Origin of the sequence: Kordia jejudonensis, assembly GCF_001005315.1 — a bacterium.
Classification (GTDB): Bacteria; Bacteroidota; Bacteroidia; order Flavobacteriales; family Flavobacteriaceae; genus Kordia; species Kordia jejudonensis.
The window spans coordinates 1-57671 of sequence record NZ_LBMG01000028.1; the positions used below are offsets into that span (position 1 = coordinate 1).

The 57671-nt window shown below is 33.5% G+C and carries 59 protein-coding genes and 1 other RNA gene; 33 read left to right on the forward strand and 27 right to left on the reverse strand.

The features are described 5' to 3' along the window. Positions 1 to 167: 167 nt before the first annotated feature. From AA089_RS14035 to AA089_RS14045, 3 genes are all read left to right on the forward strand, one after another. Positions 168 to 2663: a zinc-dependent metalloprotease gene (locus tag AA089_RS14035; RefSeq protein ID WP_046757603.1), complete on the forward strand. Its 2496-nt coding sequence runs from the start codon at positions 168 to 170 to the stop codon at positions 2661 to 2663. Positions 2664 to 2799: 136 nt separating this feature from the next. Further along, complete coding sequence (locus AA089_RS14040) at positions 2800 to 4065, forward strand: Y-family DNA polymerase (RefSeq protein WP_046757604.1); 1266 nt, start codon at positions 2800 to 2802, stop codon at positions 4063 to 4065. 9 nt (positions 4066 to 4074) lie between these two features. Then, positions 4075 to 4518 (forward strand): LexA family protein, encoded by a 444-nt coding sequence (locus tag AA089_RS14045; RefSeq protein ID WP_046757605.1) that lies wholly within the window; start codon positions 4075 to 4077, stop codon positions 4516 to 4518. Positions 4519 to 4760: 242 nt separating this feature from the next. Here the strand turns inward: AA089_RS14045 and AA089_RS14050 are convergent, their stop codons facing one another. Both AA089_RS14050 and AA089_RS14055 read right to left on the reverse strand, forming a co-directional pair. After that, positions 4761 to 5189: a DUF4268 domain-containing protein gene (locus tag AA089_RS14050; RefSeq protein ID WP_046757606.1), complete on the reverse strand. Its 429-nt coding sequence runs from the start codon at positions 5187 to 5189 to the stop codon at positions 4761 to 4763. A gap of 284 nt (positions 5190 to 5473) precedes the next feature. Continuing rightward, a complete protein-coding gene (locus tag AA089_RS14055) occupies positions 5474 to 5851 on the reverse strand; it encodes a Fur family transcriptional regulator (RefSeq protein WP_046757607.1) in 378 nt (125 codons plus the stop codon). 73 nt (positions 5852 to 5924) lie between these two features. Here AA089_RS14055 and AA089_RS14060 point away from each other — a divergent pair, with 73 nt between their 5' ends. Together AA089_RS14060 and AA089_RS23750 are read left to right on the forward strand one after the other, a co-directional pair. Next, entirely contained in the window at positions 5925 to 6329 is a 405-nt protein-coding gene (locus tag AA089_RS14060; protein WP_046757608.1) for a MerC domain-containing protein, read from the forward strand. A 191-nt stretch (positions 6330 to 6520) separates the two neighbouring features. Beyond that, entirely contained in the window at positions 6521 to 7483 is a 963-nt protein-coding gene (locus AA089_RS23750; protein WP_053002440.1) for a metal-dependent hydrolase, read from the forward strand. Between the two features lie 5 nt (positions 7484 to 7488). Here AA089_RS23750 and AA089_RS14070 read toward each other — a convergent pair whose 3' ends face one another. The 3 genes from AA089_RS14070 to AA089_RS14080 all read right to left on the reverse strand — a co-directional run bounded on the left by AA089_RS14070 (position 7489) and on the right by AA089_RS14080 (position 9410). Then, a complete protein-coding gene (locus AA089_RS14070) occupies positions 7489 to 8160 on the reverse strand; it encodes a ZIP family metal transporter (RefSeq protein ID WP_046757609.1) in 672 nt (223 codons plus the stop codon). Next, the gene (locus tag AA089_RS14075) at positions 8157 to 8888 is read right to left on the reverse strand and encodes a class I SAM-dependent methyltransferase (RefSeq protein ID WP_046757610.1); all 732 of its coding nucleotides are present in this window, start codon (positions 8886 to 8888) and stop codon (positions 8157 to 8159) included. The genes AA089_RS14070 and AA089_RS14075 overlap by 4 nt, the downstream gene beginning before the upstream one ends. A 267-nt stretch (positions 8889 to 9155) precedes the next feature. Next, the gene (locus AA089_RS14080; RefSeq protein WP_046757611.1) at positions 9156 to 9410 is read right to left on the reverse strand and encodes a hypothetical protein; all 255 of its coding nucleotides are present in this window, start codon (positions 9408 to 9410) and stop codon (positions 9156 to 9158) included. A 331-nt stretch (positions 9411 to 9741) separates the two neighbouring features. Between AA089_RS14080 and AA089_RS14085 the strand changes: the two genes are divergently transcribed. After that, entirely contained in the window at positions 9742 to 10614 is an 873-nt protein-coding gene (locus AA089_RS14085) for a hypothetical protein (protein ID WP_046757612.1), read from the forward strand. A gap of 165 nt (positions 10615 to 10779) precedes the next feature. Continuing rightward, the gene (locus AA089_RS14090) at positions 10780 to 11361 is read left to right on the forward strand and encodes a hypothetical protein (RefSeq protein ID WP_046757613.1); all 582 of its coding nucleotides are present in this window, start codon (positions 10780 to 10782) and stop codon (positions 11359 to 11361) included. A gap of 59 nt (positions 11362 to 11420) precedes the next feature. Here the strand turns inward: AA089_RS14090 and AA089_RS14095 are convergent, their stop codons facing one another. Continuing rightward, positions 11421 to 11735, reverse strand: coding sequence for a type II toxin-antitoxin system RelE/ParE family toxin (locus tag AA089_RS14095; protein WP_046757614.1), 315 nt, complete (start codon positions 11733 to 11735; stop codon positions 11421 to 11423). A gap of 4 nt (positions 11736 to 11739) precedes the next feature. Beyond that, entirely contained in the window at positions 11740 to 12000 is a 261-nt protein-coding gene (locus tag AA089_RS14100) for a hypothetical protein (RefSeq protein WP_046757615.1), read from the reverse strand. A 523-nt stretch (positions 12001 to 12523) separates the two neighbouring features. On the opposite strand from AA089_RS14100, the gene AA089_RS14105 reads away from it, so the two are divergent. Beyond that, entirely contained in the window at positions 12524 to 14035 is a 1512-nt protein-coding gene (locus AA089_RS14105; RefSeq protein ID WP_053002442.1) for a phytoene desaturase family protein, read from the forward strand. Between the two features lie 2 nt (positions 14036 to 14037). Here AA089_RS14105 and AA089_RS14110 read toward each other — a convergent pair whose 3' ends face one another. Beyond that, positions 14038 to 14916 (reverse strand): prenyltransferase, encoded by an 879-nt coding sequence (locus tag AA089_RS14110; protein ID WP_162200447.1) that lies wholly within the window; start codon positions 14914 to 14916, stop codon positions 14038 to 14040. 356 nt (positions 14917 to 15272) lie between these two features. On the opposite strand from AA089_RS14110, the gene AA089_RS14115 reads away from it, so the two are divergent. Further along, positions 15273 to 16448, forward strand: a complete 1176-nt coding sequence (locus AA089_RS14115; protein ID WP_046757618.1) for a THUMP domain-containing class I SAM-dependent RNA methyltransferase — start codon at positions 15273 to 15275, stop codon at positions 16446 to 16448. Positions 16449 to 16460: 12 nt separating this feature from the next. After that, positions 16461 to 16688, forward strand: a complete 228-nt coding sequence (locus AA089_RS14120; protein ID WP_046757619.1) for a hypothetical protein — start codon at positions 16461 to 16463, stop codon at positions 16686 to 16688. A 72-nt stretch (positions 16689 to 16760) separates the two neighbouring features. Here the strand turns inward: AA089_RS14120 and AA089_RS14125 are convergent, their stop codons facing one another. From AA089_RS14125 to rlmD, 9 genes are all read right to left on the reverse strand, one after another. Then, the gene (locus AA089_RS14125) at positions 16761 to 17735 is read right to left on the reverse strand and encodes an acyl-CoA thioester hydrolase/BAAT C-terminal domain-containing protein (RefSeq protein WP_046757620.1); all 975 of its coding nucleotides are present in this window, start codon (positions 17733 to 17735) and stop codon (positions 16761 to 16763) included. A 117-nt stretch (positions 17736 to 17852) separates the two neighbouring features. Beyond that, positions 17853 to 18209: a hypothetical protein gene (locus AA089_RS14130; RefSeq protein WP_046757621.1), complete on the reverse strand. Its 357-nt coding sequence runs from the start codon at positions 18207 to 18209 to the stop codon at positions 17853 to 17855. After that, positions 18190 to 19230, reverse strand: a complete 1041-nt coding sequence (locus AA089_RS14135) for an SseB family protein (protein ID WP_046757622.1) — start codon at positions 19228 to 19230, stop codon at positions 18190 to 18192. Before AA089_RS14135 ends, AA089_RS14130 begins: the two co-directional genes overlap by 20 nt. A 9-nt stretch (positions 19231 to 19239) precedes the next feature. After that, positions 19240 to 20409: a DUF1624 domain-containing protein gene (locus AA089_RS14140; RefSeq protein ID WP_046757623.1), complete on the reverse strand. Its 1170-nt coding sequence runs from the start codon at positions 20407 to 20409 to the stop codon at positions 19240 to 19242. Positions 20410 to 20449: 40 nt separating this feature from the next. Further along, the gene (locus tag AA089_RS14145; protein WP_046757624.1) at positions 20450 to 20752 is read right to left on the reverse strand and encodes a hypothetical protein; all 303 of its coding nucleotides are present in this window, start codon (positions 20750 to 20752) and stop codon (positions 20450 to 20452) included. Positions 20753 to 20797: 45 nt separating this feature from the next. After that, on the reverse strand, positions 20798 to 24064 hold the full coding sequence (locus AA089_RS14150) for a S41 family peptidase (protein WP_053002443.1): 3267 nt from the start codon (positions 24062 to 24064) through the stop codon (positions 20798 to 20800). A 374-nt stretch (positions 24065 to 24438) separates the two neighbouring features. Beyond that, positions 24439 to 25221, reverse strand: coding sequence for a DUF6048 family protein (locus AA089_RS14155; RefSeq protein ID WP_046757625.1), 783 nt, complete (start codon positions 25219 to 25221; stop codon positions 24439 to 24441). Continuing rightward, entirely contained in the window at positions 25202 to 25759 is a 558-nt protein-coding gene (locus tag AA089_RS14160) for a DUF6452 family protein (RefSeq protein WP_156169026.1), read from the reverse strand. The genes AA089_RS14155 and AA089_RS14160 overlap by 20 nt, the downstream gene beginning before the upstream one ends. A 7-nt stretch (positions 25760 to 25766) precedes the next feature. After that, positions 25767 to 27179, reverse strand: coding sequence for a 23S rRNA (uracil(1939)-C(5))-methyltransferase RlmD (gene rlmD / locus AA089_RS14165; protein ID WP_046757626.1), 1413 nt, complete (start codon positions 27177 to 27179; stop codon positions 25767 to 25769). Positions 27180 to 27329: 150 nt separating this feature from the next. Between rlmD and AA089_RS14170 the strand changes: the two genes are divergently transcribed. From AA089_RS14170 to AA089_RS14190, 5 genes are all read left to right on the forward strand, one after another. Beyond that, a complete protein-coding gene (locus tag AA089_RS14170) occupies positions 27330 to 27668 on the forward strand; it encodes a PadR family transcriptional regulator (protein ID WP_046757683.1) in 339 nt (112 codons plus the stop codon). Further along, positions 27665 to 28096, forward strand: coding sequence for a hypothetical protein (locus AA089_RS14175; RefSeq protein ID WP_046757627.1), 432 nt, complete (start codon positions 27665 to 27667; stop codon positions 28094 to 28096). Before AA089_RS14170 ends, AA089_RS14175 begins: the two co-directional genes overlap by 4 nt. A 24-nt stretch (positions 28097 to 28120) precedes the next feature. Beyond that, positions 28121 to 28303 carry a hypothetical protein gene (locus AA089_RS14180; RefSeq protein ID WP_046757628.1) on the forward strand — a complete coding sequence of 61 codons (183 nt, stop codon included), beginning with the start codon at positions 28121 to 28123 and terminating at the stop codon, positions 28301 to 28303. A gap of 126 nt (positions 28304 to 28429) precedes the next feature. Next, on the forward strand, positions 28430 to 28849 hold the full coding sequence (locus AA089_RS14185) for a hypothetical protein (protein ID WP_046757629.1): 420 nt from the start codon (positions 28430 to 28432) through the stop codon (positions 28847 to 28849). Between the two features lie 18 nt (positions 28850 to 28867). Beyond that, complete coding sequence (locus tag AA089_RS14190) at positions 28868 to 29491, forward strand: hypothetical protein (protein WP_046757630.1); 624 nt, start codon at positions 28868 to 28870, stop codon at positions 29489 to 29491. Between the two features lie 34 nt (positions 29492 to 29525). Here the strand turns inward: AA089_RS14190 and AA089_RS14195 are convergent, their stop codons facing one another. Further along, positions 29526 to 31001: a helix-turn-helix domain-containing protein gene (locus AA089_RS14195; RefSeq protein WP_046757631.1), complete on the reverse strand. Its 1476-nt coding sequence runs from the start codon at positions 30999 to 31001 to the stop codon at positions 29526 to 29528. Between the two features lie 118 nt (positions 31002 to 31119). Here AA089_RS14195 and aceB point away from each other — a divergent pair, with 118 nt between their 5' ends. The 6 genes from aceB to AA089_RS14225 all read left to right on the forward strand — a co-directional run bounded on the left by aceB (position 31120) and on the right by AA089_RS14225 (position 37981). Continuing rightward, positions 31120 to 32718 (forward strand): malate synthase A, encoded by a 1599-nt coding sequence (gene aceB / locus AA089_RS14200; protein ID WP_046757632.1) that lies wholly within the window; start codon positions 31120 to 31122, stop codon positions 32716 to 32718. A 73-nt stretch (positions 32719 to 32791) separates the two neighbouring features. Further along, positions 32792 to 34069: an isocitrate lyase gene (aceA, locus tag AA089_RS14205; RefSeq protein WP_046757633.1), complete on the forward strand. Its 1278-nt coding sequence runs from the start codon at positions 32792 to 32794 to the stop codon at positions 34067 to 34069. Between the two features lie 878 nt (positions 34070 to 34947). Beyond that, positions 34948 to 35487: an RNA polymerase sigma factor gene (locus AA089_RS14210; RefSeq protein WP_046757634.1), complete on the forward strand. Its 540-nt coding sequence runs from the start codon at positions 34948 to 34950 to the stop codon at positions 35485 to 35487. Positions 35488 to 35492: 5 nt separating this feature from the next. Then, positions 35493 to 35879: a DUF6768 family protein gene (locus AA089_RS14215; protein ID WP_046757635.1), complete on the forward strand. Its 387-nt coding sequence runs from the start codon at positions 35493 to 35495 to the stop codon at positions 35877 to 35879. Between the two features lie 354 nt (positions 35880 to 36233). Next, complete coding sequence (gene rocD, locus AA089_RS14220; protein ID WP_046757636.1) at positions 36234 to 37511, forward strand: ornithine--oxo-acid transaminase; 1278 nt, start codon at positions 36234 to 36236, stop codon at positions 37509 to 37511. Further along, positions 37511 to 37981, forward strand: a complete 471-nt coding sequence (locus tag AA089_RS14225; RefSeq protein ID WP_046757637.1) for a DUF5362 family protein — start codon at positions 37511 to 37513, stop codon at positions 37979 to 37981. The genes rocD and AA089_RS14225 overlap by 1 nt, the downstream gene beginning before the upstream one ends. A 79-nt stretch (positions 37982 to 38060) precedes the next feature. Here AA089_RS14225 and AA089_RS14230 read toward each other — a convergent pair whose 3' ends face one another. Beyond that, positions 38061 to 38381 (reverse strand): CCC motif membrane protein, encoded by a 321-nt coding sequence (locus tag AA089_RS14230; RefSeq protein WP_046757638.1) that lies wholly within the window; start codon positions 38379 to 38381, stop codon positions 38061 to 38063. A gap of 20 nt (positions 38382 to 38401) precedes the next feature. After that, complete coding sequence (locus tag AA089_RS14235; RefSeq protein ID WP_046757639.1) at positions 38402 to 38713, reverse strand: DUF2752 domain-containing protein; 312 nt, start codon at positions 38711 to 38713, stop codon at positions 38402 to 38404. Between the two features lie 367 nt (positions 38714 to 39080). Here AA089_RS14235 and AA089_RS14240 point away from each other — a divergent pair, with 367 nt between their 5' ends. Then, positions 39081 to 39320 carry a hypothetical protein gene (locus AA089_RS14240; RefSeq protein ID WP_046757640.1) on the forward strand — a complete coding sequence of 80 codons (240 nt, stop codon included), beginning with the start codon at positions 39081 to 39083 and terminating at the stop codon, positions 39318 to 39320. Beyond that, complete coding sequence (locus AA089_RS14245; RefSeq protein WP_046757641.1) at positions 39317 to 39874, forward strand: Smr/MutS family protein; 558 nt, start codon at positions 39317 to 39319, stop codon at positions 39872 to 39874. The genes AA089_RS14240 and AA089_RS14245 overlap by 4 nt, the downstream gene beginning before the upstream one ends. A 99-nt stretch (positions 39875 to 39973) precedes the next feature. On the opposite strand, the gene AA089_RS23755 is transcribed toward AA089_RS14245, so the two are convergent. Then, positions 39974 to 40507 carry a hypothetical protein gene (locus AA089_RS23755; RefSeq protein WP_156169027.1) on the reverse strand — a complete coding sequence of 178 codons (534 nt, stop codon included), beginning with the start codon at positions 40505 to 40507 and terminating at the stop codon, positions 39974 to 39976. Between the two features lie 142 nt (positions 40508 to 40649). Between AA089_RS23755 and AA089_RS14255 the strand changes: the two genes are divergently transcribed. The 3 genes from AA089_RS14255 (at position 40650) to AA089_RS14265 (ending at position 44488) form a co-directional block, all read left to right on the forward strand. Further along, positions 40650 to 41798, forward strand: a complete 1149-nt coding sequence (locus AA089_RS14255; protein ID WP_046757642.1) for a cysteine desulfurase family protein — start codon at positions 40650 to 40652, stop codon at positions 41796 to 41798. Between the two features lie 145 nt (positions 41799 to 41943). Then, complete coding sequence (locus AA089_RS14260; protein WP_046757643.1) at positions 41944 to 43776, forward strand: phospholipid carrier-dependent glycosyltransferase; 1833 nt, start codon at positions 41944 to 41946, stop codon at positions 43774 to 43776. After that, entirely contained in the window at positions 43763 to 44488 is a 726-nt protein-coding gene (locus AA089_RS14265; RefSeq protein WP_046757644.1) for a glycosyltransferase family 2 protein, read from the forward strand. Before AA089_RS14260 ends, AA089_RS14265 begins: the two co-directional genes overlap by 14 nt. A 60-nt stretch (positions 44489 to 44548) precedes the next feature. On the opposite strand, the gene AA089_RS24795 is transcribed toward AA089_RS14265, so the two are convergent. The 4 genes from AA089_RS24795 to AA089_RS14280 form a co-directional block, all read right to left on the reverse strand. Then, positions 44549 to 44713 carry a hypothetical protein gene (locus AA089_RS24795; protein WP_156169028.1) on the reverse strand — a complete coding sequence of 55 codons (165 nt, stop codon included), beginning with the start codon at positions 44711 to 44713 and terminating at the stop codon, positions 44549 to 44551. 198 nt (positions 44714 to 44911) lie between these two features. Further along, positions 44912 to 45559, reverse strand: coding sequence for a hypothetical protein (locus AA089_RS14270; protein WP_046757645.1), 648 nt, complete (start codon positions 45557 to 45559; stop codon positions 44912 to 44914). 104 nt (positions 45560 to 45663) lie between these two features. Further along, positions 45664 to 48135: a TonB-dependent receptor gene (locus AA089_RS14275; RefSeq protein WP_046757646.1), complete on the reverse strand. Its 2472-nt coding sequence runs from the start codon at positions 48133 to 48135 to the stop codon at positions 45664 to 45666. 11 nt (positions 48136 to 48146) lie between these two features. After that, on the reverse strand, positions 48147 to 49841 hold the full coding sequence (locus AA089_RS14280; protein WP_046757647.1) for a M23 family metallopeptidase: 1695 nt from the start codon (positions 49839 to 49841) through the stop codon (positions 48147 to 48149). Between the two features lie 184 nt (positions 49842 to 50025). Here AA089_RS14280 and AA089_RS14285 point away from each other — a divergent pair, with 184 nt between their 5' ends. The 4 genes from AA089_RS14285 to rny all read left to right on the forward strand — a co-directional run bounded on the left by AA089_RS14285 (position 50026) and on the right by rny (position 52707). Beyond that, positions 50026 to 50316: a hypothetical protein gene (locus tag AA089_RS14285; protein ID WP_046757648.1), complete on the forward strand. Its 291-nt coding sequence runs from the start codon at positions 50026 to 50028 to the stop codon at positions 50314 to 50316. 18 nt (positions 50317 to 50334) lie between these two features. Next, positions 50335 to 50628, forward strand: a complete 294-nt coding sequence (locus AA089_RS14290; protein WP_046757649.1) for a cell division protein ZapA — start codon at positions 50335 to 50337, stop codon at positions 50626 to 50628. Between the two features lie 53 nt (positions 50629 to 50681). Further along, a non-coding RNA gene (ssrS, locus tag AA089_RS24105) (6S RNA) lies at positions 50682 to 50810 on the forward strand. Between the two features lie 325 nt (positions 50811 to 51135). Then, a complete protein-coding gene (gene rny / locus AA089_RS14295) occupies positions 51136 to 52707 on the forward strand; it encodes a ribonuclease Y (RefSeq protein ID WP_046757650.1) in 1572 nt (523 codons plus the stop codon). Between the two features lie 373 nt (positions 52708 to 53080). Here rny and xerD read toward each other — a convergent pair whose 3' ends face one another. Continuing rightward, positions 53081 to 53977, reverse strand: coding sequence for a site-specific tyrosine recombinase XerD (gene xerD / locus AA089_RS14300; RefSeq protein WP_046757651.1), 897 nt, complete (start codon positions 53975 to 53977; stop codon positions 53081 to 53083). A gap of 507 nt (positions 53978 to 54484) precedes the next feature. Here xerD and AA089_RS14305 point away from each other — a divergent pair. The 3 genes from AA089_RS14305 to AA089_RS14315 all read left to right on the forward strand — a co-directional run bounded on the left by AA089_RS14305 (position 54485) and on the right by AA089_RS14315 (position 56312). Next, positions 54485 to 55015 (forward strand): hypothetical protein, encoded by a 531-nt coding sequence (locus AA089_RS14305; RefSeq protein ID WP_046757652.1) that lies wholly within the window; start codon positions 54485 to 54487, stop codon positions 55013 to 55015. A 152-nt stretch (positions 55016 to 55167) separates the two neighbouring features. Next, the gene (gene aroQ / locus AA089_RS14310) at positions 55168 to 55584 is read left to right on the forward strand and encodes a type II 3-dehydroquinate dehydratase (RefSeq protein WP_046757685.1); all 417 of its coding nucleotides are present in this window, start codon (positions 55168 to 55170) and stop codon (positions 55582 to 55584) included. Positions 55585 to 55589: 5 nt separating this feature from the next. Beyond that, a complete protein-coding gene (locus AA089_RS14315) occupies positions 55590 to 56312 on the forward strand; it encodes a Dph6-related ATP pyrophosphatase (RefSeq protein WP_046757653.1) in 723 nt (240 codons plus the stop codon). A gap of 359 nt (positions 56313 to 56671) precedes the next feature. Here AA089_RS14315 and AA089_RS14320 read toward each other — a convergent pair whose 3' ends face one another. After that, the gene (locus AA089_RS14320) at positions 56672 to 57400 is read right to left on the reverse strand and encodes a hypothetical protein (RefSeq protein ID WP_046757654.1); all 729 of its coding nucleotides are present in this window, start codon (positions 57398 to 57400) and stop codon (positions 56672 to 56674) included. Between the last annotated feature and the right edge of the window lie 271 nt (positions 57401 to 57671).

Genomic DNA, 57671 nt, shown 5'->3' on the forward strand with positions numbered 1-57671 from the left:
CTTACCAAATATCTGGTAAGGGTTTTTTTATGTATACACTAGATATTTCCCAAATTAGAAAAATCATTAAATCCAAGTGAGTTAAAGAAATCTTAAAGTATTCTTAAACTTTATTATTAATGTAATGTTATTAGTAATTTCACGGCTCAAACCAATTATTCATAACTATGTTAAGAAAAATACCATTATTTCTACTTGGAATTTTGCTTATTTCTGTTACTTCATGTTCTACTGCTAAGAAAGCATCAGCTAGTAAGAAAGGAGCAGTAGCGTCAGCTAAACCAAAGAAAAAACCTAAAAAAGGAGGAATTCAGCCTTATGATAAGGTAATTACCAAACAAGCTAAAAGTGATCCAGGATTGTTTACCGTTCATGAATTAGATGATAAGTTCTATTATGAAATACCAGATTCTCTTTTTAATAGAGAAATGTTAATGGTAACCAGAATTGCTAAAACCGCTTCAGGACTTGGTTTCGGAGGAGGAAAGCAAAATACACAAGTACTACGCTGGGAAAAAAATAGAAAACAAGTGTTACTACGAGTAGTTTCACACAATGTAGTAGCTGCAGATTCTTTACCAGTATACGAAGCCGTTGTAAATTCTAATTTTGAGCCAATATTATATTCGTTCCCAATTAAGGCCTTTAGTAAAGATTCATTAAACACCGTAATTGAAGTGACTCCTTTGTTTTCAAAAGATGTGAAAGCTTTAGGAATTCCAGCTTTTAGAAGAAGACAATATAAAATTTCAAGATTAGACGCTGCAAGGTCATATATAGATAAATTAAAGAGTTATCCTTTAAATATTGAATCAAGACACGTTAAAACTTATAACGCGGCGGCACCACCATCAAATGGAAGTGTTGCTTCTATCTCTGTAGAGATGAGTAATTCTATGATTTTGTTACCAAAGGAGCCAATGAAAAGACGTTATTTTGATGAGCGTGTAGGTTGGTTTACTAGTAGCCAAGTTGATTATGGATTGAAAGCACAAAAAAGTAAACAAGTAACATTCTTAGATCGTTGGAGACTTGAGGTTAAAGATGAAGACATTGAAAAGTTTAAAAGAGGAGAACTTGTTGAGCCTAAGAAACAAATTGTTTATTATGTTGATAGAGCTACACCAGAAGAATGGAAGCCATATATTAAACAAGGAATTGAAGACTGGCAAGTAGCTTTTGAAGCGGCTGGTTTCAAAAATGCAATTATAGCAAAAGATCCCCCATCAGTTGAGGAAGATCCAGATTGGAGTCCAGAAGATGTACGTTATTCAGTAGTACGTTACTTAGCTTCGCCAATTCCAAACGCAAATGGACCTCACGTAAGTGACCCAAGAAGTGGAGAAATTTTAGAAAGTGATATCAACTGGTATCATAATGTAATGAGCCTATTAAGAAACTGGTTCTTCATTCAAACAGCAGCCATTAATCCAGATGCACAAACTTTAGAGTTTAAAGATGAAGTTATGGGACGTTTAATTCGTTTTGTATCTGCTCACGAAGTTGGTCATACTTTAGGATTACCTCACAATATGGGAAGTAGTGTTGCTTATCCAGTTGAAAAGTTACGTGATCCAGCATTTACGAAGAAGTATGGAACTGCACCATCTATTATGGATTACGCACGTTTTAACTATGTTGCACAGCCAGGAGATGAAGGAGTCGCTTTAATGCCAAACATCGGACCATATGATAAGTATGCTATTAGTTGGGGATATCGTCCAATTTTAGAAGCTAAAAAAGGAGAAGATGAAAAGAAAACCTTAGATAAGTGGATTCTTGACAAAGCAGGAGATCCAATGTATAGATTTGGACACCAGCAAGCAGGAGATGTAGTTGATCCAAGTTCGCAAACAGAGGATTTAGGAGATGATGCAATGAAAGCAAGTGCTTATGGAATTAAAAACCTAAAAAGAATTGTTCCTAACTTAATCAAATGGACAGCCAAAGATGGTAAAACATACGATGATTTAGATACAATGTACGGACAAGTTTTAGGTCAGTACAACCGTTATATGGGACACGTTTCTTCAAATATTGGTGGAGTGTATGAGCACTATAAAACATACGACCAGGAAGGAGCTGTATACACACATGTTGACAAGGATACACAAAAAAGAGCATTACAATTTATCAATGATAACTTATTCAAAACACAGGATTGGTTATTAGATCAAAATATCTTTAACAAAACTCAATATTCTGGAACTACGGAAAGAATCAGAGGAACACAAGTTCGTACACTAAACAGAATTTTAAGTTTAGGACGATTAGCTCGTGTAATGGAAAACGAAACATTAAATGGAAATAACGCTTATTCTATCTTAGAAATGATGCGTGATTTGCGTAATGGAGTTTGGACAGAATTGCGTTCAGGAAGAAAAATTGATGCATACCGTCGTAACTTGCAAAGAGCATATGTTGACAGATTAGCATATTTAATGACAGCTAAAAGTCCAGCAAGACCAAGACGTAGCAGTGATTACGTGAAGTTTACACCAATAAGCACAAGTCAATCAGACTTACGTGCGGTAGTAAGAGCAGAATTAAATACCTTAAAAAGAAATGCTAGAAGCGCCGCTTCTCGAACAGGAGATCAAATGAGTAAAATACATTTGAGAGATATTGTTGAGCGTATCGATATGGTATTAGACCCAAAATAATACATTTCTCACATACTTTATAAAAAGCAGCTTTCGAGCTGCTTTTTTTATACTGCAAAGACAGGAATAACTTTTTATACTACCATAAAAAACATCAAAAGCTGTTAATTTTACACATATATTTTCCCCTTAACATATGTATGCAATAATTGACTGTAATAGCTTTTACGCTTCGTGCGAAAGAGCTTTCGATCCTAAACTGATAAACAAACCGTTGGCAATTTTGTCCAACAACGATGGTTGTGTAATTTCTCGAAATAAAGAAGCCAAAGCGTTAGGAATTCCCATGGGCGCACCGCTTTTTAAATACAAAGAAATCATTACACAAAAAAACATTCAAATACGATCGTCCAACTATTCTCTATATGGCGATATGAGCGAACGTGTTATGAAATTACTCGAAAACTTCTCTCCAGAAGTGGAAGTATACAGCATTGATGAAGCGTTTATAAAATTGCCAGAATCTGAAGATTATCAACAAGTAGGATTGGACATTAAAAACTATATTTTTCAATGTACTGGAATTCCTGTAAGTGTCGGAATTGCTCCTACCAAAGCACTATCAAAGGCAGCAAACAATATCGTAAAGAAATTTCCAGATAAAACAAATGGTAGTTATGCAATTGATACTGAAGCAAAACGCATCAAATTACTCAAATGGCTTCCCATCAATGATATTTGGGGAATTGGCAAAGGAAATAAAGTACGTTTGCAAAACAAAGGAGCACAGACGGCTTATGAATTTACACAACTAACAGATGATTGGGTAAAGCGAAACATGTCTATTGTAGGCTTGCGTTTAAAAAAAGATTTAGAAGGCGAACCGACCATTTTATTTGAAGATGAAGTACAAAACAAAAAAGTAATTGCAACGACTAGAAGTTTTGAATTTACATTCTCCGACAAGCAAAACATCAAAGAACGGATTGCGACTTTTGCTGCCCGTTGTGCAGAAAAACTACGAATGCAAACTTCTTCTTGTAATGTAGTCATGGTCTATTTAAAAAGTGATCGTAACAAAAAAAACGAATTACAGCACCGAGCCAACAGAATACTAACGTTGCCTTATGCAACCAACTCTACACTGACCATCAATGAGTTTGCACAAAAAGCATTAGACGATATTTATAAACCTGGAATAAAATACAAAAGAGCCGGCGTTATCTTAACAGGTTTGGTACAAACTGACGCTTTACAACTCGATTTGTTTAAAAATGAAAATCCAAAACACAAGCAATTGATGGCAACAATGGATACGTTGAATCAAAAATATGGTGGCAGAAAAATAAAAATGGCAAGTCAAGATTTGCAACGAACTTGGAAAATGCGACAAGCGTATTTATCGCCAGAATACACTACAAAATTTAGTGATATTATTGTTTTAAATTGTCGTACAATCTAACTTTGCAACATGATGAAAAAGCAAAAAAATGACAATTTACTGACGTTTTACAAATCAATTCATGGAAACGTAGCACTTGAATATGTTTCAGAAGGTATTTCTGCGGGATTTCCTTCGCCAGCGGACGATTTTAAAAATGAACGGATCAATTTATCTGAAGAGCTCATCAACGATCCAAACACAACGTATTATGCACGTGTAAATGGAGAATCCATGATTGGAGCAGGATTAGATGACAATGATTTATTGGTCATTGACAAAAGTATTCCTCCAAAAGATGGAAAAATTGCCGTATGTTGTGTTGATGGAGAATTTACGGTGAAACGACTCAAAATTACAGATGAATGTGTGTATCTCATGCCTGCAAATGACAATTACAAACCCATAAAAGTTACGAAGGATAAACAATTGGTAATTTGGGGAATTGTAACATATGTCATCAAAAAAGTGTAAGTTTTTAATGGAGTAATCTATCAATGTATCAATTTGAAAATGTACCAATGGAAAGAGATGCCCTTTTTTAATTATGTGTACGTTTCAAAAAAAATGTATTATAAATTAAGTAGTAGATTGCCGCGTATATCCCAAAATACTAGCAAAGACGTATCATACCTTTGGGTTTTCAAAATGATACCGAAGTCAGAAAAAGCCTTGAATCATTACATTTTTAAATCCTTGAATTGAGTGAAGCAAGATCACGCTTTAATAAAATCTTCATATTCATAATAAAACGCTTCAAACTGTTGCATGGTTTCATTCAAGAACACCATTGTTTCTTGCCACGTATTTTTATTATGAATAGAAACCTTGTGTTTTTCGATGTAAATTCTAGAGATTTCTTTGCCATTATCCAGCACATAATCTTCATCAAAAATGGCTTCTGGGAGAAATTCGTCGATCAAAATACTTTTCAATGAAATCATTTTATCCCAATACCTAATACGATTCTCAATATTTTGATCTTCAATATCAAGCGAAACCATGGCTTTCTTTTTATCAAAATAAAACTTAAATGAAAAATCACGAATCTTCGTATTGTACAAAATCCACTTTCGTGGAAATGACTTTCCAAACGAAATCCAAAAATCTTCTCGTAATTTTCTCGACTCAGCCTTACTAAACATAAAAAAATGAAATTTTTTTATTCCGTGCTCGACACGGAAACTCTGGTTAAAACAGCACTTATTTTTTTATTCCGTGCTTGACACGGAAACTTTTTCAAAAATAGTGCTTGTTTTTTTTACTCCGTATTCACACGGAAACTCTAATTAAAACAGTACTTATTTTTTTATTCCGTATCCTAAACGAAATCTATTCGCATACAAAAGTAATTTTCTTTTTGTAAATATTAGCAAGAAGCATGTTGGATTAAAAATGAAACACAAACTCGTTTATATCCGTTTATAAATTACGAACAGCTTTCACATTCTCCTATAAGCAATATTTGAGAAAAATTTATTTTCCGATTTGGAATCGATGGAATCTTCATATCAACCGATAAGCAATCTACCTTTCCGCAATGTTGACATTGAAAATGCGGATGGATATCAATATGTTGTGCGGAAGAACAACCATGACATGTAGCATACCATTTTAGTCCATCTTTCCCCATAAACGAATGCACCAATCCATCACTTTCCAAACGCTCTAAAACTCTATAAATAGTAGTCTTATTCATCTGGTCTTTTAAAAGATCAACCAACTGTACCGCAGAAACGGCATCTTTATTCTGTTCAAAAATAGCTAGTAATGTTTCTACTGATTTCGTTTTTCTAATAACTCCCATATTGCAAATTTACTGCAACTTAGTTGCATTCACAAAAAATAATGTTACTTTTGCAACTAAGTTGCAGTAAGAAATGATTTTAAATAAAAGTAATTCAGATTTCATAGGAGCGTTTACAAGTAGTCTTTGTTTGCTACATTGTATATGTACACCGTTTCTATTTATGGTACAAACACACGCAATTAGCCATAGTGTTTCCGCACCTTTTTGGTGGAAAATTCTAGACTTTGTTTTTCTAATTATATCATTCATTGCCATTTATTGGTCTAGTAAAACAACTAGCAAACAATGGATGAAATTTTTAATGTGGATCACATGGTTGTGTTTGTGCTTGTTTATTCTAAATGAAAAACTAGCATGGTTTTCCATTCCTGAATATGCAATTTACCTGCCAGGCATTGGTTTGATAGTTCTTCATGTATACAACAAGAAATATTGTCAATGTAAAGACGATCAGTGTTGTGCCTTACATGTATAATTGTCAATTAAGTCCGTATATTTCAGTGTTATTTCATTTAAGATTTGATGAATATTCAATTTAAAAAAACAACAACTATTGCCGAAATAATACCAATGATTTTGTAAAATTGAACGTATAATCTTCTAAAATTTCAAATACAAAAACCTAGGTATGCTTAAATACTATTCAACTTAAAAAGAAAAAAAGGAATGGACAGTATCACACAAGCCGTATTGGGTGCCGCTATAGGTGAAGTTGCACTTGGAAAAAAGATAGGGAATAAAGGTGCGATTGCAGGAGCAATTGTGGCGACCATTCCTGACCTTGATGTTATACTACATTTATTCTATACAAAATTCGAAATGTTAAGCATTCACAGAGGCTACAGTCATTCCATTGTATGTAGTATCATAGGCGCCTTATTGCTTACATTCATACTCAGTAAAATAAAATGGTTTGATCAAATTTCCTTCAAAAGATGCCTTCTTTTTGTATGGTTATGCCTCATTACACATATGTTACTTGATGCTTTTACGGCATATGGAACACAATTATTATTGCCGTTTAGCGACCGAAGAATAGGTTTTGATAGTATCAATGTCGTTGATCCTTTATATACCATTCCCATGATAATTGGACTCATAGCAAGTTGTTGGTTATATCGTTCGCATAAAAATAGGTCAAAATTCACTACGTATGGTTTATGGATAAGCTCCATATATTTACTGTGCACATTGTTACACAAAGAAATAGTAGCAACTACTATAGCTGCACGTTTTGCAAAAAACAACATACACTATACGGAATTGTTAACAATGCCTGTGGGAATTGCTAATATCAATTGGTATGGTGTGGCAAAAACGAACGACAGTCTATATATGTGCAAATACAATGGCTTTTCAAATACAGATGAAGCCATTACGGTTTTTCCCATAAACGATCAATACTTACAAGAAATCGATCAACACGTTGCGACAAAAATGCGTTGGTTTGCAAAAGGTTTTTATACGGTCACGAAGCAGCATGATACAATCAGAGTGTACAATCTGCAAGTAGATATGCGAGGCATTGTAATAGAAGGCAATCAAAAAGTACCAACTGTTGGTTACTTCAAAATAGTACGTCAAAATGGTACTTTTGTATTCTCATCGGGAAGCGTTCAGCAGCAGTAACTATATTATATCAAATATGCCATCGTCGTAGCGACAACGATCACTAACAATTTTGTCAAATTGAATTTATGACCTTCTGAACTCTCAAATAATATCGTGGTCGAAATATGTAAAAAGATACCAATAACCAATGCTGAAATTTCATTCTGATACATTTCGAGCATCGGAATACTTTCAGACAAAAAACTTCCAAGTGGTGTCATAAGCGCAAACAAAACTAAAAACAACATAATAGAAGCTTTTGGCATGTTAGTCTCATAAAAAAATGTTGTCAAAATAATAGCAATCGGAATCTTATGTACTACAATTCCATATACCAAATGTTTATGATGATGCATTGGAAAACCTTCCAACACGGCGTGAATACTTAGACTCAAAAATAATAACCATGGAAAAGTAGTTCGCGTTTTGTGCAAATGTACATGTCCGTGTTCGGCACCTTTTGAGAAAAACTCTAGAAAAATCTGCAACAAAATCCCAACCATGATAAAAATCCCATAACTACTCTTATACGAAGTAAAAACGGTTGGCAACAAATTAAAAATGGTAATTGCTAACAAAAATGCACCGCTAAAAGCGAGTAACAATTTCATGTACTTTTTATTGCGAAGCTTAAAAACGGTTACAAACAAAAAGCCGAGTACAACGGCTAAAATGGGTAAAAGATACTGTTTCATTTAAAAATCATAATAAGTCTACTAGAAGTCTTTCTTTGAAACTTCCCTAAACTATAATCTCCAAAAATAGCTAATAAATCTATACCAGCGGCAGAAAAGTACGATTCAAAATCTTCCAGTGTCAATGCCTTTACTTTTTCGGTATAATGGTGCGAATGTCCGTCAGCTTCAAAGCGAATATCCTTATAAATAAAACCGTCTTTCACATAGCGATGCAAGCGAAAAATAATGCCATCCACTTCTTTAATTTCATTCTCAACCAAGTTTGCAGTTACAAAATCGGCATTCAAAAAATCAATCACGCCAAAACCATGTGTGTTCAGTTCGGCTTTAATTGACTTTAGCGTGCGCAAATTGTCTTCTTCATGTTCAAAATAGCCAAAACTTGTAAACAAATTAAACACGGCATCAAACTGTTTCGGATACGGCTTGCACATATCATGCACTTCAAAACGCAAGGTTTCATTGGCAAACTGTGAGGCAAATTCAATACTATTCGGCGACAAATCTACACCTGTAACATCGTAGCCCATTGTATTCAAAAACACGGAATGGCGCCCTTTTCCACAAGCGAGATCTAAAATTGTAGCATTCTCTGGCAAATTCAAAAACTCCACCAAATGTTTCATAAAAGCTTCCGCTTCATCGTAACCTCTATCTTTATATAAAATATGGTAGTATGGCGTATCAAACCACGACGCGTACCAAGTTGTTTCGTCTTTCTGCATACGTATATTATGGGGTTTCCTCCATATTCATTTCGGTCAGGCTATCTGCTATATCTTTTTTCAAAAAAGAAAAAAGGATGCCGCGGCTATCCTTAACCCAGTTTTCTATTAAACAATATGGTTAACAGACTGCAAAATTAACATATTTTGCGCTTTTGTAGTCGTGAGAACTAGGAAATAATTTCAAAAAGACACGTTGGAAAATTGCGGATACAAAAAAAGTCCAGAAAATTGCTGGACTCTTTATTAATATCTGTAGTGAAAATTTTAGCTTTCTTCTTCTCCTACCGTTTCTCCTTGCGTAGTTACTGAACCTGTACTTGCGTTTCCGTACACAGGCGTTTCATTTCTTAAAATATCAATAACTCTTGCAAAATTTTCTGCGTTCATATATGGAGTTTCTTCTCGTTTCCCTTTAAAAGTGGTAAAATAAAACTTTCCGAGGTCAATTTTCGGATCCCAAATTGCTTGATACGCGTTTAACTTTGTCCAGCCTGTGGTTCCTTGTGCGTGATGTGGCATAACTTTTTTCTTTAAATGGTTAATAATATGAAGCAAAAGTAGCGTACGTAAGAAAAATAGGTAATAGGAAAAACCCTATATCGTATAAGTCATAAGACTATTTCTACAGGGGAAAAATATAAACACAGCTAAAAACACAGCGTTTGTAAAATAGTTGTTACTAGCGCTAGCGCTCGTTTGTAACGAGTGCTTAACAGTTAAAACAATGTTGAAGTTTCTTCTTTGATATATTCTTAAATCTTTTATTGAAAATATATTGGTTGATTGCGGTTTTCCGTAAGGATTTAATTAAAATCTAAAATATATTACTATATATAAAAATACTACTACCATGAGTAAAAACTTTATTGAATTAAATAAATCATATTTTATTGTGAGCATGATCGCTTCTATTTTTATAGTTGGATCTATTATTTATAATACACTGGATTCTAAATTTGAAAGAGAAGTTAAATTAGATAATTATAAAAAGAGAATTTTACTTGATTTGACTAAGAAATTTTATACTTATGGAAGAATAGGGTTTCATGATAGAATATTTGAAATATTTGCAGATTCAATTGAATATTACTCATATCCAAAAAAAGATAAAAAAAAATTAAACTTCAAAAAGGGAAATAAGTTTCAGAAAGCCGAATTCGATTTTCTAGTAATAGATGATTCATTTACTTTGACAAGTGATGGATTATCTTCTAATTACGATTTAGTGAAAACGCTAGATGGAGGAGCAGTTAAAATTGTTCATAGTGAATCAATGAACTATATTGAATCAGAAGAAGATTTTCTAATTTCAAAAATTCAAATAGTTCGTACTGATACTACTATAAGAAAAAATACTTACGGTGTTCCTAATAGATCTATTATACAATTAAGAAAATCGCCCTCTTTAGATGCAGAATATGTTTTGGATTCAAAAAAAGATAGAATAAAAATAGATAAAAATAATTTTGTTAGAATAGAAAATACTATAGTCAGTAAAAAAATGAATGAAGCTTTTATTAAAGCTACTGGTAGTGGGGTTAAAGTTCTTGAGAATAAAAATAAAAAATATTTAGTTGAAAATATTTATAATAATGAGAAAATATTGGTTAACAAGGAAGAAGTTAACGTAATTAGTGGATGGTATTACATTAGGGATTTAAACGATAGTAATATTAGAGGTTATGTGTGTAAAGATTTCATTATTAAGTATGCTGCTAATTAAGTTAAAATATTATGATCGAAAATTATATTTGGATTTCTAATCATGAAATAAACAAAGAAGATAAAATTTCTATTGAAGAGTTTTTGAATAAAGTAAAGAATTTATACGGTCTACGGACTAGAACAGTTACGTTTATTACACTAAACCGATATACTCAATTAAAAAATGAATAGATTTAAAAATGTACAAGAAGATTTATTTAATATAGCTGAAATTGAATTTAATGAAGCTATTGATGAATCTGAACAAAATAAATTAGTTTATAGTTATTTTGGTTTAGCAATGTATTGGGCACAATGTATTGAAAGTACTCTCGAATTAATGTTTATTTTGGATAGAATAGCAAATGGAGATGAAGTTTCTCAAGAAATAATTGATTCATTATTTGAAAAGATTAAAAAATCTAAAGAAACTATGGGAGTTCAAATTAAAAAGATCAAAAAGATTTATTCTTTATCAAGCGAAGAAGAATCAACTTTGGAGTGTGTACTAAAAAAGAGGAATCATATAGCTCACAAGTTTTTTAAAAATAATAGTTTTAAATTTTTTACCAAGGAAGGAAAATTAGAGATGATAAATGAGTGTACTGATTTTATTAGTTTATGTAAGAGTCATGATAAAGAACTGACTATACACTATAAAGACTATCAAATGAAAATAGGATTAACAGATGAAATACTTGAAAAAGAAATGAAAAAGGTTCGAGAAGAAGAAAAAAATAGAATTCAAGATAAATACAATAGTTAACAATGTGTCCCCACGCTAGTGCTCGTTTGTAACGAGTGCTTAACAAAAGAGTTCAAAAGTCAAATTGCTACTTCAAGTTGATTTTTAATTCGTTCCAGCTTTTTCTTTTGGTTTCTGTAGCCAATTGTTTTACTTTCTGCTTTACAAATGAGTTTGTAGTGTCTTACAATAATTCTGCGGAAAGGTTCGCCTAAGAATTCTTCAACTTGATATTGATCCGTAAAAATAATATGATTACTACTTTTGATAATATCATTTACAACATTAGAAGCTAAATGAACTGAAGTAGTTTTTTCTTTAACCCAATTAAAAATATCTTGCAAGTCGGTTTTGGCTTGCGTTGACCAAACAACTTGGATTTTCTTTACAGTCATGCTTTTATTGCCAATTCCGAACTTCTTTTTCTAAGTCTTCAGCAGTAGTATATTCTCCAGCAGTTATGGATGCATCAGCATCTTTAATCTGTTTAACATACATTTCTTTTGTAAGCGGTTTCCCTTTAATGGTATGAGCAACAACAGCATTTTCAGAAGAAGACTGTTTTTTCTTTTCGGCAAATTCAAAGATATCCTTTAAATACCCAACATTATCGGTATTTAAAAGTTGAATTATTTTATTTCTCAATTCTACTGCTTCCATAATACTAAAGAATTCTTCAAACAAATATACAAAAACTAAATCTTTCCTTTTATCCGTTTCAATTCATCATCTACTTTCAAACAATGAACTTGAAAGTATTTTTAAAAAAATAGCAGATAAAGAAAAATAACTAAAAATATTTTATCTTTACAAAAAGGACACATATGAAACGAAAAAATAGTTTTTCAGATCTTCTAGCATCATTCACTTCTTTTGTGAGTGACTATACTCGTTTTCAGATTGTCATAGCTTTCATCTGTATCGTATTGGTATTTGTCATAGGAATCACGAAAAAACTATTTTTCTAAGACCCAAAACCCAAAACCCAAAACCCAAAACCAAAGACCAAAACCCAATCCAAGACTACCTAGTTTCCCCAAAGAATTACACATCAACTTACAGGGCAAGCGCTCATTTTCAAATCAACATCATTACATAAATGCACGGAAAAAATATGCTTTACACATAACTTTAGCATACAAACTTGCAACATAAATAAAAAGCTTTCCGTATTTTTACATTTGTGAAAAAGAAGGAAAAAATCATCATTATTGGTTCGGGAATTGGCGGTTTGGGTGCAGCTGCCTTACTTTCAAAAACTGGATATCAAGTTACCGTTATTGAAAAAAATGAAAAGCTTGGCGGAAGAGCCAATATCTTAAAAGCAAATGGCTATACATTTGATATGGGACCATCGTGGTACTTAATGCCAGATGTATTTGAGCATTATTTTAAATTGCTAGAAGAAGATATTTCCGATCATTTAGATTTAATAAAACTATCTCCTTCGTACCGTGTTTTCTTTTCCAACGACAAAGAAGTTCCTGTATTGGACATTCATTCTGACTTGGAAAAAGATTTACCACTTTTTGAACAATTAGAACCAGGCATCACACTAAAACTCCGCGAATATTTAAAACGTTCAGGCGAACAATACGAAATGGCAAAGCATTACTTTATGTATCGTAACATTGGTATCTCTGCCGATTTCTTAAGTTTAAAATTGATCAAAAAAGGAATACAACTCAATCCGATTCAAACCATGCAATCGTATTTAAACAAATGGTTTGAAAGCGATCGGATTAAAAAAATACTAGAATATACCTTAGTATTCTTAGGTTCTGATCCTGCCAAAACACCTGCGCTTTACAATATTATGAATTTCATTGACTTTGACATGGGCGTCTATTTCCCCAAAGGCGGTATTTATGAAATTATAGAAACTTTAGTGAAGATTAATAAAAAACATGGCACACAATTTAGAACGGAAGCGCCTGTTAAAAAAATATTGGTAGAAAATAAAAAAGCTGTCGGAGTTCAACTTGAAAATGGAGAAGAACTCAAAGCTGATATCGTAATTTCAAATGCTGATTTGTGGTTTACGGAAACGAAATTACTAGAAAAAAAGTATCAAACCTATCCAGAACGCTATTGGGAAAAAACGGTTTTGAGTCCAAGTGCGTTTATCATGTACCTTGGATTAGATCGAAAGTTGGATATATTAAGTCATCACAATTTGCGCTTTGGCGAAGATTGGAAACAAAACTTCAAAGAATTATTTGATGCGCCACAATTGCCAAATGATCCGAGTTATTACATCTGTAAACCAACAGAAACCGATCCGAGTTTAGCACCTGAAGGCAAAGATAATTTGTTTGTATTGGTACCGATTCCACCAGGATTAACGCTTTCGGAAGCAGAAATGGGATCGTATAGAGAAAGAATATACGGACTCATGAAAAAAGATTTGGATTTGCCCGATTTGGAAGATTATGTCGTATACGAACGTTCGTATTGGAGTGACGATTTTAAAAGAGATTACAACGCCTACAAAGGAACTGCTTTAGGTTTGGCACATACGTTAAAACAAACATTACTGCGACCTTCAAACAAAAGTAAAAAAGTAAAAAATCTATATTATGTTGGTGCAGGAACAAGTCCAGGTATCGGAATGCCTATTTGTTTAATTTCGGCACAATTGGTCTACAAACGAATTGCAGGAATCAAAAATCCACATCCATTGGAATCTTTGTAAACTTACAATATAGCATTGAGAAATAGATAGAAAAATAGTGCCGCACCTGCCGCAATATTTATCAAAGGGAAATATGTATAGTATTTAAATACTTTTGAACTGTTAGCAAGGCTCAACAGTACAATAGCAACATAAACAATTCCAAAAATAATGGCAACAGTGCCTACGTAGAAAAATCCGATAACGCCCGCACAAGCATATGCAAGCAAGCAAAACCAAAGTGCTTTATTTTCGCCTAATGCTGTTGCTAAAGTAGTGACACCAGAAGTTTCATCTGCTTCAATATCTGGTACAGCCGAATAGGTTTGCATCGCTGAAGCCCAAACAAGTCCGCCAATAACCGCAAGCCATTCTACTTGTGTGTTTCCAGTAATGAGATATCCAATTAATCCAGGAGAAATATAAATAATGGAGGAAAAAAGAATATCTAAAGGTGGTTTACTTTTCGCTCTAATTGGAGTTGCAGAATAAAAAATTCCAGTAAATAAAAATATGATAAGTATATAAAGTGTAGACGTATTTACCAAGAAAAAAAACGGAATAAAAGGCAGCATGCATGCGCCAATAATAATCCATAAATTTCTATGTTTTAATGGATTGAGAATTTTTTCATACGAAGCTTTTTTCGTGTTTAAAATGTCCGTTTCATAATCATAAATGTCATTGACACCATAAATAAGTAAGTTTGCAGGAAGCGAAAAAAATATAGAAAATACAACAAGTAATAACGTTGTGTGCGTATCGTAAAAAAATGGATTTCCCGAAGCAATCATTCCTACCAAAAAAGTACCCAATACATACATCCAAAATCTCGGTCTAGAGATAAGTAATAACTCTTTAATTTTGAAACTCAAATGCTTATGATTAATAGTGGTTCTCAACGGAATAATTAGTTTTGTTTATTTTTAATTTAAAAAAGTTAAACAAAAATAAGCATTTTCGTCAAAATATACATGTATAAAGTAAAATTAATAAAGATAAAAGAGTGCATCACAAATATTAAAGCGATCTAAAAGCAACTTTTTTAGAACGTAATACCAAATAAACTGTACCGTCAAATGAACGAGTTTATATGTTGTATCGTATAATTCATTTGGTATAATACTAGCAAATTGGTACGATCATTTTCAAATTGACTTATTTTTAAATTTTCAAATCAACAACATTGTTACAATAGTACATTGAACAATTGCTACATTGGTAAATTAACGTACTTTTGCAATCAGATTACAAGATAATGAGACAAGATAATTTTAAAATGGTTGCCAAAACTTTACATGGTTTTGAAGACTTATTGGAAGACGAGCTAAAAAGACTCGGCGCAATGGACATCCGAAAAGGAACGCGTAATGTTACTTTTAGAGGAGACAAAGGTTTTATGTACAAAGCAAATTTGTGCTTGCGTACGGCAATTAAAATCTTAAAGCCAATAAAGTATTTTAAAATTAAAAATGAGCAAGATTTATACGATCAAGTGTATAATATGCATTGGGACAAGTATTTGACGCACGAACAAACGTTTGCCATTGATGCAACAGTGGCTTCGGAACAATTTACACATTCACAGTTTATTGCCTTAAAAACAAAAGATGCTATTGCAGATAAGTTTCGTAATACACAAGGCAAAAGACCGAATGTAGATATTAAGTTTCCAACCTTGCGCATTCATGTACACATTCAAAATAATGATTGTAGTATTTCGCTAGACAGTTCGGGCGGTTCATTGCACAAACGTGGTTATAAAACGGCGACGAATATTGCACCCATTAATGAAGTATTGGCAGCAGGTTTGGTAATGCTTTCTGGTTGGGATGGACAAAGCGACTTGCTCGATCCGATGTGTGGAAGTGGTACTATTGCTATTGAAGCTGCAATGATTGCGTGTAACATTCCACCAAATATCAACAGAAAAGAATTTGGCTTTGAGAAATGGCAAGATTGGGATGTGGATTTGTTTGAAAAAATAGAAGAATCGGCATTAAAGAAGATTCGTGAATTTCATCATGATATTTACGGATATGACAAAGCTCCTTCGGCAGTTCAGAAAGCAAAAGATAATGTTAGAAACGCAAATTTAGAAGATTATATCAAAATTCGTCGAGCAGATTTCTTTGAAACGAAGAAAGAAACTGAAGGAAAGTTGCATATTTTATTCAATCCGCCATACGGAGAACGTTTACATATCGATATGGAAAACTTTTATGCCGATATAGGAGATACGTTAAAACAAGGGTATTCAGCTACTGATGCTTGGTTTATTACCTCGAATTTAGAAGCGTTGAAATTTGTAGGTTTGCGTCCTTCGCGTAAAATAAAAGTATTCAACGGAAAGCTGGAATCACGTTTGGTAAAGTATGAAATGTATGCAGGAAGCAAAAAAGCCAAGTTTCAAAAGAAAAATACAGACGATTAAAATAGACAAGAGATGAAACCAAAAACAAAAGCATTGCTATTTAATTTTGTAGCGTTTATGTCGCTCTTTTTACTATTTCGTTTTACACTAGGCTATCTAATTCCTGTAAGCGGATTGTGGTTGTCTTTAATTTGTGCCGTAATTACCAGTGTGATTGTGCCTAAATTTGGTGTTGTCAACGAAGGTGGCAAGGAGAAAATAGTCATGAAAACTTTTTTTGATAACGGGCGAGAGGTGTAAAAATTATAAAATTAAACTAGCATCACATCTGTATTGATAGAGAATTATTCTTTTTAAGATGATTCATGAAAATTACTTCAACTTTTCTAAAAACTCAAACAGTTTGTTTTGAGCATCTTTTTTAGCTTTAGTGTCGCCTTCTGTAGTACCTCCAAATGCAAACGTATAGGTTTTCCCATTCACATTCATCTTTCCTGTTTTTATGTCTGAATTGATATCAGGATGTGTAGAAATTAAATGACCCGCATTTTCATACTGTATATTTTGAAAGTCATAGTTGAAATCAGTTGCTTTTATTCTTTCGGCTAACATATTTGCCATTGTTGCAGCTGGCCAAACTTTATCATCCAGTCCAGAAAAGAGTAAGATAGGACCGTTAATTTTTTCAACTTTAATGATTGCATTATCAACTTCGGTTGTCTTGGCTAAGCCATTTTTCCAGTACGGTAACGTTTCAATTGTATCTGTAGTATTTCCTTGAATTTTTTCCATGGAAACATACGGAATCGCTACTTCGTTGTATATCCAACTTGGTTTCACTTCATCAGCACTATAGGGAAGCACTGTGTTTGACCAACTTACCGAACTTGGTGCGTAGGCAACCACACCATATATGTCATCTGGAAATACCGTGGCAAGTACCAAAGCCAATTCTGCATTTCTGGAAGCGCCCATAACAATGATGTTATCCGCATCAACTTCTGGTTGAGTTGAAAGCCAATTGAGTGCTTTTTCAAAATATTCAAGATGTACTTCTTCTGCTAAAATTGGCAAACCATCTCGTTGTGTATATGGTAATGATAAACTGGTATATCCTTTTTTTGCAATCTGTTCAGCCCAATAATCGCCCCATTGTCCGCCACCAATGAGTATAACGGTTGGTTGCGATTGCGTATCATTTTTAGCATAATAATTTCCTTGGAAACCATCTTCCTGAATCGCTATTGGTTGAATTCCATCATACAATAAGTTATCTGCAATAAAATATCCAATAATTACTACGAGAATACTACTTATGATTACAATGTATTTTTTGTTGTTTTTCATCTTATGAATATTTTGGAAGGTTTCATTATACAGTATGTTGTTTAATGAGTGTATAGTAGAACGTAATTGTTACAGTAAGAATTTAAAATACGTTTTAATAAAGAAAAGTTTATCCATTTATTTCCGAATTCCCATTTCAGTAAACGCATGAAATGCACAAATCTTCATAGCAGATAAAGCTTCATTTTCACAATCTTTCCAGAGACATTGTTGCTTTGTAGTTCCACGAGATTGCTTTAGTAATTCTATTTTTAAACTTGTAGTATCAACTTCTGTCCAATTTTCATTAGATTCAAGTTTTACGAAAAATTGTACTTGATTTTTATCCCATTTGTCAAGTCGCCAATACGATTGATCAACCTTGTATTTATATAATATATACCAATTTTCAGAAGCTATCAACTCAAAATTAGCTTCAATAATGGTTCGTATAGACTGATCTACATAATATGCCTTATTTAATAGTGTCTTCAAAAGTGGGTCTTTTTTGTTTTCCAGCGTGTATGTTGCTTATGAGCGCTTTGATATTTTTTAAAACTGCATCATTTGGATCCAATGCCAATGCATTGTTTATAATTGCAATTGCTTCGTTATCTTGTTCATGAATGAGTAAATTCATAGCGTGATTTCCAAGCAAAACGGGATCGTCAGGTTTTCTTTTGATGGCTTCTGCCGAATAGAACAATGCTTTTTCAGTTTTATGTATGTGCATCGCTTCAAATGCGGCTTCTACAGGAATCGTATGATCATCCAATTCAATATGAAACGCTTTTTCCAACAATGCAAATGACAATTCATGATTTCGTAATCGTTGATGCACTTTTGCTAATAAAAGCATGCTTTGCCAATGATTTGGATAGATGTCTAAGCACTCATTAAAAGCAGTAATTGCAATTTCAAGTCTTTCTACTTCTTTTTTACCAATGCCTCTTCGACGAAATCCATCTGCATGAATTAAGCCTTCAATATTCGTCATTGCCAGTTCATATTGTGTATTAAACAACTTCAATTGATTCGCGTCTAAACCACTATTTTCTCCTGCATAATTAAACGGTTCATCACTTAGCAATGTACCATCTAGTAGCATTTCTATTTCTTTAGCAACAAGTTCTTTTTGATATTCAGAATACGGATTCAAAATTAAATTGGCACCTTTGGTAAGCGCAAATAAATCTTTTCCTTTCATTGCTAAATACGGGACTTCTTCTTTCATTTTTCTGTTATCAAAAATTCTGTTAGGTGCCGTAAAAACTGGAATGTATCCATTATCAAACGTTAATAAATTTACCAAGGTATCTTCTTTGAGTGTTTGATTTTCTTCTTCTACATAGTTTGATCCGTCGGTAATGACAAATAATTCATTCCATAACAATTTTACATAAAACCGTTCTCTGGCTTCCATGTCTGTAGCAGCTTCTAAAAACGTTTTTTCCAATTCGTTTTCAGGAAATGTAGTTTGTTTTTTCTTGCGTTTAAAAAAATCAAAAAATCCCATATACTATTTTTATAAATAACTCAACCATTTCTTTTCAGGATGTTTTTTCTTGTATAGCATGTATTTTAAACATGGATAATATAAGGCAGTAACAATAATAATCCAAGCTATATAAACTCCAAATAGGCCTGTTCCTTTAAATTCTACGGCCTCATTCATGTAATTTCTTAAACTGTAATACCCAATACTAGAGAGATGAATTACTGCAATATGTAAAAAGTAGAAGAATAGCGGTACTCTCCCGAATACAAGTAAAAAGTTGGTAAATTTATTTTTTACTCTTTCAAGTAGACTTAACATAATTAAACAAACGCCAATTGTAACTAATGTATAATGTAATGATGGTGGATATTTTGTAATTCTCAGGAATGAAACTAATGATTTGAAGAAAGGAAGTTGTCCGTTAAACCAAAAATCAGGATCTCCATATAGATTGAATGTTCTTAGTATAATAAAAAGTAATAACATTGATGAACCTGTAGTGAGTAAGTATTTTTGACGTTTTTCGGGTGTAAATGTTTTTACATAGAAATTCCCTAAACAATACCCTAAAATCATGATACCAAGCCAAGGGAACATTGGATAGTCAACTCTAAGGAAATGATCATCTACACCAATTTGAATTCCTCCATTTTGATGAAATAAACACCATAAGAAGTCTGAGAGTGTGTCACTATAATAAGCATTAGTTTGAATGTCTAATTTGAATACATTAATTAAATTATGTCCAGCGACAATGAGAATTCCTAAGACAATCATTGCATATTTTCTTAAATGTATTAAAGCTGCCATGACTACCATGCAGGCTCCTATTGCCCATATAACTTGAAAAACGACTATGTAGTATGTTACGTCCATACGCCATAAAAAGTTATTTAAGGAAACTTCTAAGAAAATTAACCAAAGTCCTCTAGTTAATAGAAAGATGGAAAGCTCTTTTTTAGTTTTTCTTTTTGATTGTAAATAAATGGATAATCCAGAAAGAAATACAAAAATGGGTGCACAGAAATGTGTTATATATCGCGTAAAGAATAAACCAGGCGTTGTAGTATTTAAATCCATTGGCCAACCTGCCGCTTGTATGTCTTGATAATAATCTCTTGTGTGATCTAAACACATGATTACCATAACGATTCCTCGTAATATATCTATGGATTCAATTCTTTTTGATTTTAACATTGTAAAGTAGTCTAATGATGTTTTTTAAAATTTTATTTTGCTACGAGTTTGACTCAACTTTTTCTTTCTTCCCATAAAATTTAACCAAAATCTTTCCGAAAATAAAGTAAAGAATTAGTACTGTAATTGTTCCAACTAAATAACCATTTTCCAACAATTCAGTATAGTGATAGTTGTAGCAAAATATACCAATTGCTACCACAAATTGCACAACAGCATAGGTAATATTTCCTTTTGGAGAATAGCCAAACATACCCAAAAAGTGCGTTTTTGTAAGTCCAAAAATTAGATGTGGAATGGCATTGGCTATCAATCCGCCAATAATGAAATCAATGAGATGCATTGTTGTTCGTTTATGTTTGTTCTTTACATTTGATTCGGGAAAATATTACTTGAACTTATTCTGTTCTTTCCGAACTCTAATTGGATATTCTGGTCGCTTAGGATATACTTTTTGGTTTTCCTTTAACTGCTTTAGTGCAATTTCAATTGCTTTTTCTAACTGCGGATCACGTCCTTGAATAACTAATTTCGGCAATTGATCAACTTCAATATCTGGTGCTACACCTTCGTTTTCTACAGAGTATCCGTTTTCATCCCAAAAAGCAATATTTGGAGCAGTTACAGCGCCGCCATCTATAAATTCTGGATAGCCTAAGATTCCAACCAATCCGCCCCAAGTACGTTTTCCAACAATCGTTCCCATGTTTTGCTTCTTAAAAGCCCAAGGAAGATAATCGCCACCTGAACCTGCTGCTTCGTTGACTAACATTACTTTTGGTCCGTCTATAGAAGCACTCGGCGTTCGTATATCGTTTCCATATCTGAAATTCCAACCAGATAGTTTTGATCTTTTTAAAATGTCTAAGTAATAATCCGCTAGCAATCCACCACCATTAAAACGTTCGTCAATAATGACTGCTTTTTTATTAGTTTGTGGAAAAAAGTAACGTTTGAAATATTCGTGTCCTTCTACGGAAGTATTTGGCACATATACATACGCAACTTGTCCATTGGTAGCTTCGTCTACTTTTTTGATATTACCTTCAACCCACGCACGATTTCGCAGCGAAATTTCACTAGACACAGGAACTACCTTGACTGTTCTACTATTGGAGCCATCTGCATTATTGCTCACTTCTAGTGTTACTATTTTACCGCTGGTATTTTCAAAGAAAGTATACAAGTTGTCAGTTGCAGTCACATTTTTCCCATTTACAGAAAGGATATAATCGCCAACAGCGACATTTACACCTGGCTCCGTTAGTGGAGAACGCAAGGCTGGATTCCAGTTTAATCCGCCATAAATTTTTGCAAATCGATATCTATTATTAGCAGTTTCATAATCTGCGCCAAGCAAACCACCACCAACAAATGGAGGAGAATTTAGTTGATCACCAGAAGATGCAAATCGATGATGACCAACGCCAATTTCACTAAACATCCATTGCATTACTCTGTACAAATCGTTTCTGTTGGTCACATGTTTTAAGAACGGCTTGTATTTCTTTTTCATTGCTTTCCAATCGATTCCGTGCATGCCAGGATCGTAAAAGTAATCACGATTTACGCGCCACGCTTCTTCAAAAATATTGTTCCATTCTTTTACAGGATCAATTTTTACTTGAATCGTAGAAGTATTCACAGGATTTTCCGTTTTTGAACCAACGGCAGTTACACCATATGCTCCATTTTTATAGTACAACATGTTCTTTCCATCACTTGAAAATTCAAAACTAGAAGCAGTTGTAACTTCGGTTGCTTTTTGGTCTTTTAAACTAAATTTATAGACAGATTGTGGATTGAAAAATCTTGCATGCGGAGCTCTGGATAAATAATAAAGTTGTCCTTCTTTGGCAATTTGTAAGTTGGAATAGTTTCCTGTAGGAATAGGAAGTGCTATGATTCTATTCTGAATGCCATCCCAATCAATACGCAAAGCTGTTTTTTCATCTTTTTTTGATGCTGTTTCACTTTTTTCAGCTTCTTCAATCACTTCAGCATCATTCTTTTTTGCTAATGGCGAAATGAGGTCTTTTTGCAACGTAATGAGGTAAATGGTATTGGAAGCTTCCATGTCTTGCGAAGAAAGATCAAACCAATTGAGTACAGGTCCAGCATCCGTAGAAGCCGTTAAGTAGATGTATTTTCCGCTTGGATCAAAAACCACTTCTGAGATGTTAGACAATCCGTCAGAAATAGGAAAAGATTTGTTTTGTTCAACACTATACACAAATGCTTTTTGGTAGTATGTTTCGGTAATTCGTGTATAAGTTATCCATTTTGAATCGTGTGACCATGAACCAAAAATACCTCTAAAAGCGCCAATTCCATATAACACATCAGATGAAATTTTTGTGCTTTTTTTAGAAGCAACATCTACTATGTAAAAACTTTTACTGTTATCAGTATAGCATATTTTTTTATTGTCAGGAGACCAATGTATGTCTGCATAGAAACCGTTTCCTTTTATTGAAATCTTTTCAACACTGTTGTCTTTTATGTTTTTTATGTGCAATTCATATTCTCCAGAAGCATCTGAAAAATAGGCAATGTGCTTTCCGTTTGGCGACCATTTCGGATACTTTTCGTGTACACCAACCGTTTCAGAAATATTGTTAGCATCTCCTTTTTTTACGGGAACTGTTACAATTTCGCCTCTAAAATCCATTACTAATCTTTTTCCAGAAGGAGAAATAGCTACCGAACGAATGTATTGATCTCCTGAAACAAAACGAGGTCGGAGTTCTAATAAATCAGTTGCGATACCAATTGTAAGTTTTGTTTTTTTCTTTTCAACAGGATTATACGTGTGTACATAACCTGCTTGTTCGTAGATTAATTCAGTATTGTTTGATGAAATTGCCAATACAGGAAAATCGTCATAAAATGTATGTTGTGTTACCTGTTTTGTGTTTTTATTGTATGAATAGATATTGAATTCTCCATTACGATCCGATCGAAAATATACCGTGTTTCCAATCCATTTTGGATCTGTATCATTACTTCCTGTTGCTGGTTTTGGAATTTCGTCTACTTCATGTGTTTTTACATCATAGATCCAAATTTTTCCTTGTCGTCCACCACGATAATTTTTCCATTGTGTATGCGCACTTCCAAAAGGTGTATAGGCTATATATTTTGCATCTGGCGAATAGGAAGCACTGTGAGCCGTTGGAAGCGGTAATTTTTTAACAGGTCCGCCATTGATATTAATTGTATATAATTGTCTGTAATGATATACATGACTGTTTCTTCGGGAAGAGAAAAGAATGTTTTGTCCCGATTCGTCAAAACTTCTAACGATGTCCGTATATGGATGCCAAGTCAATCGTTTTGGAACGCCACCATTTACATCAATGATAAAAACGTCTATGTTTCCGTCATATTCAGCGCTGAAAGCAATTTTGGAACCATCAGGCGAAAAGACAGGATTTGATTCTATGCCTTCATCAATAGTAAGTCTAATAGGATTTGAGCCGTTTCTATTGGCAACCCATAAATCTTCTGCATAGATAAAAGCAATGTTGTTTTTACTAATGGCAGGATTTGTCATTAAGCGCGTATCTTTTACATCTTGTGCCGTAATTGTTCCTGTAAAGAATAGAAATAAAATAGCAATAAGGAAATTGGTGGTTGGTTGGTAAGATTTCATTGGTAAGTAGTAATTATTTTTTGATTGAATTTTTTTACGATAAGTGAAGATACTAAAAATACCATCGTAACAATGCGTTGGTATTGGTAGATATATGTTAAATAAACACAAAAAGTCACCTTTAGTAAGATGACTTTTGAATTTTTTGCGATAAATTATTTTTAAAATAGGTTAGTAGTAACCATCCAACATTTTGACAGTTTTTTGCAAATTTCGCCACTTTTCATAAGTGCGTTGCTCACTTCTGTCCAGCGATAAGTATTCGTAACAACCTTTTAAAAGTGGTTCTATACGATTACTGTTTTTTGACTCTAGCTTTGTTGTAAATAATTGTTTTGTCGTACAACTATAATTGAATTAAAAACGTAGTTTCCTTATTTTTCTTCTTCTTCGGTAGCTTCTTCTTTCTTCTTTTTCGCTTTTTTATAGATTGGAATTGAATAAGTTATGGTGTAATTGAATCCTGCACCAACATTACTGTCTGTAGTAACTTTATTAAACCCTGGAATAAATAAATTTTGAAAATTATCAGGTTCTTTAGTGCTTATGAGTCTATTTAAGCGTACGCTAAATCCTAAATAGATATTGTTGTACAATTCTACTTTTATGCCAGCAACTGCTTCAATCCAGTGTGCATTCAAACTTGAAAACTCAGTGCCTGACACAAATTCTAAATTATCAGGATTTTCCAAATGTGTATCATTTAAATAAATTCGATAACTATTCAAGGTTTGCTTGTGCGAACTGTATCCGTAACGCAAACCTGCAAAAATTGAATTTTGCATTCCAAACCAGTTTTCATACGCGTTAAAGTCAAAACCTACTTTTATGTAACTTCCTTCGGTAGTAAAGTTTAGCTGATCATCGTCAACCGTTTTTTTCTCATTACCCAATTCGGCAGCGAGATAAAACTTCTTCGTAATTCTAAAATCAGCGACAACTTCGAGTCCTTGATAATCTTTTTCAAGCAGCATTCGTATCGGTTTGCTCAAATCTAGTCCAATGCGAAGTCCGTAACTGTCTTTGCTTGGTGCAATGGTATCTTTGACAACTACTTCTGCTTCATCTTTAACAATTGTTAAATCTTCCGAACCTTCTTGCGCGTAACTCATGCTACATAGCAAAAATGCGAGTATACTAGTGATATATCTTAACATGCGCAATAGTTTCATCGTTAATAGTAAATTGTGTAATGGCGATTCCCGTTGTAGGATTGATCCAATTGTCTGTATCAGAAGTAACTACAACGCCAGTTCCTGCATCATCTAAGCGGTAATTGGTAGCATATCCACAAGCTCTCGAAAGAAAAACTTCCGAAGTTTCATAGTTAAAAGTAATAAGATCAGAATTTCCAATATTGTCGTCCTCATATTCTGAGAAAAAACGATAGGTTGTATTATTTTCTTGAGTTCGTAAAGGAATAGAAATGGTACTTACTGTCGCTGCACTGGTTTGAATCGGCGATAGCGAATTCGGATCTAAATTCGGAGTTAACGATTCTACAAATAGATTCGTCACATTTTTTGCCACATCTTCGCCTGTAGTAGTGCTAATTTCAGCATCAAAAAACTCTATTACTAATCTTGGAGTTGTTGGTGTTCCTTCTGCACAGATGTCATCTTTTTCGCATGAAAACGACAACATGACTGCGATAAACATCAAACATGGTATTCCTATATAAGATATTTTCTTCATATATATTTTAATTTCTCTTTTCTAAAAGTACAACATTTTCAATATGATGCGTTTGTGGAAACATATCAACGGCTTGTACTTTGGTTACTTTGTATGTAGCATCCATTAGTGCCAAATCGCGTGCTTGCGTTGCACTATTACAACTTACATACACTACTTTTTTGGGTGCAATATTTAAAATTTGTTGTACCACATCCGCGTGCATTCCGTCACGTGGCGGATCTGTAATGATGACATCAGGCGTTCCGTGTGCTGCAATAAATTCTGCATTGAAAACCTTTTTCATATCGCCCACAAAGAATTCTGTATTGGTAATATTATTAAATGCAGCATTTTCTTTGGCAGCTTCAATTGCTTCTGGAACCGACTCGACACCGACAACTTTTTTCGCTTTTTTAGATACAAATTGTGCAATAGTTCCTGTTCCTGTATACAAATCGTATACCAATTCATCGCCTGCTAAACCTGCAAAATCACGTGTAATTTTATACAATTCGTATGCTTGATCAGAATTTGTTTGATAAAAAGATTTGGCATTAATCTTAAACTTCAAACCTTCCATTTCTTCAAAAATATGATCGCGTCCGTTGTAGCAAATCACTTCCTGATCGTAAATCGTATCGTTTCCTTTTCCGTTAATTACATACAATAACGCGGTAATTTCAGGAAACGTTTCTTGAACGTAATTTAATAGTAATTCACGTTTTTCTTTGTCTTCTTTGTAAAATTGAATCAACACCATTACTTCGCCAATAGAAGAAGTTCTAATCATCAACGTACGCAACAATCCAGTTTGATGGCGCGTATTAAAAAAAGCAATGTCATTTTTAGTGGCAAACTCCTTAATCGTATTTCTGATTGCGTTAGAAGGATCAGCTTGTAAGTGACATTTTTTTACATCTAAAATTTTGTCCCACATGCCAGGAATATGAAAACCGAGTGCATTTCTGTCACCTAAATCTTCATCAGAATCAACTTCTTCCTGCGTCAACCAACGACTATCTGAAAACGAGAATTCCATTTTATTACGGTAGAAATACTGTTCGGCACTTCCTAAAATTGGTGTCAATTCAGGCAATTCAACCTTTCCAATGCGTGTTAAGTTGTTGAGTACTTCTTTCTGCTTATAAAATAATTGATGTTCGTACGCCATATGTTGCCATTTGCAACCGCCACAAGTGCCAAAATGCTGACACACAGGTTCCGTACGTTTATCTGAATACGAGTGAAACTTTACAGCTTTCCCTTCGTAAAATGATTTTCGCTTCTTATACGTTTGAATATCTACCACATCGCCAGGTACGGCATTTGGTAAAAATATTACATTTCCATCTTCAGTTTTAGCGACTGTTTTTCCTTTCGTAGCCGTATCAACTACAGTTACGTTTTCAAACAATTTCTTACGATTCTTTCTTCCCATGCGGCAAAAATAACAATAGCGGTAAATATATATATAATTTATGGGGTCAATATTTAAAAAAGTGTGAAAAAATTCATCAATTCTATTTGCGCTAGTAAGAAAATATAATATTTTATTTGAATGCATTTTAATAAAATGTATATTTGTTCTATGTATAGCAAAGAATTAACAAAAGGAATCTTATTGCCTATCATTATGAAGTTGTTGTCAAATGGCGAAAAAATGTATGGTTATGAAATCTCTCAAAAAGTAAAAGAACTTACTTCAGGTAAAATTGACATTAGTGAAGGCGCATTGTATCCTATTCTACATAAGTTAGAGCATCAAGGTGTTCTGGAAACTGAAAAGGTGTACATCGGGAAACGTGTTCGAAAGTATTATGAAGTAACGAATTCAGGTAAAAAAGTTATTGCAGAAAAAACAGCCGAAATCAATGACTTCATAGAAACATTGCGCTTAATTTTTAATCCTAAAACACTCACAACATGAATTTGACAGCAGCACAGATTGAATTCATTTCTAACAGTTTGACGTTTCACGGTTTAGAAAATGAAGCTATCAAAGAAGATATAGTAGATCATATTTGTTCTACTATTGAAGCATCTCATCATATCAATTTTGAATTAGCTTATGAGGAAGCGATTCAAAAACTAGGCGGATATTACAATATTAAAGAATTACAGAAAGAGACAAAACAATTGTTACATTCCAAAACCATCATACGTATAAAAAGAGGAACGTTTCTAGCTGGATTCGGAATGATAGTATTTTTTGCAATCGGACTAATATTTAAAATGTTTCATTGGCCTTTTGCAAATATTGCTTTGCTACTAGGTTTGTCTGTTTTTCTTTTTGCCTATTGTCCACTGATAATTTATACAAAATACAAACAATCTATATTTAATTATCAATCTTAATACGAACATTAAAAATCAAAAACAATGAAAAACGCAGTGTATGTAATAGGTTTTTTAACCTTTTTTATTTTAGGAATAGGAATCATGTTTGAATTCTTTCAATGGCCATTTTCAGGAAGACTCATGATGTTAGGCTTTGTACTGTTAAACTTTGCTTTCTTACCTACATTTTTTTACAAATTGTACAAAATGCAAAAACTAGCATAAAACGCTTGAAATAGTATAGATAGATCAGACCACTTTACATTGTAAGGTGGTTTTTTGGTAAAACAACCTTTGGAATTGCATTCCAATAATCTTTCCTGTATTTTTAAAGAAATATGTAAAACGTATATGAATATACCTGACTTACCCGTAGAATATTTCAAAATTTTAGCAGAACAAGCAGTTTTTATAAGTGCTTTTTTAGGAGGTATTTCTGCAACAATCTTAGTGACATTTATCATTACAAACAATGACAAAAAAGTATTTAAATACATGATGCTGTTTGCCGCTATTGCAGCAGTTTCCTTTATTGTAGCCATTTTCGGAATGACCAAAATACAATTGCTACTTGCGCCAGATTCTCCATACGAACATATAAAAGCGCAGTTAGTATTCCCGCGAGTTGTTGGTGGATTGAGCTTTTATTCAGGAATCAATTCGTTATTGGTTGTCATAAGTCTATCAGGTTGGTTGCGATCAAAACGATTGGGAATCATTACTACAATTTTAGGAGTTATAGCAATAGTTTTAACTTTTTCATTAACTTAATTTTTAGTACATAAAAGTATGCAAACTATTGTAAACGATTTAAAACTAATCATCATTGGAACGTTACTAATAATGTTCGATTTTTACTATTCTTCAACGACTAATGGAACGGGGTTTAAAATAGATATAATTAACGATGTTATTGGTGCCTTCATGATATATATCGCTACAACACGAATGTCAAAGATTGAAATGAAAAACTTTACGTATTATAGGCTGATGAGTTTTGTGAATATAGCAACTATGGTATTAATATTCGTATCTATATATGATTTTTTTATATTTAATGAACCTACATTTATGACACTTATCATACAATGTCTTGGTATAATTACAACTATTGGAGTTTTATTTTTTTTTGCTGCAATGACCTATTTTACGGAAGAAAAACTATTAGAAAGTTCCTTTGAAAAAATGAAAATAGCTAGAAATTTAATTTTCTGGATATATGTATTACCAACATTTTTACTTGCGATACCAATTTTTGGAAATTTACTTTTTAAAAGTAGTGCATTCAGTTTTCACTATGATGGCGGATGGGGAATTTTAATATTGATACTTTTCATTTTTGTTCCAATATTTTATGGTTTGTACGCCATTCTAGTAACAAGAAGAGAACTTAGAAATAAATACAATCTTTAATTAATTCTAAGTCAGTGCTCGTTTATAACGAGTGCTAGCTAAACTTTCTCATCAAATCTTCAACTACAGTTTCTGTATTTTTATAACGATTCTGCTTATCTAAAATAGTTGCAGACACTTTTCGTACGCTACAATCTGCAATCGGACAACGTTCACAAGTTACACCAACTTCTTTGGTTTCAATAGCTAGATCTTCCAAAAAAGAAATCTTTCGTTTCAACTGTTTATTAATGAGCAATCCAACGCTAATACTTCTGTAATGTCCTTCCTTAAACGGATCTTTTGTTGCCGATGAAAGTACCAAATAACGCATATGATCGTCTGGATAATGTGAAATTTGCAGATCGAATACGTGTTCTTGATCGTTTTGTGCAATCGTTTCCAATACATGCAACGAAACCCAACGACGACAATAATGTTCGTTTGTTTCATTGGCATGTGGCGAATGTTGATGTGATAAATGCAGCTCTTTTTTCAAGTGAAATCTATCAGAATTGGCTTTGTGTGTAAAGCGTAAAAAGAATAAATTCTGAATATTAAAATCTTTCGGAAGAATATTGGTCAAACGCTGATAAAACGATTCTGGCGATGCATTAAAACTGTCAATCAACTGTAAATATGTTTCTATTTGAAACGTTTTTTGCTGAAACAACGCAGTTAATGTTGAGGTCAATGAAGCTCTCGGAATCATCAAAGCACCGGCAAAATACGAAGCATAAAAATTGTGTAATACCTGATCAAAATTATCAAACTTAATCCATGAAAAAGTGTACAATCGATCTTCAATTTCTAAAAAATTATACGCCAATTCCTTTGCATAAATAAACGTACGTTGCGCATCATCAATATGATTAGCGAGCAACAACGTTTTCGTTTTCGGAACAAAAATAGAGCGCAAATTTCCCAATTCATGATGTTTGGATAACTCGTCATCATTAATTGTATACTGAAACTCTTCAACCAAAATCTCTTTCAACTCTTCAGACGAAATTCGCTGAGTCAAATCAACTTGATACGTTTTAGAAAATTCCAACACACGTTGCTCCAACTCGTCAAAATAATTATGATTTGCTTCTTGAAACGAACGTAAAGAAGCCAAATAAAAACTCTCTCTGCTAAAACTATAATGTTGTGCAATTTCAATAATCGTACTAATAAAAGCATTTACTTTTACAGGTGCGTTGGCAACAATGTCAATCAATGTACTTTCTTGAATACCAAACAATTCTAGTGGAATTTCCTTTAAAATTTTCGACTGTAAAATTTCGCCAACTGGTGCTAAATTCTTATCCAATTTCAACGAAACTAACTGATCGTACGGAACATCTAACTTTTCAGAAAGCAAGACAATCTTATCCGTTTTTGGAAATTTTTTCCCCTTTTCAATTTCATTCAAATAGGATTTTGACAAACCCGAAAGTTTCGACAAACCAAACAAGGATAATTTTCGTTCAGTCCGTAGTTGCTTGAGTTTTAAGCCAAAAATCAATTTGATGTATTCTTCTTCCATAACAGCAAATATAGTATAATTTGCGAACTTCTAATTTTAAGCGAACAAAAATAATTTAGCGAACGTTCGCTAAATTCAAAAAAAAGTTTTAATATTGTTACATCAAAAATTATGAGTCATGCAAGAAACCGTTTTACAACAATCAAAAATTCAGTTCGCTAACGAAGTGAAGAATTACTATCCAGAAATTTTAACTGACGAAGCACTAGCTTTTATAACAGTATTACATGAAAAGTTCAATGCCAAACGAATTGAATTATTAAAAAGGCGGGAAATGCAACAAACTATTTTTGACAAAGGCAAGTTTCCTGAATTTCCAAGAGAAACAAAAGAACTTAGAGAAAGTGAATGGAAAGCCAATAGCATTCCACACGATTTGCAAGACAGACGCGTTGAAATTACAGGTCCAGTAGATCGTAAAATGATCATAAACGCACTCAATTCTGGCGCAAAAACTTTTATGGCAGATTTAGAAGATAGCAATTCGCCAAGTTGGGAAAATACCATTGAAGGGCAACAAAACTTGTTAGATGCCAATAAAAAGACGATTGCTCTTCATGATGCAAAACGCAACAAATCGTACAAATTAAAAGATAAAACAGCCGTTTTGTTAGTGCGTCCAAGAGGTTTGCATCTAAACGAACGTCATATTTTAATCAACGACGAAGAAACATCTGGAAGTTTGGTCGATTTTGGATTGTATGTATTTCACAATACAAAAATAATGTTGGAACACAGCACCGCACCTTATTTCTATCTGCCAAAATTAGAACACTATTTAGAAGCACGTTGGTGGAATGAAGTTTTTACGTTTGCACAAACGTACTTAAAAGTTCCAAACGGAACGTTTAAAGCCACGGTTTTAGTAGAAACTATCACGGCAAGTTTTCAATTGGATGAAATTATTTTTGAACTCAAAAATCATATTGTTGGTTTAAATTGTGGTCGTTGGGATTACATTTTTTCATACATCAAAAAGTTTAGAAACCATCCAAATTTTGTGGTGCCCAACAGAGATCAAGTAACGATGACAACACCGTTTATGGATGCGTATTCCAAATTGGTCATTCAGCGTTGTCACAAACGCGGAATCTTGGCAATTGGTGGAATGGCGGCACAAATTCCTATTAAAAATGACGCGTTCGCGAATGCACAAGCGCTGGAAAAAGTGAGAAAAGACAAAGAACGCGAAGTCAAAAATGGACACGATGGTACGTGGGTTGCTCATCCTGCATTGGTGGAAGTTGCGCTGAATGAATTCAACAAACACATGCCAACTGCCAATCAATTACATGTCACTAGAAATGATATCAATATCACTGAAAAAGACTTGGTAGAAGTTCCCAAAGGAACGGTTACAGAAAGCGGAATTCGTAAAAATATAAACGTTGGAATTCTATACATTGAAGCGTGGTTGCGTGGTTTTGGCGCGGTGGCTTTATACAATTTAATGGAAGATGCCGCTACTGCAGAAATATCTCGGACACAAGTATGGCAATGGCTGAAAAATGAAGTCATTTTGGAAGATGGACGCCAATTTAATGAAACGCTTTTCAGAGATATTTTTGATGATGAAATTGAAAAAATCATCACAGAAGTAGGAGAAGACAAACTGCCAGAAACAAAATTCAAACTGGCAATATCACTATTTGAAAAGCTCGTCACAGCAAGTGAATTTGAAGAATTTTTAACGCTTCCTGCGTATTTACATATATAAAAAAAACAATCCTGCGATTGCGGCAACAATCAACAGGATCTAATTATTAATAAAAATAACGTATCACAAAATTATGAAAACTCAAGACAGAATTCAAGCATTAGTTACAGATTGGACAACAAATCCTCGTTGGAAAGGAATTGAACGACCATATACAGCTGCCGAAGTTGTAAAATTACAAGGTTCGTATCAACTCGATCATAGCATTGCACGCTTAGGCGCAGAAAAACTATGGCAAAAACTAAACAATCAAGATTTTGTTGCTGGTTTAGGTGCTTTAACGGGAAACCAAGCTGTGCAAGAAGTGGAAGCTGGTTTGGAAGCCATTTACTTAAGCGGTTGGCAAGTGGCAGCAGATGCAAACTTAGCTGGCGAAATGTATCCTGATCAATCTTTATATCCTGCGAATAGTGTACCGCAAGTGGTAAAACGAATCAACAATGCTTTGTTGCGTCGCGATCAAATTCAATGTGTCAATGAAGCTGAAAACAAACTGGATTATTTAGTGCCAATTGTTGCAGATGCAGAAGCTGGTTTTGGAGGAAATTTAAATGCTTTTGAATTAATGAAAGCCATGATTGAAGCTGGCGCGTCAGGAGTACACTTTGAAGATCAATTAAGCTCTGCAAAAAAATGTGGTCACTTAGGTGGAAAAGTATTAGTGCCAACGCAAGAAGCGATTAACAAATTGGTAGCGGCGCGTTTGGCAACGGATGTTATGGGCGTTCCAACGTTAATTATTGCACGAACAGATGCGGATGCTGCAAACTTATTGACCAGTGATATTGATGGAAGAGATACAAAATTCATTACAGGCGAACGTACTAATGAAGGATTTTTCCATGTAAACAATGGAATCAAACAAGGAATTGCACGCGGATTAAGTTACGCACCATTTGCAGATTTAATTTGGATGGAAACATCAAATCCTGATTTGGACTATGCACGTGAATTTGCAGCAGCGATTCATGCGCAATTTCCAGGAAAAATGTTAGCATACAACTGTTCGCCATCATTTAATTGGGCAGCGAAATTGAGTGTTGCCGAAATGGAAACCTTCCGAGAAGAACTTGCCGCAATGGGATACAAATTTCAATTTATAACCTTAGCTGGATTCCATGCCTTAAACACAAGTATGTTTGAATTGTCAAAAGCATACAAAGAACGTGGAATGGCAGGATATTCTGAATTGCAAGAACGCGAATTTGCTTTGCAAAAAGATGGTTTCAATGCTGTAAAACACCAAGGTTTTGTAGGAACAACCTATTTCGATGCGGTACAAAATACTGTAACGGCTGGCGCTTCAAGCACTGTTGCTATGAAAGACAGTACGGAAGTCGCTCAGTTTTAATGAAACTCAACTTTGTGAAGTTCTACGAACTCACACAAAGTTGTTAGTTGAATTAAATCCCGTGGTATCACAGGATCTTGATTATTTAATTTTTTCGATAAAAACCGTTTCATCTGCCATAATGAAGCGGTTTTGTGTTTTTTATAAATTGAAAGATTGAAGGATTCTAAAGCTAGCGAAAGTTTACAACTCAACAAACAAGCTCAAATAATTCGTGTATTCGTGACAAAAACCAATTTTAAATGTAAAAATGTTTTTGAATAACAAATAAGGAATAACGAATAACGAACAGAAAAAACCTGTATTGAGATATGAGAATTGAGTATTGAGAAATATTCCGAACAATCAACGAATTACTTAACCTTTACAACTTCGAGTGAAATTTCCCGAGAAATTTTGTATCGAGAAGTACCAAAAAAAGTTGATATTTTAAATGCTAAATGTTGAACGCTGAATGTTAAATTAAAAAGTACAATTTAACCCAAGACCCAAGACCCAAGACCCAAGACCCAAAGACCCAAAGACCAAAAATAAATATTCGTGTATTCGTGACAAAAACCAATTTTAAATGCCAAATTAAAAACGGTACAATTTAAGTTAAGCAACTCAACAACTTAACAACTCCACAACTTCACAACTTCACAAGAACAAAGAGTAAAATTATAAATGTTGAATGCTGAATTTTAAATTAAAAAGTACAATTTAACCTAAAACCTAAAACCTAAAACCTAAAACCCAAAACCCAAAATCCAAGATCCAAGATCCAAGACCCAATAACAAAGACCCAAAATCCATTCTCGTATCTTTAAAAATAAATTTTTCTATTAAAATGAACCTTTTCCACTTTTTCACGTCTCTATTATAGGCGGAAGTTTTTTATGCATAAAAAAAATCACATATCAGATGCAACTCTTGTAACACAATACAAAGCTGGCGACAAAAAAGCATTAGCACTTTTGGTAAAGCGTTTTCATAAAACATTTTGCAAGCATGCGTATTGGACTGTAAAAGATACCGAAGTTGCCAAAGATATTGCACAAGACAGTTGGAAATTGATTATAGATAAAGTGACTACTTTACAAGATGCTGAACGTTTTAAAAGTTGGGCATTGCGCATTGTGCATCGAAAAGCAATCGATTACACACGTACAATTGCTAAACAACAGCAACAACAAAGTGATTACACGGTAACCAAATCGATTCGTGATATTCCGTCTACAGATACAACGCTGGCAAAGCAACAATTGAAGCAAGCAATTACAAAGTTGTCTGTAAGTCAACAACAAATAATTCGGCTGTTTTATGTAGATGCATATTCTTTAAAAGAAATTTCAAACACTTTACGAATATCTGTCGGAACAGTAAAATCACGTTTGTATCACGCACGAGAACAATTAAAAAAACAATTAAAAAAATAGAAATTATGAGCACATTAGAAGATATTGATACGTTAATTAAAGAAACATTAACCGAAGAAGAATCAAAATTTTATGACGAATTAGACGAGCAAGGTCTTTTTGGATCTATCGGAAGTATTTTTAAAGGAAAATTAGGATGGTTAGCCGTCATTATGAATATCGTAAATCTAGGCGTTTTTGGATTCATGATTTATTGCTTCATTCAATTTTTTAACGTGACCGAAACAAACGAACTGATACAATGGGGATTGGGAATTGTCATAAGTGCCATGTTTATGTCCATGATAAAATTATACGCTTGGATGCAAATGGACAAACGTGCCATTTTACGAGAAATGAAACGATTAGAGTTACAAGTATCGTCATTAGCGGCTAAAATATCAGAGCAGTGATAATTGGTAAGTGAGTTGTGAGTTCTTTTCTGAATCATCAAATACAAAATAATGAAGTTAGAAAATAGAATAGAGCGACAAGATATTGAGGTTGAATCTTTAGTTAAAAGTTAATAAACAAAGTAACAGATTAACAACTCACAATTGACAAATCCACAAAAGTTGTATTAAGAAATGCTATAAATAAGGTTGTTATCTAAAATCAAATACAATTAATTTTAATTCGAATTGAATATTTAGTATTTTGCAACTCTCTAGGGATGATTTCTCTCCCACGCTGAATTTTCGATTCCTCGAAAGGATAAAGGTAGAGTAGGAATGGTTATTTTATGTATCATTTAAAACTTTATTAAAATGGCTGTTTTAGAACAATTAACATCTCAGCAAGCAATTGAATTAGAAGACAAGTATGGAGCGCACAACTATCATCCACTTCCAGTGGTTTTGAGTAGAGGAGAAGGCGTTTATGTTTGGGACGTAGAAGGAAAAAAGTATTACGACTTTCTTTCTGCTTACTCTGCAGTAAATCAAGGACATTGTCATCCGAAAATTGTAAATGCGATGGTGTCTCAAGCACAAACATTAACCTTGACGTCTCGTGCATTTTACAATGATATGTTAGGACGTTATGAAAAATTTGCTTCGGAATATTTTAATTTCGATAAGCTTTTACCAATGAATACAGGAGCTGAAGCGGTAGAAACTGCTTTAAAAATCTGTAGAAAATGGGCATATGAGAAAAAAGGAATCGCGGAAAACGAAGCGGAAATCATCGTTTGCGAAAACAACTTCCACGGACGAACTACGACAATTATTTCATTTTCAAATGATCCTGTAGCGCGTAAAAATTTCGGACCGTATACGGACGGATTTATCAAAATTGCCTATGACAATATTGAAGCGTTAGAAGAAGCATTAGAAAACAATCCTAATGTTGGTGGATTCATGGTAGAGCCAATTCAGGGGGAAGCTGGAGTATATGTTCCATCTGAGGGATATCTCGCAAAAGCGAAAGCATTATGCGAAAAACACAATGTATTATTCATTGCAGACGAAGTACAAACAGGAATTGCACGTACAGGACGTTTGTTGGCTACTTGCGGAAACTGCTCGTGTGAGAAGAAAAACTGTAGCGGAACTCCAGAGGTAAAACCAGATGTATTAATCTTAGGAAAAGCATTGTCTGGCGGCGCATATCCAGTATCAGCTGTATTAGCAGATGATCATATCATGAGCGTTATTCGTCCAGGAAATCACGGATCAACTTTTGGAGGAAATCCTGTTGCAGCCGCAGTTGCCATGGCAGCTTTAGAAGTTGTAGAAGAGGAAGCGTTGGCAGAAAATGCCTTCCAATTGGGAGAATTATTCAGAAGCGAATTAGACAAATATATTCAAACAAGTAACATTGTAAACTTAGTACGTGGAAAAGGATTGTTGAATGCAATCGTGATTAACGATACAGAAGATAGTGATACGGCTTGGAACATTTGTATGGCGTTAAAAAACAATGGATTGTTAGCAAAACCAACACATGGAAACATTATTCGTTTTGCACCACCATTAGTAATGACGCAAGATGAATTGCTCGATTGTGTAGCAATTATTACAAAAACACTTAAAGAATTTGAATAGTGCCTTTAAAAAAACAAGAAGATAGTTCCGTATTTGATAATTTTGAGTTGCGACTCAATGAACAGTCAAAGAAGTTTCTGCGTGAAACCGCAAGATGGGCATTTATCCTATCTATCATAGGATTTATAGTCATCGGACTATTTGTATTTGTGGCTGTATTTTTTGGCGTTATGTTTTCTGCATTCAATTCAAATGCAAATCCTTTTCAACAACAAGGATTGTCTGGCGGATTTATCGGAATTGTATATTTTGTATTAGCAATTTTGTATTTCTTTCCTGTAATGTATTTGTATCGCTTTTCGCGAAGAATGAAAGCTGCATTGGCAGAAAAAAGTACGGACGGATTAACGAGAGCTTTTTCAAGTTTAAAATCGCATTATAAATTCCTAGGAATTGTAATATTATCAATTGTTGGAATTTACGCTTTAGTTTTTGTATTCGCTATTATAGCTGGCATAGCAGGAATATAAGCACTGTAAAACAAGAAGATATAGAAAAGCGGATGTACATGGTACATCCGCTTTTTATGTATTAAGTACATTGTACTATTTACTGATTGTTGATTTGTTCCATCATATCTCTCCATTGTTGTTGCGATTCTTCCCATCCGCCAGTTGCGATAGAGTAGATAGCCCATAAAAAGTTAAGAACGTTAATAATTGTAACAATCAAAGCTACAATCTTTGCGGTATTCATTGCATTGATATTTCCATCATATTCATCAGGATTTGCAGTAGCATCTTTTATCTTTTTGTCAGCAATAAAATATGCGGGTCCAGAAAGTAAGAATCCTAAACCTGCAAAGCAGCAGCAAAGAAATCCGATGACCGATAAGACATATACTAAAGTTGGATTGAGTTGTTTTTTCATGTGTGTTAAGGTTTGATTATTTAAATGTATGATAATTTTTTGACAATAAAACTGATAATGATGATGACCACATTTGCAATACCTAAAATATTTACCAGTTTTTGCGAACCTTTAAATTTAAAAAAGATATTGATACCAACGAAGATAAAAAATAAAATTAGTGTATAAATGGCTGGATACATTTTAAACGCTTCTATAAATTCTCCTCGTGAAATTAATGCTAATGAGCGCTGAATTCCGCACCCAAAACAGTCAACTCCTAAATATTGTTTAGAAAAACACGGAAGCATATATTCTTCAACTTGTACTAAAAATATAAGCGCACTGTGCATTTCTGTAATTATTTTAACAAATATAAAGGATTCTATTCTCTCTATTTTACTGTAACATCAGTAGTTTTTTAAAACAAAACGTTACATAAAATATTAATTTTTTAAAAATATGTAAAATGCATTGGTATTTCAAACATCTTTGATAAAGAACTCGTTTAAATTTTTTTAATTTGCTAAAAAATTACTCTTTTCAGGCCTGTTTTTATCTTTTTTTCGTTCCGTAGCGCTGCTATGAAACTCAAAAAAGCTGTCAACAGAACTTAAAACTGCTAATTTTCGCCTAAATCCGAAAAGTTTAAATGAGTTCAAAATAAAAATACCAATTGCCAAAGAAAATATTATTTTTGAAGAATTAAAAAAATACACAGTGAAGTTCAAACACGCAACAAAAGTTTATTTTCTCATGGTATTCCTTGGTGCAGGAACCTTGCTTTTTAGAGATAACATTCAAGGAGAAGGACAAATTTTAGTAACTATAATTGCGTTGGTTTTAATGATGTTTGGGTTGTATAAAGTAACTTCGAAGCAATTATCAAACAAACCAAAGAACTATGATACTGAAGAGTATTTTAATAGAGAAAAATACGAGCAACAAGAAGAAGAATGAATTTTAAAGTAGGCGATACGGTAGAAGCAATTGATGATGTTATCCGTGGAATTGTTCAATCCATTGATGGAAACGTTATTACAGTAGAAACAGATGAAGGGTTTCCTCTTACATTTGAAGCATCTGAATTGGTAATAGTAAATTCGGATGAAATTGCATTGAATTTATCTTATCAAAAAATTCATAATGCGATTCAAGAAAAAGAAGCCGCAAAGAAGCCCAAACGTGTTTTAGAAAAGTCAAAAAAAGACCGTGTAGAAACGATTATGGAAGTCGATTTACACATTCATCAGCTTACAAATTCATACAAAGGCATGAACAATTATGACATGCTTACACTACAAACCGATACGGCAAAACGTCAGTTAGAATTTGCCATACGCAAACGAATTCCGAAAGTTGTTTTTATTCACGGAGTTGGCGCGGGCGTTCTCAAAGAAGAATTATACTATTTATTTCGTCAATACGACAATGTAAAATACTACGACGCTAACTATCAAAAATATGGTTTAGGAGCTACAGAAGTGTACATTTATCAAAATCCTAAAGTATAATTAGCGCAATGTACGATTTCAGCTATCGATTATAAATATTTCTAAAACCTAAAACCTAAAACCTAAAACCTAGAAAACCAAAACCCATCACCCAAAAAACTATTCCGCAGGAGTTACAATAAAGCCGTAATCAAAAATACCTTCATAGGTTATACTTTCTCCGGCATCGTTAGAAAATACAATGTTTTCAAACGTAATTTCATGTCTGTAATCAGTCACAATTGTAGGATCAACAGCATCAAATGCGGCGGCAGTAGTAACTACTTTTACAATTCCGTTATTAGCTGTATATTCTAAATTTACCTCTACATCTACAGGTGGCAATTGATCACAAAAATAACTGCTAGTTACTGTCGTGTTAAAACCTCTATAATAAGCGTTTACGCTAGTATTTGTCAAGTTGCCTTCTCTTGGTTCTTCATCTTCCGTAATTGTATTTACAATTAAAGTACTTGGAATTTCCAAAATCAACGCTTCGGTATCATCAATCTTAAAAAGCAAGGTTACTCCAGCTTCCAAATCACAAGCAGACACGGCTGCATCACTTGTAAAATCAATTTCCTCCAAAGCTAAATCTCCATCATCACAACCAAAAGCAAATACCAAGATAAAAAGTAACCATAATTTTTTCATAGAAAGTACCAATTAAGAAATTCGTATATACAGGCAAAAGTATAAGAAAACTCTATTTATAACGAAACTTATTGTAAATAATTTTATTTAAACTATTTTTGCTCATCTTTATTTCAATCAACTGTATTTATAAAAGAAACGAATGAGGAATGTATATTTTGATAGTGCAGCTACAACGCAAATTCGACCAGAAGTTGTAGATCGCATTAAAATCGCTTTAGAAGAAAATTACGGAAATCCGTCGTCTACGCATAGTTTTGGTCGTTCTTCAAAAACACTCATCGAAACTGCTCGTAAAACCATCGCTAAATATCTAAATGCTTCGCCACAGGAAATTATTTTCACTTCGGGTGGAACAGAAGCTGATAACATGGCATTGCGTTGCTCTGTTCGTGATTTGGGCGTAACTACCATCATTACATCGCCTATAGAACACCATGCGGTTTTGCATACAGTAGAACAATTGCGTGTAGAAAGTGATATTAAAGTTACGTACGTAAAACTACAATCATGTGGAACGCCTGATTATGACGATTTAGAAGCTTTGTTAAAAGCAGATAATTCTAAAAAATTAGTCAGTTTAATGCACGTCAATAACGAAATTGGAAACATTCTTGATGCTGATCGTGTTGGAAATCTGTGTAAAGAATACGGCGCTTTATTTCATTCAGATACGGTACAATCTATTGGACATTTTGAATGGGACGTACAAAAAACACATGTCGATTTCCTAGCAGCGGCGGCACATAAATTTCACGGACCAAAAGGAATTGGTTTTGCTTTTATTCGAAAAGATTCTGGTTTAAAACCGTTAATCTTTGGAGGATCGCAAGAACGTGGATTTCGTGCAGGAACCGAAGCTGTTCATAATGTAGTTGGGTTAGAAGAAGCATTCAAACTGGCATATGATAATCTAGAAGAAGAAAAAACATATGTTGAAGGTTTAAAAACCTATTTCATGGCAGAATTAAAGAAAGTAATGCCAAATGCAAAATTTAATGGAAACTGTCACGAAACAACAAAAAGCACCTATACATTAGTCAATGTTTGTTTGCCTTTTGATCAGCAAAAAGCACTGATGTTACTTTTTCATATGGATTTAAAAGGAATTGCTTGTTCCAAAGGAAGTGCTTGCCAATCGGGAAGTAGCAAAGGTTCACACGTATTACGAGCAATTTTAAGTAGCGAAGATTTAGAAAAACCATCGTTGCGTTTCTCTTTCTCAAAATTCAATACCAAAGAAGAAATTGATTACATCATAACAGTATTACACGAATATGCAAATTCGTAATTTACATTGAAAATAATATATACAAAAGCGAGTTCACGATACGAACTCGCTTTTTTTATATCAAAACATTGTGTCGTTATCTTTCAAATTATCTTTATATTGAAAGCGATTTAAAATGTGACCATTTTGAAACTATAAAACCCGCATGATCAAAACTTTTGCATCAAACCCTAAACTTGTTAGAATTATATATTTGTTAATTCTAACGATTTCTTTTTTAAGTATATACAGTAGTATTTTTGACGAAAAAGTAAGTTTGGGTGGCGATAATGCACATTATTACATTCTAGGAACTGCAATTGCCGATGGTGCAGGATATACCAACATTCAACATCTTGAAAAAGAAGCACATTATCACTATCCACCAGGGTATCCGTTACTGATAGCAGGAGTTTCTAAACTATTTTCAAATGATATTAGTACAATTAAAATAGCTAATGGATTTTTCTTTTTTGGCGCAATTTTATTGCTATTTTTCATCATAAAACGACTCACACAAAATGATCATATTGCCTTTGCAATCTGTTTTATTACCTTGTTAAACTTTCATCTTTTGGGTTATGCAACTATTATGATGAGCGAAATTCCTTTTCTGTTTTTCTCTTTATTATCTGTGTTGATTTTCTTAAAAATAGACTTTTCAACACCTATTTTTAAAAATTGGCTATTCTTTTTGTTGCTTATCTGTGTGTCATTTTCATTTTATATTCGTTCGGTAGCTGTAGCGTTGTTTGTAAGTTTGGTAGTATTCTTATTTATAAAAAAACATTGGCGTTATGTAGCTGCCTTCGTAGGCGGTTTTATAGTGTTGTATATACCTTGGATCATTCGTGGAAGCAATGCAACAGGAAACACGTACGTTTCACAATTACTTTCAAAAAACCCATACAAACCAGAACTTGGAAGTGTCGGAATTTTAGATATTTGGGAAAGAATTACGGTAAACTTAGAACGATATATTACCAAAGAAATATCTTCAGGAATAGTATCTTCAAAGGAATTTCAATATACGGATGCTACCGCTTCATTTGCAGAATGGTTGTTAGGTTTTCTAGTGATTGCTGTTGTCATATTTGGTGTCATACGACTTAAGAAGTTCAAAACGTTCATAGCATTATATCTAGTAGCATTTTTCGGATTGTTGCTCATCTGGCCACATGTATGGTATGGAACACGTTTTGTATTACCATTGATTCCATTGCTAATTTTTCTATTTATTTTCGGATTGACAGAACTATGCAAGATATTTAGCCTCAAAGTATTTCCTGCATATGTAGAGAAAGTTGTTCCTGTGATGATGACGGTTCTATTGATTTTTTGGGCATTTGTATACGGATACGGATCAATTTCGAAATTGCAACGTACAGCGCAAAAACCATATGCTGACAACTATAAAAATTACTTTGCTTTGGCAGATTGGGTTCAGAAAAACACGCCTGAAAATGCTGTTACTTCTGTTCGTAAAGAAGGATTATTTCATCTATTTTCCAAGAAATATGTAACAGGATATTATAAATCGCAAGACAGAGAAGCGCAAATAGCGTACTTAAAAAGTAAACAAGTAAGTTACGTAGTGGTGGCAGAACTTGGATATTCTTCAACGTCTAGATATTTAGTTCCCGCAATAGATCGTTATCCAAATAAATTTAAAATCATCAAACAACTCAATAATCCAAATACATATTTAATGCAGTTTTTGCCTGAACTTGGATATACAGGAACATGGAAAGATGAAAAAAGAAATGGTTTCGGAACGTACGTTTGGGAAGATGGACAAAAATATATTGGCAACTGGAAAAATGATGTACGTGATGGACAAGGAACTGTATTTTTTAAAAATGGGGAACAACTTTCTGGTGTTTGGCAACAAGGAAAACTATACGGAGAAGTCATAAAAAAAGATGCCAATGGTCAAATTATAGAGAAAAGTATCTATGAAAATAATGTGAAAATAAAAGTTATCAATGAAGTTAACTAAACTCTCCATCATCATTCCTGTTTACAATGAAGCGGCTACAGTGCGGTTGATTTTAGATAAGATAAACGCTGTTCAACTGATACATGATATTAAAAAAGAATTGATCATTGTGGACGATGGCTCGAAGGATGATTCCAAACAAATTGTACGAGCGTTTATGGAAGCACATCCTACGTTAGACATACAATACCATGAACATACAAAGAATCAGGGAAAAGGTGCTTCTATTCAAACAGGAATTTCGTTGGCTACGGGCGAATATTTAATCATTCAAGATGCAGATTTAGAATACGATCCGGAAGAATACAATATATTGTTAGCACCTATATTGGAAGACGTTGCAGACATTGTATACGGTTCACGATTTTTGGACAGACAGAGAAAACGGAACTCATATTTTTGGCACTACATGGCGAATAAGTTTCTAACTTTTCTATCGAACATCTTCTCAAATTTGAAGCTGACAGATATGGAAACTTGTTACAAACTATTCAACACAAAAATCATTCAATCGATCAAATTGACAGAAAAACGTTTTGGTTTTGAACCTGAAATCACGGCGAAAATTTCAAGAATAAAAGACATTCGTATACACGAAGTTGCCATTTCCTATTACAGTAGACCTTATGATGAAGGAAAAAAAATTGGTTGGAAAGATGGAGTTAGAGCTATCTATTGTATTCTAAAATACGGATTGTTCAAATTGAATTAATGTTAAAAAATAAAAGCGAATTCATTACAAATTCGCTTTTTTGCTTTCTTCAAGTAGGAATTAACAAAACCACCACCAACCTGTAAAACAAGCGCACGATGGCGGATCAAAAATTCCTGTAACACAATGATTTGCTGCTGATCCACCTTTTGAACTACTGACTTTGAAATCAGAAATCACTTTTTTGTTCAATGTAAGATCTTTCAATAACTTCTTTTTTTTCATGACCTAAAGTTTTGGTTAATTACGGTAATTTACTTTAAATCAGAATATTGTGAAATGATGAATGCGTAAAGTCTACGTTTCAGTGCGTAAATGAAGCAAACAAATGAGTGAAGTGTATTTTGTATATGTATGAAAAGTAACGTCTGTTCGATATAATATCAATAACACGTTTCTTCTTTTCCGCAATGTTGCAGTTGCCTAATTTTTTTCCTCATACGGAAACTTTCTACTGGCTTGTCGCATCATTTTAGCAATAATGGCAGATGTATTTTTACCCGATTTACGATTGATGATTTTTTCGTAGCGCCACAGCAATTTCCCTGTACTCTTATCACTTAATTTAATGATAATTTTTCCATAATCAGATTTTCCTTTGAGGAAGGTAATCAAATCAAAAGAAGTATCAACCTCTTTAGATAAAAGCATGCGTGAAGTTAATGAACCGCTAATAATCGCATCAACTTTTAATAACTTACACAATTCTTGCGGTGTGTAAATATCGATATTTTCATCTGTGATTCCTTCTTTTTTTAAGATACGATTCGTCGTATTGATATCTTGAAAGTTAATTTTAAGCTTCTTTTTGCGTTTTCTGTTTAAGAAATAACTCTCCAACGCTTCTTGTACCGCAATACCTTCTTGTTGTTCAAATTTTTCCAACTGCGCATCACTATACTTTTCTTGTGCCGCTTTTAAATTGAGTTTTGCTTGAAACGGTAGAATCGCAATAATTTGATGATCTTCTGAAAGTTCTTCAAACGTATCGCTTACATATATCTTTTTTTGCGCATTACTTTGTTGTATACCAACAAATAACAATAGTAAAATAACAACTAACTTCTTCATTATAATCTTTATTCTAAAATACTTCTCGATACAATTTTCTCTAGAAAATCATTCGAAGTGACGTTTAAGTTTTTAATTTTCATCTAACACCCAACACCCAACACCTAAAAACGCATTCCCAACTTCACATTAAACACACGACCTGTTAAGAAATTTGGGATTCCAAACTGACGTTTTGTATACACATCACGAACCCATGTATTGGTAATTGAATTTTGAACATCAAACACATTAAAAATCTCAAAACCAACATTTAAATCTTTAAATACAGATTTCCAGCCTGTATCAAATTGTCTGTCTTTGTCCACTAAAACATACGAAAACCCTACGTCAGCACGTTTATAATCAGGTAATTGACTCTGAAATTGGTATGGATCAGAATAACTCGGCGAACCACCTGGCAATCCTGTATTGTATGTTAAGTTGAGGTATAATTTTAAGTTTGGAATCTTTCGCATATAATCTTGAAATAAAACTGCAAACTTCAAACGCTGATCGGTTGGTCTGCTAATATATCCGCGATTATTGATGTTTTCTTCCGTTTTTAAATAACCAAAACTTACCCAACTTTCTGTTCCTGGAACAAATTCTCCATTCAAACGCATGTCTAAACCATACGCATACGCATCGGCAACATTATCAGCTCGGTAACGAATACGAACGTTTTCAATGGTATAGGCATTGACATCAGATAAACTTTTATAATACGCTTCGGTTGTCAACTTAAACGGACGATCCCAAAGTTTGAAACTGTAATCATTTCCTAACACTACATGAATCGATTGTTGTGCTTTAACATTTGGATTTACAACACCATCTGGACCACGTAATTCTCTGTAAAATGGTGGCTGATGGTAAAATCCGCCAGACAAACGGAACAACATGTCTTTTTCCCAGTTTGGTTTGATAGCTACTTGCGCTCTTGGACTCACAACAGCTTGTGTATTGCTTTCAATTCCATCGCCATTAATTGTCCAACTGTGCGCACGAACACCAACATTTGTCCAAACTTCATGTTCGCCAATCATAGATCGTTTGCTCCATTGAGCGAATCCTGAAACACGATCAATTTGAGTATTATTTCGAGCACGAACTGTTTGAAAAGGTTCTATTGGACCTTCATACGGCGTATATGGCTGATTGTTTGAAAATTGTGGCAATGGCGGACGAATTGAAAATCCAGCAGAATCAATCACTTCCCATTCAATCAATCGATCACGAATGTCTTCATGTGTGTATTTAACTCCCCAATCGATTTGGTTTTCTTCATCATTAATTTTGTAACTTCCTTTGTGTTCTGCATTAAAAATGAGCGCATCTAAGTCGTTTCGCCCATGATTTAATTGCGAACCAATTCCTTCCGTAAATTCTACATTTCCTAAATCTTCATCGCCAATATTTGTATTAACTTCTCCCAAACGGTATTCTGCCAAAATATCAAAATGCTCTTGTTCTGTAGTGTGATATGCTGACGCGATAAATTTTAATGTTACATCATCATTGAGGTAATAATTAGCTTTCAAAGCTCCAAAATACGTTCGGTAACGATCTTCTTCACGACCTTGGTAAAACACCAATAACGCAATTGGATCTTGAAGTGTTCCAAAATTGGTTTGGCGTGTTAGCGGTTCGTAATCATAATCGTTAAATGAAATATTTCCTAAGAAATTCAAATCGAACTTATCTGAAAATTTATACGTTACATAGGTTTGAAAATCTGTAAAACGCGGTCTAAAGTTCGTTTCTGTTTGTTTGCTATTTACCAACAAGCTGTTATCTCTAAAACGTACACCAGAAATCGTTGAGAACTTACTATCATTGCTAACTGTCTGAATAGAAGCGCTTCCGCCAAGTAAACTCAAATTTAAACTTCCACCAAAACGAGAAGGTCTTTTATACGTAATGTCCAATACGGAAGATAGTTTGTCGCCATATTTTGCTTGAAATCCTCCCGCAGAGAAATCTACATTTTGTACCATATCGGTATTTACAAAACTCAATCCTTCTTGCTGTCCTGAACGAATTAAAAACGGACGATATACTTCAATTTCGTTTACATATACCAAGTTTTCATCATAATTTCCACCTCGAACAGAATATTGTGTACTCAATTCGTTGTTGTTATTTACACCTGGAAAAGACATAATGATATTCTCCACTCCAGGATTGGCACTTGGAATCAGGCGGACAGTTTCTGCCGAAATTGTTTCAATACCTTGTACAGCTTTCCGCTTTCGCGAATCGATAATTACGGTACCAATTTGTTCCGTACTTTCACTCATTACAGGATTAAACTCGTAATCTTCTCCATTTTTTAACTGAATGGTCACTGTAATTGTTTTATGTGAAATGTGTGAAAACGTAAGGGTAATTTTCTCATCGGCAGGAATTACAATTTTGAAAAAACCGTTCTTATTTGTTTTCGTTCCCGAATCTACAGAAGTGCTAATATTTACATTTTCAATTGGTGCATTATTCTTATCTAAAATAACTCCTCTAATGGTTGCTGTTTGCGCTATAATGAAGTTCGCAGCAAAGAGAAAGCTTAAGAAAAGGATGGATCGTATAGGTTTCAATATCGTGAGTTTTAATTTTTTCTATAAAAAGTGCTCGTAAAAGTAGTATTATTTCCAACATTATCAGTAACGATCAACTTTAAATTATGTTTTGCTTCGGTAAAAGTAATATCGTTAAAATCGTATGTCAGCATGCCTTTTTTGGCATCATATTCAAATAAAACCCATGTTCCGTTAATTGTTCCACGATAACTGCGTACGGAAGAAAGATCATCTGTAACTTTTATTTTTAAATACTTTTTATTCGAAATCCACTTGTCTTTAGCAAAATTTACGGGTTTCACTTTGGGTGGAATGGTGTCTTTGGCTAAAAAATATGTTCCTAAATTCTTCGTACTTGTCGTAAATTTTGTGCCTTTCTTTTTTGTGCTGCTGTAGGATGGTTTCTTTTTACTATTTAAACTAGCAATGAACATTTTTTTACGTTCAGCTTCCGTATATTTTGAAACATCAAAGGTAATGACGAAGTTTTTGTGCGCAGCTACTTTATCATTATGAATTTTATAACGTCCTTTTTTATCTTTCGACAAATCGAAATAAAAATCTTCATAAAAGGTCTGTTTCGGAATGTATACACTAACATCGTCTTTTCTCAACGTATGTTCTGAATTTCGTGTAATTAAATTTTCGGTCACAATTTCTTTCTTCTTTTGTGTCACTTTTTGCTTCTTACCAACAACGGGAATAGTAATCGTAGTTGTATTGTCTTTAAAATCTTTGACTTTGAGCACAATAGTATATTCCTTTCCTTCTTCAATAGAAACTTTTCCCCTATTAATAACATCTTTATAAATGCTCAACTTATTTGCCGCTGTAACAAAGCAACGTTGCACGCGTTGTTTCATATTTTTAAAGCGCGAATAATCGATTAATGTATTGATGTATCTCGATTCGCCAAAGGAGAACTTTTTAAAATCGTAACTAAAGTTTTTAATACCGTTCACAAAACTTTCCAATTGGTAAATTCCGTTTTTATTAAAAGCCAAATCTTGTCGATCGTATGAATTGATGCCCAAGCCAATTTCGCCAGAAGCGAAAACTTTTGCCGCGACATAACTATTTTTTTCTTTTCCCTTTTTCAATTGTAATTGTACAACTTTATTGGAAGAATTAATTTGTGCAGAATCTGACAATGCATAAGCAAATACACCATTTACCGTTGGATGATGCGAATCTTTCACGTCAATCCCAAACAACATTGGATTCATCGGTTTAGAAGCGGCATCGCGAATTTCGAAGTGTAAATGTGGTCCGCCAGAAGAGCCACTATTTCCTGAATAGGCAATAACTTCTCCTTTTTTGACAACCAATTCTCCTGCTTTTGGATACAGTTGAATTTCGTAACGTTCTTTCGCGTATTGTTGTTTCTTTAAATAGGCTTCTAACTTTGGAGCCAACTTTTTCAAATGCGCATATACTGAAGTATAACCGTTTGTATGTGTAATGTATAGCGCTTTTCCAAATCCCCAATGTTGAATTTTTATACGCGACACATGTCCATCGCCAATCGCAAACACTTCAAAACCTTCTTTCTGTTTCGTTTTAATATCAATTCCTGAATGAAAATGATTGCTTCGCAACTCTCCAAATGTTCCAGATAATATAATAGGAATATCTAACGGCGATCTAAAATCGTTTTTAGGAATGGTATTTTGAGAAAGGGCAATTGAAAAGAAAAATAAAAAAATAAAAAACAGTCTGTACATAAATCAAAAATGCGTTTGAAAAGCTAAAATAGCTAATACTTAGTTAATTCGGAATCTTTAAATTCAAAAACTGCACCAAAAAATATGTAAAACTTAAAGTAATACTTTAAATAATAGTCAAAACCCTTGCGAACTAATTTTATGAATGCTAAATTTGTAAACATATGCATTGAATATAAATGTAATGAGTAGTACTTTGAAAATCGTTGATTCTCTTGAGAATAGAGTGAGCAAATTGCTTCATAAGTTAGAAGTTTTGGAGCAAAAAAATCAGAAACTTCATCAAGAATTAACATCAGCAACTCAAAATGCACAGCGTTTACAACAAGAAATCTCAGGATGGGAAGAAAAGTATCAAACGTTAAAAATTGCAAATTCGATGCTTGGCAGTGATAACAATAAAAAAGAAGCTAAGCTTAAAATAAATACACTAATTCGGGAAATTGATCATTGTATTGCACAATTAGCCGAATAAAAGATAGTTCTTTACACTATGGAAAATAAGCTCAAAATAAAGCTTTCTATTGCGGATAGAGTATATCCTTTAACCATTCCAGCAAGCCAAGAAGAAGGTTTGCGAAAAGCGGCTAAGAAAATAGAAGCTATGATAAAACAATTTGAGCAAAGCTATGCCGTTAGAGATAAGCAGGATGTTTTGGCAATGTGTGCCTTGCAATTTGCAGCTCAGGTAGAGCAAAAAGCTATAGATAAAGACAGCAATCAAACCGCATTAGAAGAAAGATTGAAAGCGCTGGACGAATTGCTAAAAGCGCAGCTTAGTTCATAAGTTCTGTAAAATATAAATAGGTTACTGCCTACATTGGTTTTTATTTTTGATAAACTCAACGTTAATATAATTAAAAAGAGTGAGTCATGGTTGTAAGAGCATGCTGTTAATATTGAATTTATTCTTTATTTGGACAGATCCTTGATCAATCTGTTAGCTCTAAACTTGTTTTTTTGGAGTTTATACAAAACTCTAATCAATGTAGGCTTTTTTTTGTGAAACTCAGTTTTGAAAAGCTCGTAGAGCGCATACAAAACTGTTAGTTGAACAAATCCCGTTGCAGAACGGGATCTCACAACTTACTACTAATAGTTTTTTAGCTTCGAAAGAAATTACAAAACTGCTAGTTGAACAAATCCCGTTGCAGAACGGGATCTAAAAACAGTTTGACTCAAATTTTGAAAAGCTGTAAGCGAATTCAAAACTGTTAGTTAAACAAATCCCGTTGCAAAACGGACTTTAAGGTTTTTACCTTACTAACTAATACATAATTAAGATCGATAGATGATGGATAGTACAACAATCATAATTGCAGTCGCCGTTGGCGTCATTAGCGTACTTATAGGCTTTCTTATAGCCAAGAGTTTGGAGAAAAAACAAGCGTCAAAAATTATTCAAGATGCTAAAAAAGATGCTGCTAGCGCTTTAAAATCAGCGAAAATTGAAGCAGAAAGTGTGAAGAAAGATAAAATTCTTCAAGCCAAAGAAAAATTTTTAGAACTCAAAGCAGAACACGAAAAATTTATTCTGTCGAAAGACAAAAAAATGGCAGAAGCTGAAAAGCGAACGCGCGATAAAGAATCTCAAGTTTCTAGCGAATTGTCAAAGAACAAAAAGTTGAATCAAGAACTTGATGCGAAAGTTAAAGATTACAACTATCGTTTGGATATTATCGACAAGAAGAAATCGGAAGTTGAGCGTTTACACAAAAGTCAAGTAGAACAACTAGAAGTAATTTCAGGATTGTCTGCTGACGAAGCAAAAGAACAATTGGTGGAGTCTTTAAAAGAAGAAGCCAAAACGGATGCGATGAGCTACATTCAAGCCAAACTTGAAGAAGCAAAATTAACAGCGCAACAAGAAGCTAAAAAGGTAATCATCAATACTATTCAACGTATTGGAACGGAAGAAGCGGTTGAAAACTGTGTTTCTGTGTTTAATATCGAATCGGACGATGTAAAAGGACGTATCATTGGTAGAGAAGGACGAAACATTAGAGCATTAGAAGCGGCTACAGGTGTTGAAATCATTGTAGATGACACACCAGAAGCAATTATTTTATCTTGTTTTGATTCGGTTCGAAGAGAAGTAGCTCGTTTATCTTTACACCGATTGGTAACTGATGGACGAATTCATCCAGCACGAATAGAAGAAGTTGTAAAGAAAACTCGTAAACAAATTGATGAAGAAATCATTGAAGTTGGAAAGCGTACTGTAATCGATTTAGGAATTCATGGATTGCATCCAGAATTGATTAAAACGGTTGGTAGAATGAAATATCGTTCTTCTTACGGACAAAACTTATTACAGCATTCACGAGAAGTCGCAAAACTTTGTGGCGTCATGGCTGCCGAATTAGGATTGAATCCAAAACTTGCCAAAAGAGCAGGATTACTGCACGATATTGGTAAAGTACCAGATACAGAAACAGAAGTGCCACACGCAATTTTAGGAATGCAATGGGCAGAAAAATACGGTGAGAAACCAGAAGTTTGTAATGCTATTGGAGCCCATCATGATGAAATAGAAATGGTTTCATTACTATCTCCAATTGTACAAGTATGTGATGCCATTTCAGGCGCACGTCCTGGCGCACGACGTCAAGTATTAGACAGTTACATACAACGATTAAAAGACTTGGAAGACATCGCTTTTGGATTCAATGGTGTAAAGAAAGCTTATGCTATTCAAGCTGGTCGTGAATTACGTGTCATTGTTGAAAGTGAAAAAGTAGACGATGCAAAAGCAGCAGAATTATCATTCAATATTTCACAAAAAATACAAACGGATATGACCTATCCTGGACAAGTGAAAATTACCGTGATTAGAGAAACAAGAGCGGTAAATATTGCGAAATAAGTATCTTAATACTTACATAAACTCACTGAACGTGAATATCTTAGTTGTAGACTACGGTATTCACGTTTTTAGTTTATGGCAAAACAGTGACACATAGCTGTTATTTATAAATATCTTTAAGGTATAACCTAAATATATCTGTTATGCTAAAGAAAATTTTAAATCTCGCAGGAGTAGATACGCTTTCCAAGACAGAACAAATTGAAAATCAAGGAGGCAAAAAAGTTCCTACGTTAGCGGCTTCATTTATGTGTTATTGTAACAACATATATGTTGGCGAAAAAAAATCTGTTCAAGATTGTTGGCATACTTGCTAACTAACAGCATACCGAAAAGAAAGAAAAACAGAAATCAGTTGATGGTTTCTGTTTTTTTATGTTCTAGGGTGATATTTTTCCATAACCATTGCCAAATGACTACGATCTACATGCATGTAAATTTCTGTTGTCGTAATACTTTCATGACCAAGCATTAATTGAATTGCGCGCAAATCGGCACCATTCTCCAATAAATGTGTTGCAAACGAATGACGAAATGTATGAGGCGATATTTTCTTTTTCAAGCCCGATTTTTCTGTTAATCGTTTGATAATAGTAAAAATCATAACGCGTGTTAACTGCTTTCCACGTCTATTCAAAAAAACAGTATCACTAAACTCAGGAATATGTTTGGTATGATTTCGTTGTCCATGTACATACAAATTAATATGTTTTTGTGTAAAACTACTTATGGGTACAAAACGTTGTTTATCGCCTTTTCCTGTAACTCTGATAAATCCTTCATCAAAAAATAAATCGGAAAACTTTAAACCTACCAACTCACTTACTCGCAGTCCGCAACCATACAATGTTTCGATAATGGCTCTATTTCTATGTCCTTCGTCTTTACTCAAATCGATTGCCTTAATCAAACGTTCAATATCTTCTATGGCAAGCGTATCAGGTAGTTTACGTCCTATTTTTGGAGCTTCAATAAGTTCCATAGGATTGTCTTTTCGATAATCTTCAAAAATCAAATAATTAAAAAAACTTTTCAAACCAGAAATAATCCGCGTTTGCGAACGAGCGTTTAAAATCTTAGCAATCTCATAAATAAATTGTTGCACCGTTTCTTCATCCACAGTAAGTGGAGAATGATCAATAGCATTATCAGTAAGATATTGAATTAACTTCTCAATATCATGTGTATAATTTACGATCGTATTATCGGATAAACCGCGCTCTATTTTCAAAAAATGCTGGAAGTCTTTCAGCGTATGCGCCCATTTCATAGAAAAATCGTATAAATATTATATAACTCTAAAAAGTATGCAATTGCTATTCAGATGGTACGTATAGATATTCATAAGTACTTAACAAATGCTTGTCAAATTACAAAAAGTAATTCTTTTGTACTGAATTTATTAAAAACTATTTACGATCAATTTGTAAGACTTTCACACAGACGCTAATGTCGCTGTATTAATCCGAATTGCAGATACTTTTTTAAATTATACGTTGTCATAAATTAATGTAAATCTTGGTTTGAAAGTATTTATGACATTCAACAGCGATTCCTTTATCAACTTCTAAAGGGTTAGATAAGCAGTTGGTAGTCTCTATTAAAAAACTCAAAAGTTGGTAACAATCTGTCAATTTTTTCAAAGAAATAGATGCTTTACTGAAATTTCAGACTTGATTTTGTTTCAAAATCGATCGAGTCAATATTTATATTTTTTGAATTAAAAAGGTAGCTATGGTTTTTTGAATTTTGTACAACAATAAAAAAAACATTAGAAATGAAAAAAATTATTTTATCAATTGTCGCATTAGTTGGCTTTGCATTTGCAGGAAATGCACAAGATGATGACACAACTATGATGCAAACAGCAAAAGGGAAGTGGCTGATAGAAGCCAATACTGGAAATGCTTTGTTGGGTAATACGGGTATATATTTCTCAAGTCAAGATGGAGAATATATATACAACATAGGACTTGACGGAGGTTATTTTGTAGCAGACGATTTTGCAATCAAATTTGGTCTCGGTTATGGTGGAGATTCGGAAACAGATTTAAACGGATTTTCGTATCGTGTAGGTGGTAAATACTACATTGCGAGCAAATTTCCTATTTCATTAGATGTAACAGGATCAAAAATTGACAATGTTGATGAAAATCCATTTTGGTTAGGAATTGGTGGTGGATACGCTTGGTTTATTGGAAATAGTGTAGCTATTGAGCCAGGATTACGTTACAATGTTTCTTTAAATGAAGATTTTTCGGATAAAGATATATTCCAAATCAATATTGGATTCACAGTATTCTTATAAAAAAAAACATACAGACAAATGTAAGTAAAAGTGGAAATTAAGGACTTCCACTTTTTTTTTGGAAAATTTTAAACGCAACTAAAATTGCGAATGGATGGTTTAAACACCATTATATGTACATGGAAATTTGTATTTTTATCAAAACAATTCCCATGAAAATAATCATCATCAACGGACCAAATCTAAATTTACTTGGAAAGCGTGAACCTGAAATTTATGGAAGCGCTACATTTGAAGATTACTTTAACGATTTGCAAAAACAATTTCCAGACATCCAATTGACGTATTATCAGTCAAATGTAGAAGGCGAATTGATTACGAAACTTCAAGAAGTTGGTTTTGAATTTGATGGAATCATCTTAAATGCAGGTGCATATACGCACACATCTATTGGAATTGGCGATGCGATTAAAGCCATACAAACGCCAGTTGTGGAAGTTCATATCTCAAATACATTTGGCAGAGAAGCATTCAGGCACCAATCGTATATTTCTGCACACGCAAAAGGTGTCATCTTAGGTTTTGGAATGCAAAGTTATCAGTTGGCAATTCAGAGTTTTTTAGTGTAAAAATTATGAAGAAAGCCTATTTTAATTGGAGTACCGGAAAAGATTCTTCACTAGCTTTGTATTATATGTTGCAAGAGAAAGAATTCAACATTGCTAAACTTGTTACAACAGTTAATAAAGATTATGAACGTGTTTCCATGCACGGATTGCGAGAAGCACTTTTAGATGCACAAGTTGAACGTTTGCAACTGCCATTACAAAAAATATACTTTCCAGCAGAAGTTTCGATGTCGAGTTATGATGCCACGATGAAAAATGCCACGCAAAAACTAGTCGCAGAAAATTTTACACATGGAATCTTTGGCGATATTTTTTTAGAAGATTTACGAAGCTATCGTGAAAAAAAACTACAAGAAGTTGGTATAACAGGTGTTTTTCCATTGTGGAAAAAAGACACGAAAACCTTGCTTAAAGAATTTATTCACTTAGGATTTAAAGCCATCACTGTTTGTGTAAATGCCAACTTGTTAGACAAATCTTTTGTGGGAAGAATTATAGATGAAGATTTTATCAACGATTTGCCAGATACTGTTGATCCGTGTGGAGAAAATGGAGAATTTCACACCTTTGTATTTGACGGACCATTATTTTCTTCGCCAATTGAATTTGCCATTGGAGAAAAAGTGTTAAAAACCTATACATCCTCTGAAAAAGATGAAGATACCTGTGGTACAGACGATTCTGCTTGGGATACTGCGTTTTGGTACTGCGATTTACTTCCGAAATAGTAAAAAACTCTTAAAAATTAACGTTTCTCTTTGAAAACTTTAGTCAAGTTTTAGGAATCGTTTAAGAACAAATTAAGATAAACCTGCCCTATATTTGATTCAGAAATCAGACAATGATTTCACACAATTTTTTCATAGCTGAAGGTGGGATATCAGTTATTAGGTTGGTTGAGGAAAAAGTCATTCAAGAAATTGAATGACTTTTTATTTTATACTCGGTTTAATACTTCAATATCCGTCTCATTTATATATGATTAAAACTTGAAAACGTATTACTTCGTGGAAATTTGTTTTTATGATGGTTTTTTGCATTTATAATAATAGTATAATGCTCAACATTTCATATAACAAGCTTTTACTTATAAAGGAATAAAGAAAGCTACCGAATATGCAGATCTACTTTTTGTCTTTACTCTCATTTTAAATTGCCAAACTCCCGCTTGTGCTTGGTGATAAGTTTCATTTCTTGAAAGTGACTTCCATTCGCTTACTTTTGTATACCAAGTATTACTGTAGACAGAAGTTCTGTATTTCAATCCAAAATATACTCTTTTTAAAGTATTCCCTCTTATTATTCTAGCACTATAATGTATACCAGTTGATGAGCTATAATGCGTATAATAATTCCATCCTGATTTTGCTAAATTACCTTTTGATTTAGGATGATTAAAGGTTACTGATAATCCTGTCGAAGAACCATTCTTTTTGACATTCATTAACTCAAAAGCTAATGGACTTTCCTCATCTTCAAGAGTATCAACATCATTGTTTTCTCCTATTTCGTCTTTATTATTTGATAATATTTCATCGTAGTTAGTTTCGGATAAAGTGAAATTATCTTCAGAGTAAAGATTTAACAGTTCAAGATCATTTGCGTAAACTCTTATAGTTGCAGTATCTCCATGTAATGAAGATAATTCAAAATCTTTACTAAATTCGTAATCAGTTTTTGCTGAAATAAAATCGTTTTCTTCTGGGATTTCTCCTTTATCACAGCTTGTTAAAAAGGCTGTGATTAATAAAAAAATCGTGAATACACTGAAGGTGTTTTTTTTTAGTTTAATTAGGTTAAAAGTTAATGTTTTCATGGTTATTAGAATTTTATTTTCCTTACTCTATTTAAAAATTGGCTTTTCAGGATTCCGCCATGGTTAGGTGTAATCTAATTTTTATTTTTAATGAATGAAATTACTTGTAAATAACAATAAAAAGCAAGAATCTAAAAGGAAAGTAAATGACATTTTATAAAACATCAGTATAAAAAAAGTAGTGTAAAATATGAGCAAAAGAAAAGCGAACCGAAGTTCGCTTAATTAGTAATTTTTTGCAATAATTGAGACTATTCATAACTATAGTAGT

Bases quoted from the DNA above. Each gene is read 5' to 3' on its own strand.
- AA089_RS14035 (WP_046757603.1), top strand. From the start codon at position 168: ATGTTAAGAAAAATACCATTATTTCTACTTGGAATTTTGCTTATTTCT.
- AA089_RS14040 (WP_046757604.1), top strand. From the start codon at position 2,800: ATGTATGCAATAATTGACTGTAATAGCTTTTACGCTTCGTGCGAAAGA.
- AA089_RS14045 (WP_046757605.1), top strand. From the start codon at position 4,075: ATGATGAAAAAGCAAAAAAATGACAATTTACTGACGTTTTACAAATCA.
- AA089_RS14050 (WP_046757606.1), bottom strand. From the start codon at position 5,189: ATGTTTAGTAAGGCTGAGTCGAGAAAATTACGAGAAGATTTTTGGATT.
- AA089_RS14055 (WP_046757607.1), bottom strand. From the start codon at position 5,851: ATGGGAGTTATTAGAAAAACGAAATCAGTAGAAACATTACTAGCTATT.
- AA089_RS14060 (WP_046757608.1), top strand. From the start codon at position 5,925: ATGATTTTAAATAAAAGTAATTCAGATTTCATAGGAGCGTTTACAAGT.
- AA089_RS23750 (WP_053002440.1), top strand. From the start codon at position 6,521: ATGGACAGTATCACACAAGCCGTATTGGGTGCCGCTATAGGTGAAGTT.
- AA089_RS14070 (WP_046757609.1), bottom strand. From the start codon at position 8,160: ATGAAACAGTATCTTTTACCCATTTTAGCCGTTGTACTCGGCTTTTTG.
- AA089_RS14075 (WP_046757610.1), bottom strand. From the start codon at position 8,888: ATGCAGAAAGACGAAACAACTTGGTACGCGTCGTGGTTTGATACGCCA.
- AA089_RS14080 (WP_046757611.1), bottom strand. From the start codon at position 9,410: ATGCCACATCACGCACAAGGAACCACAGGCTGGACAAAGTTAAACGCG.
- AA089_RS14085 (WP_046757612.1), top strand. From the start codon at position 9,742: ATGAGTAAAAACTTTATTGAATTAAATAAATCATATTTTATTGTGAGC.
- AA089_RS14090 (WP_046757613.1), top strand. From the start codon at position 10,780: ATGAATAGATTTAAAAATGTACAAGAAGATTTATTTAATATAGCTGAA.
- AA089_RS14095 (WP_046757614.1), bottom strand. From the start codon at position 11,735: ATGACTGTAAAGAAAATCCAAGTTGTTTGGTCAACGCAAGCCAAAACC.
- AA089_RS14100 (WP_046757615.1), bottom strand. From the start codon at position 12,000: ATGGAAGCAGTAGAATTGAGAAATAAAATAATTCAACTTTTAAATACC.
- AA089_RS14115 (WP_046757618.1), top strand. From the start codon at position 15,273: ATGAGACAAGATAATTTTAAAATGGTTGCCAAAACTTTACATGGTTTT.
- AA089_RS14120 (WP_046757619.1), top strand. From the start codon at position 16,461: ATGAAACCAAAAACAAAAGCATTGCTATTTAATTTTGTAGCGTTTATG.
- AA089_RS14125 (WP_046757620.1), bottom strand. From the start codon at position 17,735: ATGAAAAACAACAAAAAATACATTGTAATCATAAGTAGTATTCTCGTA.
- AA089_RS14135 (WP_046757622.1), bottom strand. From the start codon at position 19,230: ATGGGATTTTTTGATTTTTTTAAACGCAAGAAAAAACAAACTACATTT.
- AA089_RS14140 (WP_046757623.1), bottom strand. From the start codon at position 20,409: ATGTTAAAATCAAAAAGAATTGAATCCATAGATATATTACGAGGAATC.
- AA089_RS14145 (WP_046757624.1), bottom strand. From the start codon at position 20,752: ATGCATCTCATTGATTTCATTATTGGCGGATTGATAGCCAATGCCATT.
- AA089_RS14150 (WP_053002443.1), bottom strand. From the start codon at position 24,064: ATGAAATCTTACCAACCAACCACCAATTTCCTTATTGCTATTTTATTT.
- AA089_RS14155 (WP_046757625.1), bottom strand. From the start codon at position 25,221: ATGTTAAGATATATCACTAGTATACTCGCATTTTTGCTATGTAGCATG.
- AA089_RS14160 (WP_156169026.1), bottom strand. From the start codon at position 25,759: ATGAAGAAAATATCTTATATAGGAATACCATGTTTGATGTTTATCGCA.
- rlmD (WP_046757626.1), bottom strand. From the start codon at position 27,179: ATGGGAAGAAAGAATCGTAAGAAATTGTTTGAAAACGTAACTGTAGTT.
- AA089_RS14170 (WP_046757683.1), top strand. From the start codon at position 27,330: ATGTATAGCAAAGAATTAACAAAAGGAATCTTATTGCCTATCATTATG.
- AA089_RS14175 (WP_046757627.1), top strand. From the start codon at position 27,665: ATGAATTTGACAGCAGCACAGATTGAATTCATTTCTAACAGTTTGACG.
- AA089_RS14180 (WP_046757628.1), top strand. From the start codon at position 28,121: ATGAAAAACGCAGTGTATGTAATAGGTTTTTTAACCTTTTTTATTTTA.
- AA089_RS14185 (WP_046757629.1), top strand. From the start codon at position 28,430: ATGAATATACCTGACTTACCCGTAGAATATTTCAAAATTTTAGCAGAA.
- AA089_RS14190 (WP_046757630.1), top strand. From the start codon at position 28,868: ATGCAAACTATTGTAAACGATTTAAAACTAATCATCATTGGAACGTTA.
- AA089_RS14195 (WP_046757631.1), bottom strand. From the start codon at position 31,001: ATGGAAGAAGAATACATCAAATTGATTTTTGGCTTAAAACTCAAGCAA.
- aceB (WP_046757632.1), top strand. From the start codon at position 31,120: ATGCAAGAAACCGTTTTACAACAATCAAAAATTCAGTTCGCTAACGAA.
- aceA (WP_046757633.1), top strand. From the start codon at position 32,792: ATGAAAACTCAAGACAGAATTCAAGCATTAGTTACAGATTGGACAACA.
- AA089_RS14210 (WP_046757634.1), top strand. From the start codon at position 34,948: ATGCATAAAAAAAATCACATATCAGATGCAACTCTTGTAACACAATAC.
- AA089_RS14215 (WP_046757635.1), top strand. From the start codon at position 35,493: ATGAGCACATTAGAAGATATTGATACGTTAATTAAAGAAACATTAACC.
- rocD (WP_046757636.1), top strand. From the start codon at position 36,234: ATGGCTGTTTTAGAACAATTAACATCTCAGCAAGCAATTGAATTAGAA.
- AA089_RS14230 (WP_046757638.1), bottom strand. From the start codon at position 38,381: ATGAAAAAACAACTCAATCCAACTTTAGTATATGTCTTATCGGTCATC.
- AA089_RS14235 (WP_046757639.1), bottom strand. From the start codon at position 38,713: ATGCACAGTGCGCTTATATTTTTAGTACAAGTTGAAGAATATATGCTT.
- AA089_RS14245 (WP_046757641.1), top strand. From the start codon at position 39,317: ATGAATTTTAAAGTAGGCGATACGGTAGAAGCAATTGATGATGTTATC.
- AA089_RS23755 (WP_156169027.1), bottom strand. From the start codon at position 40,507: ATGAAAAAATTATGGTTACTTTTTATCTTGGTATTTGCTTTTGGTTGT.
- AA089_RS14255 (WP_046757642.1), top strand. From the start codon at position 40,650: ATGAGGAATGTATATTTTGATAGTGCAGCTACAACGCAAATTCGACCA.
- AA089_RS14260 (WP_046757643.1), top strand. From the start codon at position 41,944: ATGATCAAAACTTTTGCATCAAACCCTAAACTTGTTAGAATTATATAT.
- AA089_RS14265 (WP_046757644.1), top strand. From the start codon at position 43,763: ATGAAGTTAACTAAACTCTCCATCATCATTCCTGTTTACAATGAAGCG.
- AA089_RS24795 (WP_156169028.1), bottom strand. From the start codon at position 44,713: ATGAAAAAAAAGAAGTTATTGAAAGATCTTACATTGAACAAAAAAGTG.
- AA089_RS14270 (WP_046757645.1), bottom strand. From the start codon at position 45,559: ATGAAGAAGTTAGTTGTTATTTTACTATTGTTATTTGTTGGTATACAA.
- AA089_RS14280 (WP_046757647.1), bottom strand. From the start codon at position 49,841: ATGTACAGACTGTTTTTTATTTTTTTATTTTTCTTTTCAATTGCCCTT.
- AA089_RS14285 (WP_046757648.1), top strand. From the start codon at position 50,026: ATGAGTAGTACTTTGAAAATCGTTGATTCTCTTGAGAATAGAGTGAGC.
- AA089_RS14290 (WP_046757649.1), top strand. From the start codon at position 50,335: ATGGAAAATAAGCTCAAAATAAAGCTTTCTATTGCGGATAGAGTATAT.
- rny (WP_046757650.1), top strand. From the start codon at position 51,136: ATGGATAGTACAACAATCATAATTGCAGTCGCCGTTGGCGTCATTAGC.
- xerD (WP_046757651.1), bottom strand. From the start codon at position 53,977: ATGAAATGGGCGCATACGCTGAAAGACTTCCAGCATTTTTTGAAAATA.
- AA089_RS14305 (WP_046757652.1), top strand. From the start codon at position 54,485: ATGAAAAAAATTATTTTATCAATTGTCGCATTAGTTGGCTTTGCATTT.
- aroQ (WP_046757685.1), top strand. From the start codon at position 55,168: ATGAAAATAATCATCATCAACGGACCAAATCTAAATTTACTTGGAAAG.
- AA089_RS14315 (WP_046757653.1), top strand. From the start codon at position 55,590: ATGAAGAAAGCCTATTTTAATTGGAGTACCGGAAAAGATTCTTCACTA.
- AA089_RS14320 (WP_046757654.1), bottom strand. From the start codon at position 57,400: ATGAAAACATTAACTTTTAACCTAATTAAACTAAAAAAAAACACCTTC.